52 protein-coding genes and 1 tRNA gene (2 of these 53 cut by a window edge) are annotated in these 57,671 nt (G+C 43.1%); 22 read left to right on the top strand and 31 right to left on the bottom strand.

Annotation, left to right across the window (positions count from 1 at the left end; all coding sequences use genetic code 11):
* From LKO28_RS10400 to LKO28_RS10380, 5 genes are all read right to left on the bottom strand, one after another.
* Nucleotides 1–470 carry the beginning of an Atu2307/SP_0267 family LLM class monooxygenase gene (locus tag LKO28_RS10400; RefSeq protein ID WP_262906082.1) on the bottom strand. It extends 568 nt beyond the left edge of the window, so the window shows 470 of its 1,038 coding nt (coding positions 1–470); its start codon is at nt 468–470; its stop codon lies off the left edge, out of view.
* 635 nt (nt 471–1,105) lie between these two features.
* Nucleotides 1,106–1,687, bottom strand: coding sequence for a tRNA-(ms[2]io[6]A)-hydroxylase (locus tag LKO28_RS10395; RefSeq protein ID WP_227694761.1), 582 nt, complete (start codon nt 1,685–1,687; stop codon nt 1,106–1,108).
* 4 nt (nt 1,688–1,691) lie between these two features.
* Nucleotides 1,692–2,330: a gluconate 2-dehydrogenase subunit 3 family protein gene (locus LKO28_RS10390; RefSeq protein WP_227694759.1), complete on the bottom strand. Its 639-nt coding sequence runs from the start codon at nt 2,328–2,330 to the stop codon at nt 1,692–1,694.
* A 25-nt stretch (nt 2,331–2,355) separates the two neighbouring features.
* Nucleotides 2,356–4,092 (bottom strand): GMC oxidoreductase, encoded by a 1,737-nt coding sequence (locus tag LKO28_RS10385; protein WP_227694757.1) that lies wholly within the window; start codon nt 4,090–4,092, stop codon nt 2,356–2,358.
* 133 nt (nt 4,093–4,225) lie between these two features.
* Entirely contained in the window at nt 4,226–5,455 is a 1,230-nt protein-coding gene (locus LKO28_RS10380) for a glycosyltransferase (protein WP_227694756.1), read from the bottom strand.
* Nucleotides 5,456–5,626: 171 nt separating this feature from the next.
* Here LKO28_RS10380 and LKO28_RS10375 point away from each other — a divergent pair, with 171 nt between their 5' ends.
* A complete protein-coding gene (locus tag LKO28_RS10375; protein WP_227694755.1) occupies nt 5,627–6,142 on the top strand; it encodes a helix-turn-helix domain-containing protein in 516 nt (171 codons plus the stop codon).
* 27 nt (nt 6,143–6,169) lie between these two features.
* Here LKO28_RS10375 and LKO28_RS10370 read toward each other — a convergent pair whose 3' ends face one another.
* The 3 genes from LKO28_RS10370 to LKO28_RS10360 are packed head-to-tail and all read right to left on the bottom strand — an operon-like array spanning nt 6,170 to nt 10,200.
* Nucleotides 6,170–7,102 carry a dihydrodipicolinate synthase family protein gene (locus LKO28_RS10370; protein ID WP_227694754.1) on the bottom strand — a complete coding sequence of 311 codons (933 nt, stop codon included), beginning with the start codon at nt 7,100–7,102 and terminating at the stop codon, nt 6,170–6,172.
* An 11-nt stretch (nt 7,103–7,113) separates the two neighbouring features.
* A complete protein-coding gene (locus LKO28_RS10365) occupies nt 7,114–8,667 on the bottom strand; it encodes a sodium:solute symporter (protein WP_227694753.1) in 1,554 nt (517 codons plus the stop codon).
* A 6-nt stretch (nt 8,668–8,673) separates the two neighbouring features.
* On the bottom strand, nt 8,674–10,200 hold the full coding sequence (locus LKO28_RS10360) for a fucose isomerase (protein WP_227694752.1): 1,527 nt from the start codon (nt 10,198–10,200) through the stop codon (nt 8,674–8,676).
* 212 nt (nt 10,201–10,412) lie between these two features.
* On the opposite strand from LKO28_RS10360, the gene LKO28_RS10355 reads away from it, so the two are divergent.
* Together LKO28_RS10355 and LKO28_RS10350 are read left to right on the top strand one after the other, a co-directional pair.
* Nucleotides 10,413–10,922: a GNAT family N-acetyltransferase gene (locus tag LKO28_RS10355; protein ID WP_227694751.1), complete on the top strand. Its 510-nt coding sequence runs from the start codon at nt 10,413–10,415 to the stop codon at nt 10,920–10,922.
* Entirely contained in the window at nt 10,900–11,040 is a 141-nt protein-coding gene (locus tag LKO28_RS10350; RefSeq protein ID WP_227694749.1) for a hypothetical protein, read from the top strand. Before LKO28_RS10355 ends, LKO28_RS10350 begins: the two co-directional genes overlap by 23 nt.
* Nucleotides 11,041–11,101: 61 nt before the next feature.
* Here LKO28_RS10350 and LKO28_RS10345 read toward each other — a convergent pair whose 3' ends face one another.
* On the bottom strand, nt 11,102–12,616 hold the full coding sequence (locus LKO28_RS10345) for a catalase (RefSeq protein ID WP_227694748.1): 1,515 nt from the start codon (nt 12,614–12,616) through the stop codon (nt 11,102–11,104).
* A gap of 917 nt (nt 12,617–13,533) precedes the next feature.
* Between LKO28_RS10345 and LKO28_RS10340 the strand changes: the two genes are divergently transcribed.
* The gene (locus tag LKO28_RS10340; RefSeq protein ID WP_227694746.1) at nt 13,534–14,484 is read left to right on the top strand and encodes an aldo/keto reductase; all 951 of its coding nucleotides are present in this window, start codon (nt 13,534–13,536) and stop codon (nt 14,482–14,484) included.
* Between the two features lie 37 nt (nt 14,485–14,521).
* A complete protein-coding gene (locus LKO28_RS10335) occupies nt 14,522–15,229 on the top strand; it encodes a DsbA family protein (protein ID WP_227694744.1) in 708 nt (235 codons plus the stop codon).
* A gap of 122 nt (nt 15,230–15,351) precedes the next feature.
* Here LKO28_RS10335 and LKO28_RS10330 read toward each other — a convergent pair whose 3' ends face one another.
* The gene (locus tag LKO28_RS10330) at nt 15,352–16,212 is read right to left on the bottom strand and encodes an AraC family transcriptional regulator (protein ID WP_227694742.1); all 861 of its coding nucleotides are present in this window, start codon (nt 16,210–16,212) and stop codon (nt 15,352–15,354) included.
* 320 nt (nt 16,213–16,532) lie between these two features.
* On the opposite strand from LKO28_RS10330, the gene LKO28_RS10325 reads away from it, so the two are divergent.
* The 4 genes from LKO28_RS10325 to LKO28_RS10310 all read left to right on the top strand — a co-directional run bounded on the left by LKO28_RS10325 (nt 16,533) and on the right by LKO28_RS10310 (nt 23,619).
* A complete protein-coding gene (locus LKO28_RS10325; RefSeq protein ID WP_227694740.1) occupies nt 16,533–16,937 on the top strand; it encodes an L-rhamnose mutarotase in 405 nt (134 codons plus the stop codon).
* A gap of 194 nt (nt 16,938–17,131) precedes the next feature.
* The gene (locus tag LKO28_RS10320) at nt 17,132–18,766 is read left to right on the top strand and encodes an alpha-L-fucosidase (protein ID WP_227694739.1); all 1,635 of its coding nucleotides are present in this window, start codon (nt 17,132–17,134) and stop codon (nt 18,764–18,766) included.
* Nucleotides 18,767–18,911: 145 nt separating this feature from the next.
* Complete coding sequence (locus LKO28_RS10315; protein WP_227694738.1) at nt 18,912–21,974, top strand: SusC/RagA family TonB-linked outer membrane protein; 3,063 nt, start codon at nt 18,912–18,914, stop codon at nt 21,972–21,974.
* Between the two features lie 19 nt (nt 21,975–21,993).
* Nucleotides 21,994–23,619 carry a RagB/SusD family nutrient uptake outer membrane protein gene (locus LKO28_RS10310; protein WP_227694736.1) on the top strand — a complete coding sequence of 542 codons (1,626 nt, stop codon included), beginning with the start codon at nt 21,994–21,996 and terminating at the stop codon, nt 23,617–23,619.
* Nucleotides 23,620–23,824: 205 nt separating this feature from the next.
* Here LKO28_RS10310 and LKO28_RS10305 read toward each other — a convergent pair.
* Together LKO28_RS10305 and purD are read right to left on the bottom strand one after the other, a co-directional pair.
* Nucleotides 23,825–23,896 (bottom strand) — tRNA-Glu (locus LKO28_RS10305).
* A 174-nt stretch (nt 23,897–24,070) separates the two neighbouring features.
* A complete protein-coding gene (purD, locus tag LKO28_RS10300) occupies nt 24,071–25,345 on the bottom strand; it encodes a phosphoribosylamine--glycine ligase (RefSeq protein WP_227694735.1) in 1,275 nt (424 codons plus the stop codon).
* Nucleotides 25,346–25,549: 204 nt separating this feature from the next.
* Between purD and LKO28_RS10295 the strand changes: the two genes are divergently transcribed.
* The 6 genes from LKO28_RS10295 to LKO28_RS10270 all read left to right on the top strand — a co-directional run bounded on the left by LKO28_RS10295 (nt 25,550) and on the right by LKO28_RS10270 (nt 33,435).
* Nucleotides 25,550–28,213 carry a hypothetical protein gene (locus tag LKO28_RS10295; protein WP_227694734.1) on the top strand — a complete coding sequence of 888 codons (2,664 nt, stop codon included), beginning with the start codon at nt 25,550–25,552 and terminating at the stop codon, nt 28,211–28,213.
* Between the two features lie 89 nt (nt 28,214–28,302).
* On the top strand, nt 28,303–29,070 hold the full coding sequence (locus LKO28_RS10290; RefSeq protein ID WP_227694732.1) for an enoyl-CoA hydratase/isomerase family protein: 768 nt from the start codon (nt 28,303–28,305) through the stop codon (nt 29,068–29,070).
* A 51-nt stretch (nt 29,071–29,121) separates the two neighbouring features.
* Complete coding sequence (locus LKO28_RS10285; RefSeq protein ID WP_227694731.1) at nt 29,122–29,721, top strand: hypothetical protein; 600 nt, start codon at nt 29,122–29,124, stop codon at nt 29,719–29,721.
* A gap of 48 nt (nt 29,722–29,769) precedes the next feature.
* Complete coding sequence (locus LKO28_RS10280) at nt 29,770–31,509, top strand: phospho-sugar mutase (protein ID WP_227694730.1); 1,740 nt, start codon at nt 29,770–29,772, stop codon at nt 31,507–31,509.
* Nucleotides 31,509–32,051 carry an NUDIX hydrolase gene (locus tag LKO28_RS10275; RefSeq protein ID WP_227694729.1) on the top strand — a complete coding sequence of 181 codons (543 nt, stop codon included), beginning with the start codon at nt 31,509–31,511 and terminating at the stop codon, nt 32,049–32,051. Before LKO28_RS10280 ends, LKO28_RS10275 begins: the two co-directional genes overlap by 1 nt.
* A 70-nt stretch (nt 32,052–32,121) precedes the next feature.
* Nucleotides 32,122–33,435, top strand: coding sequence for a nicotinamide mononucleotide adenylyltransferase (locus tag LKO28_RS10270; RefSeq protein ID WP_227694728.1), 1,314 nt, complete (start codon nt 32,122–32,124; stop codon nt 33,433–33,435).
* A 101-nt stretch (nt 33,436–33,536) separates the two neighbouring features.
* Here the strand turns inward: LKO28_RS10270 and gcvP are convergent, their stop codons facing one another.
* The 8 genes from gcvP to rpmB form a co-directional block, all read right to left on the bottom strand.
* A complete protein-coding gene (gene gcvP, locus LKO28_RS10265) occupies nt 33,537–36,410 on the bottom strand; it encodes an aminomethyl-transferring glycine dehydrogenase (protein ID WP_227694727.1) in 2,874 nt (957 codons plus the stop codon).
* Nucleotides 36,411–36,686: 276 nt separating this feature from the next.
* Nucleotides 36,687–37,301, bottom strand: a complete 615-nt coding sequence (locus LKO28_RS10260) for a Crp/Fnr family transcriptional regulator (protein ID WP_227694726.1) — start codon at nt 37,299–37,301, stop codon at nt 36,687–36,689.
* A gap of 8 nt (nt 37,302–37,309) precedes the next feature.
* Entirely contained in the window at nt 37,310–38,899 is a 1,590-nt protein-coding gene (bshC, locus tag LKO28_RS10255; RefSeq protein WP_227694725.1) for a bacillithiol biosynthesis cysteine-adding enzyme BshC, read from the bottom strand.
* Between the two features lie 75 nt (nt 38,900–38,974).
* Nucleotides 38,975–40,309: a 30S ribosomal protein S12 methylthiotransferase RimO gene (rimO, locus tag LKO28_RS10250; RefSeq protein ID WP_227694724.1), complete on the bottom strand. Its 1,335-nt coding sequence runs from the start codon at nt 40,307–40,309 to the stop codon at nt 38,975–38,977.
* Nucleotides 40,310–40,357: 48 nt separating this feature from the next.
* On the bottom strand, nt 40,358–41,320 hold the full coding sequence (ftsY, locus tag LKO28_RS10245; protein WP_227694723.1) for a signal recognition particle-docking protein FtsY: 963 nt from the start codon (nt 41,318–41,320) through the stop codon (nt 40,358–40,360).
* 111 nt (nt 41,321–41,431) lie between these two features.
* The gene (locus LKO28_RS10240; protein ID WP_227694722.1) at nt 41,432–41,593 is read right to left on the bottom strand and encodes a DUF4295 domain-containing protein; all 162 of its coding nucleotides are present in this window, start codon (nt 41,591–41,593) and stop codon (nt 41,432–41,434) included.
* A gap of 39 nt (nt 41,594–41,632) precedes the next feature.
* Nucleotides 41,633–41,815, bottom strand: coding sequence for a 50S ribosomal protein L33 (rpmG, locus tag LKO28_RS10235; protein WP_227694720.1), 183 nt, complete (start codon nt 41,813–41,815; stop codon nt 41,633–41,635).
* 71 nt (nt 41,816–41,886) lie between these two features.
* Nucleotides 41,887–42,120 carry a 50S ribosomal protein L28 gene (gene rpmB, locus LKO28_RS10230; RefSeq protein ID WP_227694928.1) on the bottom strand — a complete coding sequence of 78 codons (234 nt, stop codon included), beginning with the start codon at nt 42,118–42,120 and terminating at the stop codon, nt 41,887–41,889.
* A gap of 177 nt (nt 42,121–42,297) precedes the next feature.
* Here rpmB and recO point away from each other — a divergent pair, with 177 nt between their 5' ends.
* A complete protein-coding gene (gene recO, locus LKO28_RS10225) occupies nt 42,298–43,023 on the top strand; it encodes a DNA repair protein RecO (protein WP_227694718.1) in 726 nt (241 codons plus the stop codon).
* Between the two features lie 99 nt (nt 43,024–43,122).
* Here the strand turns inward: recO and LKO28_RS10220 are convergent, their stop codons facing one another.
* Nucleotides 43,123–43,314 carry a cold-shock protein gene (locus tag LKO28_RS10220; protein ID WP_093364840.1) on the bottom strand — a complete coding sequence of 64 codons (192 nt, stop codon included), beginning with the start codon at nt 43,312–43,314 and terminating at the stop codon, nt 43,123–43,125.
* Nucleotides 43,315–43,522: 208 nt separating this feature from the next.
* On the opposite strand from LKO28_RS10220, the gene LKO28_RS10215 reads away from it, so the two are divergent.
* From LKO28_RS10215 to gcvT, 4 genes are all read left to right on the top strand, one after another.
* Nucleotides 43,523–44,251: an SIMPL domain-containing protein gene (locus tag LKO28_RS10215; RefSeq protein ID WP_227694716.1), complete on the top strand. Its 729-nt coding sequence runs from the start codon at nt 43,523–43,525 to the stop codon at nt 44,249–44,251.
* Nucleotides 44,252–44,582: 331 nt separating this feature from the next.
* Nucleotides 44,583–44,954 (top strand): DUF4359 domain-containing protein, encoded by a 372-nt coding sequence (locus LKO28_RS10210; RefSeq protein WP_227694714.1) that lies wholly within the window; start codon nt 44,583–44,585, stop codon nt 44,952–44,954.
* Nucleotides 44,954–45,640, top strand: coding sequence for a pseudouridine synthase (locus tag LKO28_RS10205; protein WP_227694712.1), 687 nt, complete (start codon nt 44,954–44,956; stop codon nt 45,638–45,640). The genes LKO28_RS10210 and LKO28_RS10205 overlap by 1 nt, the downstream gene beginning before the upstream one ends.
* 37 nt (nt 45,641–45,677) lie before the next feature.
* Nucleotides 45,678–46,760: a glycine cleavage system aminomethyltransferase GcvT gene (gene gcvT, locus LKO28_RS10200; protein ID WP_227694711.1), complete on the top strand. Its 1,083-nt coding sequence runs from the start codon at nt 45,678–45,680 to the stop codon at nt 46,758–46,760.
* Between the two features lie 42 nt (nt 46,761–46,802).
* On the opposite strand, the gene LKO28_RS10195 is transcribed toward gcvT, so the two are convergent.
* The 10 genes from LKO28_RS10195 to surE form a co-directional block, all read right to left on the bottom strand.
* The gene (locus LKO28_RS10195) at nt 46,803–47,015 is read right to left on the bottom strand and encodes a DUF6358 family protein (RefSeq protein ID WP_227694709.1); all 213 of its coding nucleotides are present in this window, start codon (nt 47,013–47,015) and stop codon (nt 46,803–46,805) included.
* 19 nt (nt 47,016–47,034) lie between these two features.
* The gene (locus LKO28_RS10190; protein WP_227694707.1) at nt 47,035–48,459 is read right to left on the bottom strand and encodes a Glu/Leu/Phe/Val family dehydrogenase; all 1,425 of its coding nucleotides are present in this window, start codon (nt 48,457–48,459) and stop codon (nt 47,035–47,037) included.
* Nucleotides 48,460–48,602: 143 nt separating this feature from the next.
* Nucleotides 48,603–48,917: a rhodanese-like domain-containing protein gene (locus LKO28_RS10185; protein WP_227694706.1), complete on the bottom strand. Its 315-nt coding sequence runs from the start codon at nt 48,915–48,917 to the stop codon at nt 48,603–48,605.
* Nucleotides 48,918–49,012: 95 nt separating this feature from the next.
* The gene (locus LKO28_RS10180) at nt 49,013–49,510 is read right to left on the bottom strand and encodes a GNAT family N-acetyltransferase (protein ID WP_227694704.1); all 498 of its coding nucleotides are present in this window, start codon (nt 49,508–49,510) and stop codon (nt 49,013–49,015) included.
* Complete coding sequence (locus tag LKO28_RS10175) at nt 49,507–50,694, bottom strand: M20 family metallopeptidase (RefSeq protein ID WP_227694702.1); 1,188 nt, start codon at nt 50,692–50,694, stop codon at nt 49,507–49,509. The genes LKO28_RS10180 and LKO28_RS10175 overlap by 4 nt, the downstream gene beginning before the upstream one ends.
* A 17-nt stretch (nt 50,695–50,711) precedes the next feature.
* Nucleotides 50,712–51,164 (bottom strand): SPOR domain-containing protein, encoded by a 453-nt coding sequence (locus LKO28_RS10170; RefSeq protein ID WP_227694700.1) that lies wholly within the window; start codon nt 51,162–51,164, stop codon nt 50,712–50,714.
* A 13-nt stretch (nt 51,165–51,177) separates the two neighbouring features.
* A complete protein-coding gene (gene secA, locus LKO28_RS10165) occupies nt 51,178–54,483 on the bottom strand; it encodes a preprotein translocase subunit SecA (protein WP_227694699.1) in 3,306 nt (1,101 codons plus the stop codon).
* Nucleotides 54,484–54,643: 160 nt separating this feature from the next.
* Nucleotides 54,644–55,519 carry a menaquinone biosynthesis family protein gene (locus LKO28_RS10160; RefSeq protein WP_227694698.1) on the bottom strand — a complete coding sequence of 292 codons (876 nt, stop codon included), beginning with the start codon at nt 55,517–55,519 and terminating at the stop codon, nt 54,644–54,646.
* Between the two features lie 4 nt (nt 55,520–55,523).
* A complete protein-coding gene (locus LKO28_RS10155) occupies nt 55,524–55,790 on the bottom strand; it encodes a hypothetical protein (RefSeq protein ID WP_227694696.1) in 267 nt (88 codons plus the stop codon).
* On the bottom strand, nt 55,787–56,566 hold the full coding sequence (surE, locus tag LKO28_RS10150; RefSeq protein ID WP_227694694.1) for a 5'/3'-nucleotidase SurE: 780 nt from the start codon (nt 56,564–56,566) through the stop codon (nt 55,787–55,789). Before surE ends, LKO28_RS10155 begins: the two co-directional genes overlap by 4 nt.
* Nucleotides 56,567–56,743: 177 nt before the next feature.
* Here surE and LKO28_RS10145 point away from each other — a divergent pair, with 177 nt between their 5' ends.
* Together LKO28_RS10145 and kduI are read left to right on the top strand one after the other, a co-directional pair.
* On the top strand, nt 56,744–57,166 hold the full coding sequence (locus LKO28_RS10145) for a Dabb family protein (protein ID WP_227694693.1): 423 nt from the start codon (nt 56,744–56,746) through the stop codon (nt 57,164–57,166).
* 165 nt (nt 57,167–57,331) lie between these two features.
* Nucleotides 57,332–57,671, top strand: partial view of a 5-dehydro-4-deoxy-D-glucuronate isomerase gene (gene kduI / locus LKO28_RS10140; protein WP_227694692.1) — the beginning only. It continues 512 nt past the right edge of the window; only the first 340 of its 852 coding nucleotides appear in the window; it begins with the start codon at nt 57,332–57,334; its stop codon lies off the right edge, out of view.

The raw sequence follows: 57,671 nt of genomic DNA, 5'->3' as shown, positions 1-57,671 counted from the left end.
CGAAACTTTCCCGACCACGTAATAGTATCCTGCTTGTTTAAACGTAATAAAAGTTCTAATTTTTCCTCGAAAAGCTCGGCATAGTCTTTCAGGTCGTAACCGAATAATGGGAACGACTCTATAAACGATCCGCGACCGGCCATAATCTCCGCACGACCGTCTGACAGCAAATCTACTGTTGAGAAGTCTTGGAATAGTTTTACAGGGTCTGCAGAACTGATCACCGATACCGCACTGCCCAATTTTATATTCTTGGTTACCGTGGCAGCAGCAGCCAATATAATTTCAGGAGAAGAAACTGCATAATCTGCCCGATGGTGTTCTCCCATTCCGAAGAAATCGACCCCCACCTCATCCATCAATTTAATTTCTTCGATTATTTCTTGCGTACGTTTTGCCGCGGATTGCATTTTACCAGTTACGGGGTCGATATGTACATCCCCAAACATGCCAATTCCTAATTCAATCATAGCTTTTTCCTTTCTATTACAAAAATAGGGATGATTTTTTTGGTCAGCATTGACCTATATCAAGAAGTGCTCCTGCCGGAGGGGCATTCCTTTTTTGTGTCAAGACAAAAAAGGAATCAAAAAAAGTCAAGACTTGCATCATTCCGCTACCTTTACTTGTCTATTCCTAAACTTTCTTTACTTTCTTTTTCCTTGACGAAAAAGAAACAAAAAGTCAAGACTTGCATCGTTCCGCTACCTTTACTTGTCTATTCCTAAACAGAATAAAACTCACTTCGTTCAAACATTATTCTGTTTTTAACGGAATATCCTGCGTAAAGCTGGCTACGGAACAATGCTAGGTCGTTTTATTTCCGCATAACCGCAAAGCAATGTTTATTGCTTTCTATTTACGCACCGCACTACCCCAACATTAATCCTAAAAGTCATCCGACTATTATAAGACGCGTATTAAATTTTTGAGACACGTAGAATGTTTACGTTTGAAAGATATTGCACTACCCCTCCTTAACTTTTATGGTCACATGCGGATGTTTGACCTTTGTAGAAACCTCCCTTAGCACTATCCAATAGGTCAAATATCCGAAGTGACGAGGTTTTTGCTTCTTTTTTACGGGAAAAAAGAAGAGGAAACACTATCCATGAATATATTCCTTCTTGCCGTAGCTCTGTATCAACTGTCCTTCAAAATCCAGCCATTCTTGCCATCTCTTATCGACATCAACATCGATCGTATATTTCCGCGCAAACTGGAGGAAAGTGGTATAATGATTTGCTTCAGAAACCATAAGGTCATGATAGAATTTCGCTAATTCCTGATCTTTGATGTTCTGCGTAAGGACCCGAAAACGCTCACAGCTTCTCGCCTCGATCATGGCTGCAAATAATAACCTGTCGATAAATGCTTGGTTGCGGGAACCATCCTTTTTCGAAAATTTCATCAACTGCCCTACGTAATCGTCTTTGCGTTCCCTGCCCAAGGTATATCCACGTTCCTTAATGATATCAATTACCATTTGGAAATGTTGCATTTCTTCGATAGCAATAGCTGTCAATTCATGAACAAGGTCCTCATGCTCGGGATTTTGCGTGATTAACGTGATCGCGTTAGAAGCTGCTTTTTGCTCACACCATGCATGATCCGACAAAATTTCGTCTAGATTGGATTCCGCGATATTAGCCCAGCGCGGATCTGTCAATAATTTTAAACCTAACATAATATTATCCTAAAAATTTATCGGGATCAAACCCGTGTTCTCTAAGTATATCTTCTGGAACACCGTTCCAGACACCAGGGCGATTTCCTACGTATCCGATATCCTTTACCCCCATCTCGGTCGTATAAAATCCGGATGCCGTCAGGTTGCGCATCAGCGAGAAAAATGCAGCGCCCTGTTGCATTTCCGGTTTTGCTTTATCAGGATAAGCAATTTCTTCGACAAATGCAAGCTGCTGTTTCTCGGTACATGTTATAAATGTATGTGCGTACCGCTTCTGGCACTGGATGTCCATCCACTTCAAACCGCCACGCATCGGAACTTGATTTGAGGGGATATCCTTGACGATAAACTCGATAAAGTCGGGCACACCGGCATCGGATGCACACCCTGATACCTCGTCTTCCGGAATGATGATATCCGCCAACACCGCGATGGTAGCCATCTCGTGTGCTGTAAAAAATCTTTCTTCCCGCAGCTTCTGCGTACGCTCGTGTTCCCAATCGGTCACACCCGATAGCTTATCAGAAGTCTCGGCAATGATCCTCGCTTCGTGGGCACTTTCGCCGTTACAAGCTGTTGTTAATACCCCCGCTCCCGCGGCGATTAGACCCAAGGCCCTAAGAGATTCTCTTCTATTCATGTGTATGAAACGTTTTCTCTTTTATTTAACCATTTAATTTTTTCTTTTCTTCCAATATGTATTCCGCCGTCCGCATCGACAAGGCGAGGATGGTCCATGTTAGATTCTTATCGCCCTGTTGTACGAACGGCCCCGCATCAACCACATACACATTTTTGCAATCGTGTGCCTGTCCCCATTTATTCAATACCGACTGCCTAGGGTCATTACCCATACGCGTGGTTCCTCCCTCGTGAATAATCACGCCGGGTGCTTCCAGTCCGTACTTTGTCTCCGGTCCCTGTTCGCCAGACAAAACAACAGCACCCATCTCATGCATGATTGACTTAAACGTATCTTGCATATGCTTCGCCTGTTCTATTTCTTCATTCGCCCATTTGTAATGAAAGCGCAATACGGGAATACCGTATTTGTCTAAGTGCGTTGGATCAATTTCGCAGTAATTGTCTTTTCTCGCCAGCGCAGTACCCCGGCCGGCCATCCCGATCGACGCCCCATAAAATCGGCGATAATCTTGCTTGAGCTGCGCCCCGTAGCCCCCAGCGTCACGAAGTTCTCCGCTTGTGCCAGCTATCTTTGCCACCGCAGCAGGAACCCAGTTTAAGAAGCCATATCCTGGCATCTTCATGCCGCTACCATACTCAATATGATAACCCCGCGGAAAATTCAGCTTTTTATTGTCTTCCCACCAGGGAGAATAAATATGCACACTACCTACACCGTCCTCATTATACCGTTTCCTATCCAATAATTGCGGCAAGAAGCCCCAAGCGCTCGCCCCAGTAGAGTCATGCAAATAGCGCCCCACCAAACCACTACTGTTCGCCAACCCACCCGGATGCGCGGCCGATTTCGAGTTCAGCAAAATACGAGCGCTTTCACAAGCACTAGCGCCCAGTATGACTGTTTTGCCTCGCACAGCATATTCCTGCAGGCTCTTAATATCTACGTAGGAAACCCCGATCGCTAGCCCTTCGTCATCTGTCAACACTTCGCGAACCATGGCATGGTCAATTACTTGGAGATTTCCCGTTTTCATAGCCGGCATAACGAGACAAGACGAGGAAGAAAAATCACCATAAACTTTACATGCTCGTCCACATTGACCACAATAAAAACAGGTTCCCCGACCTTTGATCTCCGGAGAAGATTCTGTCAAAACAGCTCCTCGCCCAGGGATAACCGGAACACCAGCTTTCTTTGCCCCTCGAGCAATATAAAGTTCTCCTAAACGAGGTTTTGGAGGTTTCATAAAGATGCCGTCGGGTTCATTCGGTATACCTTCTACTGTTCCGTAAATACCGATCATACGGTCGACACGGTCATAAAACGGCTTTACCTCCTCATAGGATATTGGCCACTCATCCGTCACGCCGTCCCTCGGTTTAAAATCGTCCGGCCCCATGCGCAGCGAAATACGTCCCCAATGGTTCGTTCGCCCGCCGAGCATACGAGCGCGAAACCATTCAAACTCGGTATCATTTACCGTAGTATAAGGCTCCCCCTCTAATTGCCAACCTCCATAGGCTGCATCAAAATCTCCGAACGGTCGTGTAGTGCCGGCGCCTCTGCGAGGAGATTCCCAGGGCCATCTCAATTGGAGAGCATCCTTCGCTGGATCGAAAAAAGGGCCTGCTTCTAACATCAGCACCTTCAGTCCTGCTTGGGCCAAAACATAACCTGCCATGCCGCCGCCAGCCCCGGAGCCTACCACGATAGCGTCATAAATTTCCGGACTTTCTTTTATTTGATAGTCAAGCATATAGTGTCTCTCTATTTAATTTAAGCAATTGGAGGGCTAGCTATTTTCCTTCTGTTTGCATAAAATCGTTAGTTTGTTTAGCTAGAACTAAAATAAACAAAAAACGGCGTTAGAAAGAATGACAATCTATTTATTATCCTAAATTACTGTTTTTTGCTTCAATCCAAAGTGACATGTATTTGCTAGCGTTATGCTGCTGGTTCTGCAGAATCTGCCCTACGAAGTTCTGTTGGCGATGCGTGGCTAACATCTCGATCAGTTCACTGATATATCCTAGAAACGGTGTTGCAAACAGTTGTTTATCACTTGTCGCACGCAGAATAGCGACACCTTTCTCCTGCGCTTGATACCAAATCTTCGAATGCTGATAAAGCTCTGCAGCCTTGTCCGCAAAGTTGTCCGGATCATCTTCTATAAATCCGTTCCACGTGCCATCTATAGACATCGCTTCGGCTCCCACGGTAGTGGTAACCGATGGCGTGCCGGCCTGCATAGCGTCAATAAACTTACCTTTGACACCAGCCCCAAACGGAATTGGGGCAATCAACACCCTATAAGCTTCGAGCGTTTTGCGCGCATCTTCTGCTCTTCCTTTTATAAAAAACTTCTCCTGCGGCCGATGTAATTGGTAAACCTTTTCTGTGGGATATGCACCATAAACATGTAATTCTGCATCGGGCACCTGCTTCCTCAGCTTGGGCCATATAGATGCCTTCAATACCCGCACCGAATGCCAATTGGGTTCGTGCAAAAAATTGCCAATAAACATAAAATGCTTACGCTGTTCAAAATCCCGCCAATTGTTCTGCTTTGTTTCATCAACGGTTGCTTCTAAAAACGGTAAGTAGTATAAGAGATCCGCCGGTATACGAAACTTGGTCAATAGGAGCTCCATTTCTTGCCGGGAAATGATCAGGGAAAGATCGCAACGTAGTATGGCGGCAATTTCCCGTATAGTGACGTCGTTATAGTAATTTATTGCAGCATCTTTCTTGAATGCTTCTTGGCGCGACCGGCGCAAGAAATGTAGATCTTCCGTATCCAACACCGTGCACGCAGCGGGACATTGTTCTCTTATCCGCCAACCGTACTGTTCTTCCGTAACAAATCGATCAAATACCACGATGTGAGGCTGTAGTGTCGCCACAAAAGTATCGAAGCGGCTATCGTTAAGCTGAATTTGTACTTCCTGTACACCCTCTTGGGATAAGGGGTAACTAAAGGAAGATTTGCTCGCTGCCGACGCGAAGCAAATCTCGTAACCTGCACACCGAAACAGCTGAACCAATTGTACAATACGTGTTCCGGCAGCAGACGATTGCGGCTCTGGCCAAACAAGCCCGATGAAAAGTACAGTTTTCATCGGGCTAAAATAAGTATTTGGAAATGTTATTTACATTTTCTCGCTTAAAACTTCAAGTCATATAGCTTTTCACCTATGTCGGCTATTTTCTGATCAACCGAGAGTGATGATCCTTTTCACCAATACATTTTAAACGGCGATCCGGAAAACCGACCTAACGAAACTTATTACATGAACACCCGAATATTAGTTATCTTACAAGATATTCTAGATAGCGGGCATATTCGTGAACACCGGTATCATTATCTCAAGATAAAATTTAAAGAACTCCTTTTTGCTATACATCAACATACACAGCTAACTGCTAGCCCTGTCCAAAAATCACTTTCCACCGGTTTGGATGTGCTGGAAAAAATTCGCGCGCACCTCATTTTTAATCTCGATAACCCAGCAAATATTACGGAGCTGTCTAAAACATTTATGTTGAATGAGAAAAAATTAAAAGAAGATTTCAAAAAAATATATGGCTGCACGGTGTATGCCTTTGTAATACGTGAGCGGATGAAAAGAGCCCAGACACTTCTCTATAAGAATTATAATGTCAGCGAGTTAGCCTCACTCTTGGGTTACCATAGTGTATCCCATTTCATCAAGGTATTTAAAGCCTTTCATGGGTGTACCCCAAAAGAGGCTCTTAACAAGTTCCAAGCACTTACTGCCCAAGCAAAAAAAGGCGGTGCTGCCTAAATAAACATTACTATAGACGTAACAACATTATTTAATCAACGTCAAACCAATTTCGTCGGCTAAGTTTTCAAAATCCTGTAACAGCTCCGCTAATGCTATTTCGGTTTGTTCACTGGGCAACACACTTCCGTTTCTACAGGTTAAGCCAATAGGAATACCTCGCTTTTGCAACGTATATTTAGCGCTGGCGGGATACGTATCGTGCATCACGTCCATATGTCGTGTAAAAAAGCCTTGGACTTTATCGATCTCTGTTTGCTTTGTGGAATCTGCATAATGATCACACAACCAAACGACTAATTCCGGAAAGTAGTTTCCTTGAATGCAAGACAGACCGGCCGAACCAGCAGCTAAAGAATCGGTTGCGTGTACCATATAAGCGTCGTATAGCCCAAATGCAGACTCCTGCGTAGTGGCCGCAATCTTCTGACGCACAGCTTTGATATCCAAACAGGTATCTTTATGATAAGTTACCCGCCCCGTGCTTACCAACTCGCCTAATAATTCGGGCGATAATATCCGTTTGTACGGTACGGGGCATTCGTAGAACCCGACCGGTATCTCGTCCGTTAATCGGAGTAGTTGATATACATTTTCCTTAAATACCTCCTCGGAGTCCGTTTCTTTTGCAAGCAATCCCGAAATAAGGATCACAGCAGCCACTCCCGTGCTATAGATCTTTTTTACGTTTTCTGCCTGTTCCTCCATAGTCTCACCAAACGACCCTGTAGCCACGACCGGAACGCGTCCATCAACCCTTTCTACGATATGGCGTACCGATGTTAACATCTCTGCTATCGACAATTGGTACATTTCGCTCGACAAACAGTTAGCGAAGAGCCCGCTCGCCCCACTTTCCAGATAAAAGTCGACCAAACGATCTAGCGCATTATAATCTATAGACTGATCTTCATTAAACGGCATCAGCATAACCGGAATATATTTTTTATCGTTATTCATTATTAGAATCTTTAATTATCTGTACCTTTTAAACGTTGACTGATATTACCAACCAACAGAATTGCAACTGTACCTACCACGATGATCATATTAGTATGCAACATATTACGCAGAAACGCGTATTCCTCTGGAAGGAGATGCGAAAACGTCATCCACAGTATAACGATTATACCAAAAATAGTCGCGAGCATCGCGTCGCTATTGCCTACCTTTTTATTGGTAATGCCCAGCAAAAACAATCCAAGCATTCCACCAGCAAAAATTCCCGACAGTGTCCACCATACATCCAAAATACTCTGAACACCAATCATGGCAATTCCGGCAAACATCCCAATAACGCCAAAAACGCCTGTCCCGATAAGCAGCATACGCAAATTACCTTTGTCTGATACGTTCGGGTTGATATACCGTTTGTAGATGTCTTCCGTAAACACCGTGGCCGAAGCATTCATCCCCGAACTGATCGTGCTCATCGCGGCGGCCAATATAGCCGAAACAATCAAACCCAAGATACCTGTGGGAATATTGCCCACCATGTAATGAGGAAGTACTTTGTCGCCATAATCTGCCGGTGTCAATCCTTCCATCACCCCAGCCAAGCTTGCGCTATCCGACCCTATCCGTTCCATAGCGGCTTGCTCTTTAACCGTCAGGAGTAGATCGGGATTAACATCATAATATGCATATAAACATGCACCGATAATAAAAAACAGCAGGGAAATAGGGATATATAACCAAGTACATAGCCAAACAGACTTCGCCGCCTCTTTTGCATTGGGCGCCGCATGATAGCGTTGCACGTAGTTTTGATCCATACCAAAATTAGTGAGGTTCATAAAAAAACCGTATAATAGGATTACCCAAAAAGTGGAAGAAGAAAAATCAGTAAGCGAGAACGAGCCCAAATCAAATTTGTCATCTCGCAAACCAATATCGACAACTGTACCAGCTCCGCCCGGGATCTGGTAAATCAATGTACCAATGATAACTAGCGCGCCGAAAGTTAATAGTATACCCTGAAAAACTTCCGTCCAAATGACCGCTTCAATCCCTCCCAACAACGTATAAATAATGATACAGACACCCGTCACCAGCATGATCAGGGACATATCTAGGCCCGTCAGCGCCTGTAGGGTAAGCGAGATACCAAAAAATATGGACCCCATCCGAGCAACCTGCGTCAGTAAAAAGCATATCACCGCATAACTTCTCGCCCATTTACCAAAACGATTTTCTAGGTTGCTATATGCCGATACCTGCGTGTGTTTCCGGTAAAAAGGCACGAAATATTTCGCAGCAATGAAGGCTGCCAAAGGCATAGATAGACCAAAGACAAAGGCATTCCAATTCGTACCATAAGCTTTACCCGGCACACCGAGAAAGGTATTGGAGCTGAGAAAGGTAGCATACAGCGAAATACCTACTGCCCAGGCTGGAATGCTGCCAGCAGCCTTTGTATAGGCCTCAGAAGTTGTATTCTTTCTGGAAAAGTAGACGCCGACCAACACCATCGCCAATAAATAAACGACGATGACGGCTAGATCTATGATAGGTAAACTATTCATAGCGCGCTAGATTCCGCATAAATTGACTTTGATCCCCAATGCCTGAAGCGCGGTAGCTTTGATCTCCGCAGCTCTTTTTACATCAAAATCATTATCTACATAAACCACCTGAATATGGTTGGCTTTATGTTTGGCCATCATTTGGTCTCTGCTCACCCCATCCAATACACCATGCATTATAGGCCATTGAGCATCTGTAAGCGCCCAACGTCTTTCTGTTTCATCTTTTGGCATCTCGACAGCTCGTCCCGTACCTATATCACACCACAATTCATCTTGCTCCATATATATTCTGCTCCATACGATTTTTCCCGGACGGCTAACACCACGAAGTGTTCCTCCTCCTTTTTTGAAGAACATAGGCGGTTGGCGCATGCTGCTCGCCTCAGCATATCCATTAGCAAAATGAGATGCGGGCACCGCACCCGAGATCAAAAACACCCAAACGAATTCCTCTTTTCCATCGATCATAAAATCCTCCCCATAACGGAGGTCATGCAAAGTATTGTCGCCGTTTAAACCGAGCTGTCGCCAGAGGTGATACGTGAGATATCCATCGATACCGGCGCATTCGTCCACTTCGTTGAAATGGGGTAAGGCCAGGCCGGCATACAACTCTTTTCCTTGCTCATCAAAAACTGGTGGTCTTTCCGTATTGTTCAACAGACCTTCGACCAAGTCGCTGGCAGCCACTAGATCCTTCAACCCCTGCTGATACTGAATCCCAATGGTGTCACAGCCAAATTCGTCGGCGAGTCGCAGCGCCGCGATATACATTTTACACTGCTCTAAGGTTTGCTCACGCGTCAGCTCTAGTGCCGAATCCGTCCCCCATTCGAACTGCATGCCTTTTTGCAGCATCCAGTTCAACACAGCTTCGGCGTCTTCGTCGGATACCGTCAGCATTTTTGCATATAAGGTAGACTGACTCAACCTTTCTTTGAAAATACCCAATTGATGGATAAGTGCATCCGGGACAATAGCGTTGAACATCCCCATACAGCCCTCATCAAACACGCCCATGACCACTTTATCACTTATCATTTTAGCAGCGAATTCTTCCGCTAGCAAACGATCCCTCTCCGCAAGCTCCTGCGGCATGAACTCCCGTACGTGTGTATAGTCATGCGTGACCTTTCCGGTATCTAACCACTCTTGTAGCTTACTTCTAAAAAAATCATCGCTAAAATCTTTACTCCACAGAAAGCTGTACGCCACGTTGGCTTTGGTCAATGATCCCGTGAGATTTAATGCACCGACCAAGCCGGGATACGTGCCATCCCAGTTCGCAACAACTAAAATTGGCCCTTCGTGCGAAATAAGCCCCGCCAATACATGATGGCTATATTGCCATACACTCTCCGCCACAATAAGAGGAGCTTTTTTATCAATCTCTCTGAAAATTTTTATGCCAATATGCTGGTAGTCTATAAAACCGTGTCCCTTCTCGGCATCGTATCCGTGTGCACGCTTGATGCCCCAGCCCAAATCAGCGAGCGCCTCCTGAAGTTTTTGCTCCATTTGCTGCTGCATGGGCCAGCATTTAATATTTGCCGAAGGTCTAAGGTCTCCGCTACACACTAAATATGTCTGTTTTTTGTCTATAGTTATCATCTGATCTATCTTGGATATTACAAATATGCAGGAGATATTGGGCTATTTCATGACGTAATTTTCCCAAAGTATCTAACATTTTATCACAATTGGACTAAAATTCCGTGAAAATAGTGTTAACTTGTTAGTATATGGACTACGTGTTTAGAAAAGCAGAACAGGCCGATGCGGGACCAATCTGGAAGATCCTCGCGGAAGCTATAAAACGTCGAAAAGCTGATGGCAGCGATCAATGGCAAGACGGATACCCAAACCCAGCCGTAATCCAAGCGGATATCGACAAGAGAAACGGTTATGTGTTGACGGACAAGGATAGGGTTGTGGGTTATTGTGCAATCCTGATAAACGATGAGCCAGAATATCTTAACATCAAGGGAAAATGGTTAACACAAGGAGACTTCGTCGTCTACCATCGGGTCGCTATTTCCGAAGACTATCTAGGCAAAGGTTTAGCACAAAAAATGCTGCTTCACATTGAGAATTTCGCACGTAAGCACGGCATACTGAGTATCAAAGCGGACACGAATTTTGACAATAAGGGCATGTTATATATTTTCAAAAAATTAGGATACACCTATTGCGGCGAGGTAACATTCCGGGGAACGCCACGCCAAGCTTTTGAGAAGGTTCTATCCGGCTAATATCGATGTGGATAATCGGTGGGCGCGTATCACCGGCGTTATTTACTTGGTGGGAAGTTCCAGCGACCGCGAGCGCCGTGATAACAACGGTATAACGCGTATCCAATTGCGTTTATAACAATGAATCCCGATATAACCAACTATATCGGGATTCATCTTTAATAGCTATTCGCTACCGACTATCTTCCAGTTGGCCGCGGAGCCCAACGATCATAAGGTGATAGATCGAAACTATTAACTTCGTCCATCGTAAGGCCTAAAGCCTTAGCTACCCCCTCTCCATATTCTGGATCTGCCTTATAACAATTGCGAATGTGGCGGATCTGGATGAACTTCTCAGCACCTCCCACTTGTGCTGCTGTATTCTGAAATAACACATCGGCTTTTCCATCTGCTTTAATGATACGGAAGAGGTCTCCGGGCTGCGTATAGTAGTCTTCGTCATCGTCTCTAAAATTATGTGCATAGGCTGTACCTTCAAGTTCTAACGGAGGTTCTTTACTTTCGGGCTGCTCCTGCCATTCTCCATAACTATTTGGATTGTAATGTATAGCGTCGCCATAGTTGCCATCTACACGCATAGCACCATCCCGATGGAACGCATGATAAGGACAACGTGGTTTGTTAACCGGAATCTGGAAATGGTTCACACCCAATCTATAGCGCTGTGCATCCCCGTAAGAGAAAAGTCTTCCCTGAAGCATTTTATCTGGAGAGAAACCTATTCCCGGAACGATATTGGTTGGATTGAATGCCGCTTGCTCAACATCTTGAAAGTAGTTTTCTGGATTTTTGTTGAGTTCAAACTCGCCGACAGGAATCAGCGGAAAATCTTTTTTTGACCACACCTTAGTCAGATCGAACGGATGGAAACGATATGTTTTCGCTTGTTCTTCGGTCATGATCTGCACAAACATTTTCCATTTCGGAAAGTCTTTTCTTTCAATCGCATCGAAAAGATCCCGTTGCGAGGACTCCCGGTCGTAGCCTACAGTGGCAGCAGCCTCTTCGTCGGATAAATTTTCTATGCCTTGTTGTGTTCTGAAATGAAATTTTACCCAGTGTCTTACATTATCCTTGTTAATGAAACTGTACGTGTGACTTCCAAACCCGTGCATATGTCGGTACCCCTTAGGAATACCCCGGTCACTCATCACGATGGTGACCTGATGCAGTGATTCCGGAAGTAATGTCCAAAAATCCCAGTTATTATTCGGGCTTCTTAAGTTCGTTTTTGGATCGCGTTTAACGGCGTGGTTCAAATCCGGAAATTTCATCGGATCACGGAAGAAAAAAACAGGCGTATTGTTTCCTACTAAATCCCAGATACCTTCGTCGGTATAAAACTTAAGTGCGAAACCGCGAATATCCCGCTCAGCATCCGCCGCTCCGCGTTCTCCCGCAACCGTAGAGAAGCGCGCAAACATTTCCGTTTGTTTGCCGATTTCGCCAAAAATGCTGGCGTTGGTATACGGCGTTATATCGTGTGTAACGGTGAAGGTTCCAAAAGCTCCTGATCCTTTCGCGTGCATCCGTCGCTCGGGTATGACCTCTCTATCAAAGTTCGCCATTTTCTCTAAAAACCAGAAGTCCTGCATCAATAGCGGACCCCTCGGCCCTGCCGTCTGAACATTCTGATTATCCGGAACAGGCGCACCGGTCTGTCTAGTCAGTTTTGATTTTTTTTCTTCCATAGCGTTATAATTTTACTTGTATTGAATAGGTAGAGTCTATATGATCACATTTAGTATACCCCTATAATTGTTTCTATCCGAGATATATGATATCCGCCGTCTCCGAGGAAATACATCTAGACCAAGATACAAAAAAGTATCTTAAAATAAGATAACCCCCCTTGTGCATTTTAGAAATGCTGATTTTTAAACCCTAGATATTTCTTCCACATATTTTGGTTTTGAACGCAACTTTATCGGCGCCAAGATAGGAAAGCGCGCTGACCAACTTGGGGTATGTGGGTGCAAATTTTTCCGCACAAGGACACTTTTTGTCTGCACTTTTAGTCACCTCGCCGCAAAATTTGCATAAAAAATGTATTTAGACGCAGGAAAAGCACTTTCGGAGGTGAGTAACTCCTTACCGTTACGTATACGTAATGTGAAAAAACTTATACGTGATGCGTCGTTTGTGATACGTTCCGTATCAAAAGGTATACACAGTAGGCGAAATCGTATACGCAGCCGGATAGACAACTAGAGTAATGTGGCAAAATGTATGCGAAATGCTTCATCTGTGATATGTTCCGTATCAAAAGGTATACACAGTGCGCGAAACCGTATACGCTGCCGGATAGACAACTGGAGTAATGTGGCAAAATGTATGCGAGATACGCCGTCTGTTATACGTGACGATGCGTCAGTTATATATTATGGGGCGGTAGTTATGCCTCCCCATACAATAGCTATACGTTATGAGGCGACAACGATGCCTGCGGAGCGCGTACGTCCACGCCATGCGCCGCCGCATAAAAGTTTGAAAAACTTTTGTGAACCAATTTGGCTAAATTTGTTCAAACAAAATGTAACACAAAACATTACATAGTAAAGTATCTCCATTTAATTACAAAATCATTAAAACAATAAAATAGTAAGAAATGAAGAAAAAAATAACAATTGGACAAACCGATTTACAGGTAGCTCCTTTTAATTTGGGAGGAAATGTTTTTGGATGGACGCTTGACGAAAACAAGTCTTTCGCGATATTGGATGCCTATGTGGAAGCTGGGTTTGATTTTATCGACACCGCCGATATGTATTCTTATTGGGTAGATGGTGGTGCTGGCGGTCAATCAGAGACTATCCTCGGGAAATGGATGAAGGCCCGCGGTAACCGAGATAAAGTAGTGATCGCTACAAAAGTTGGTGGGCCTACCGGCGTCAACGAAATAGACACTAGCCGCGCTCACATTTTAGAAACAGTGGACCAATCTTTAAAACGATTACAAACAGATTATATTGATCTCTATTATACGCATTATGATGATGAGAAAACGCCGGTAGAAGAAACCCTGAGTGCCTACGACGAATTAATTAAGGCCGGCAAAATCAGGCATATCGCCGTATCGAACATTACGCCCGAACGTCTCCGGACTTCTTTAGCGGTTTCCGAGAAAAACAATCTCCCCAAATACCAGGCCTTGCAACCGTTATATAACTTAGTAGAGCGTCAAGGCTACGAGAGGGATTACGCACCCATAGTAGCTGAACATGGCCTCACCGTATTCCCCTACTATGCATTGGCCTCCGGATTCCTCACGGGAAAATACCGCTCCGAGGCTGATTTCCAAAAAAGCCCACGTGGGCAAGGTGCGGCCAATTACCTGAACGAACGGGGATTAACGGTGTTAAACGCGCTAGATGAAGTAGCAAAAAGGCACCAGACAGTACCAGCGGCTGTTGCCTTGGCGTGGTTGTCCGCTCAGCCCCACATCGGTGGACCGGTGGCAAGTGCAACTTCGGAAGAGCAATTACACGAAATCTTATCGAGCGTGTCTTTAGATTTAGACGGCACGGATCTGGAATTGCTGGATATCGCGAGTAAATAATGCAACTCGCAGAAGAAAAATTAAAAAAATAGATGACATGAAGATAGAAATATGGAGCGATGTGATGTGCCCGTTTTGTTACATCGGAAAGCGAAATTTTGAAACGGCATTGGAACAATTTTCTGAAAAGAATCACATTGAAGTGATCTGGAAAAGCTTTCAATTAGACCCATCTTTGCCAGAAGTCGCGACCGACAGCCAAGAAGACTATTTGGTAAAACGCAAAGGCATGAGCCCAGAGCAGGTGCAGGAAATGTTAGCCCATGTGACGGAAACGGCTAAAGAAGCTAATTTAGATTACCATTTAGACAAATCCGTTATGGTTAACTCCCGCAAAGCCCATCAGCTTATACAGTTTGCCAAAACAAAGATGTTAGGTGACGAAGCCGAAGAACGTTTATTTAAAGCATTCTTTACCGAGGGTAAAAATATCGCAGACTTGGCAACCTTAACGCAATTGGGTAAGGATATCGGTTTGAATGAACAGGAGCTGCAACAAGCTTTTACGGATGATCAATACCAGTTAGCGGTGTCGCAGGATATTCAGGAAGCGCGCAACCTTGGCGTTAGCAGTGTGCCGTTTTTTGTATTTGATAGGAAATATGGGGTCTCAGGTGCACAGCCACCACAGGCTTTCCTCGAAACCTTAACCAAATCCTTTCAGGAATGGAGGGCTTCAAACCCCGCCGTAAATTTGCAAGTTACGCAAGGACAAAATTGTAGTACGGACGGTACCTGCGATTGATAAACCCTGTATTAAAGAAAAATCCTGCAAACATGCTGTTTGCAGGATTTTTTTAAGTGTTTTTTGATTCTACTATGTCTACGCAAAATCGGGGGATCTAAATAATAATACCTTGGCCGGTACTACATCTCCAATCGCTTTCTATAATTTGTTGGGTTCTCACCGGTGAGTTTTTTGAAAAGCCTATTGAAATAGGAAACGTTTTCAAATCCTAATTGAAAAGCCAATTCTTGTACACTATAATTCTGAAGTAGCATCATTAATTGTGCTTTTTCGATCTTTTTTTGATTTATGTATTTTCCCGGAGTACAGTTCAGCTGTTTTTTAAATAAGCGTATAAAATGATCTTTTGTAAGGAAAGACATGTCTGCCAACTGATCAATGCCGATCGGAGTATGGATGTTACTATGTATATATTCGAGAACTCTTTCCATTCGCTCGTCCACATTTGGCATTTTTTGGGTTGTGAAAGCAAAAAAGCGAGATATTAACTGCTGGATAATACCGTTGCTTTCCAATTCAAGTGCAAGCGGTGTATGCCCCTGCATGGCGATGTTTTTTATAAGTTCTGTGGAGTTGTCATAGGCATCTGGATCATAAAATGACAACTCCCTGCCTGGATTAATGGAATAAAGACGTTCTACTAAATCTAGCAGTAGCGAGTCTCCCTCGATCTCAATAGGGAAATTCAACTGGTCAAATACACTCGATTTCTTTTCCAAAGTTTCATAAATATGGATATAGTAAAGACAAAACTCATCGTCACATTCATAACTATGAGGTGTATATGAAGGCGTCAGGTAAAGATGTCGTTCTTTTAATTGATATTTGTTTCCATCCCGCTTAAGCCAAGCAGTTCCTTTCTTTACTACGTGAATACGGGTAAAGGGACTGTTTATGTTTTTCCAATTCCAATCGGCATGGTGTTCTGCATATCCAATATTCAGTAAAATGAAATCCAACGGATACTTTTCTTTTCGCAAGGCTCCTCCTTTTTTATCCTTGGTCTACTCCGATATAATTCGATGCCTACCGTACTTCTTATAACGAATTACAGTATAAATATAGCTCTTTTTTTTTCTTCTTATCAACATGTTGTCTGTGGAAAAGTCGATATCGTTCAACCTTAAGTCGATTCTTGTAAAGAAAATTCCTTCATGAGGACTTACTTTTGGTTTGTTGTAAACCTGATATAAATATAAACGGTAAGATATAGAATATAGTTGGTTATATCATAGATAAACTAAAGAAATGCTAATAGATATCTACTTAAGCTCTTAGATAAAAATGAACGTAACACAATATGGAAGTTAAAAAAACTAAAGTAGGGTATACTCAAAAAAAACACAATCAACCAATAAAGAGATATTGTCAAACCTTGGATTTAATAGATGATTCACAAATTATACAAGAATATATTGATGCCCATGCTAAAACGAACCATTGGAAAGAAATTCCGACGGGGCTCAGAGATATCGGAATTTTAGAAATGGAGATATATATACTAGGAAACCGGCTGTTTATGATTGTAGAAACCGGCTTAGAATTCGATTGGGACGTAGCTTTTTCAAAACTAGATACATTACCCAGACAGGCCGAATGGGAGAATAAAATGTCTTTTTTTCAACGTTCAAATGGAAAAACTTCAAGTGAAAAGTGGCAGTTAATGGAGAGAATATTCTGTCTTTATGATTCCGATGGTGAGTAATACACAATGATTCCAATCGAAATAGCGATAAATCGATAAAGTGTAATGTTTTGTCGATAACGTGATTGGAACAGCGATGGCAATTAATTTAACTTTGTTTATTAAATGATAAGCAACCTTTTGTAAGCCGGGTGATCACATTTATTTTTAGCTGATGATCGTTCGACAACGCAATGTTTAAACGTATAGTTATTATGAATAGAAGAACCGTAATTAAGATGTTAGGCGCCACCATACCTGCGCTGTATTTAAGTAAGAATAGCCTTGGAATGAGTACTTGGGGAAAGGTGCCGTTTAACCCCGATTGGTCATCTTTAGAAAACTATCGTGTACCAGACTGGTTTCGAGATGCAAAGTTCGGCATCTGGGCGCACTGGGGGCCTCAGTGTCAACCCGAAAGAGGAGATTGGTATGCTCGGGGCATGTATGAGGAAGGTTCTGATCAATACAAATACCATGTTGAAAAATATGGACATCCATCGACTTTTGGATTTAAAGATGTCATCAATGAGTGGAAAGCCGAAAAATGGGATCCAGAAGCGCTCATGGATTTATACAAAAGAACAGGGGCTCAATACTTTATGACTTTAGCCAATCACCATGATAACCTTGACCTGTACGAAAGTAGTCACCATAAGTGGAATAGTATCAATGTTGGACCAAAAAAAGATATCGTGCTTGGATGGGAGAAGGCCGCGAAAAAACGAAGACTCCGATTTGGCGTAAGTGTTCATGCGGCGCACGCCTGGACATGGTACGAAACAGCTCAACGCTCCGATAAGCAAGGACCGCTCAAAGGCGTTCCCTACGACGGAAAGCAGACCAAAGCTGACGGCAAAGGAAAGTGGTGGGAAGGATACGATCCACAAGAGTTATATGTTCAAAATCACCCATTGAGCAAAGGAAGTGAAGAGGGGCATACTATACACAGGCAATGGCATTGGGATATCGACACAGGTGTCAGTATTCCATCAGCGTCGTACTGTGAAAATTTCAAAGATCGAACGTTAGAACTTATCGATAAATACAATCCTGATGTTGTTTATTTTGACGATACAGCTCTGCCGCTATGGCCTATTAGCAATGTCGGATTGGAAATTGCCGCACACTACTACAATAAAAGTATGAAGCATAATAAAGGGAAAGTAGATGTAGTGATCAATGGCAAGATATTGGATGAACAACAACGTAAATGTATGGTGTGGGACATCGAAAGAGGACAAAGCAATAAAATTGAACCTGAACCTTGGCAAACATGTACCTGTATCGGAGCATGGCATTATGATCGACGTATTTATGACAATAACCACTATAAGTCTGCAAAGACTGTAGTGCATATGCTGGTAGATGTAGTGAGCAAAAATGGAAATCTTCTATTAAGCGTTCCGTTAAGAGGAGATGGATCCTTAGACGATAAGGCTAGAAACGTGGTTGAGGGAATAGCTTCTTGGATGAGTATAAATTCGGAATCTATCATCGGAACCAGACCGTGGCATACATTTGGAGAAGGGCCTGCGCAACAGGATGCGCCGGAGCTACACGCGCAAGGATTCAACGAGGGGCGAGGCAAGCCGTTCACCAGTGAAGACATAAGGTTTACAAAAAAAGGAAATGTTTTGTATGCCGTCATTATGGGAAAACTCGAGAAAGAAAGTGTGAAAATAGTTTCTTTGGCTAAAGGAGCAACTGACACGAAAACTGTAAAAAAAGTAAATATGTTAGGATACAAAGGGAATCTTTCCTTTGTGCAAGATCATAATGGTTTGGTAGTTAGAATACCAGAAGCAGCTCCGCAAGACGATATCGGTGTTGTTTTGAAAATTTCTTGATATAAACCGAGAGACTGACATGATGATTAGTATGCTGATTGTCAGTTTTAAATTCTTTCCATCGTTGATAATTTTTCTAGCTCTGGATTTATCCATATGGATCTGTAATACCAGCTGCTTTTCTTAACACAAAAAAGATTAAAAGATGATTGCCAATTTTAAACGATATAGCCATATCAAATGGCACCGTATTGTCGCTATTCTACTCCTAATATTCGTGCAAAACCTTTATGGCCAGCAATACAACTCAATTTCTGGTTTAGTGAAAAATGAAAAGGGAGAACCTATGATTGCTGCGACAGTATTGATAAAGGGGACAAATAAGTCTATATCAACTGACCAAAGAGGAGAGTTCACGCTTCAATACGAGCTTTCAGGTTCGTCGGATATCCTTTCTGTTACTTTCGCGGGCTACAAACCAGTTGAGTTGAGAATAGGAGACCAAACCTTTTTTAATATAGAAATGTTACCCGTAACGGAAGGTTTGGAAGAAGTGGTAGTTATCGGCTACGGGACGGAAAAGAAAGTGAATCTTACGGGAGCGGTTTCATCAGTTTCTGAAAAAGATATAGAAAACAGACCCATTACACAGGCATCTCAAGCACTTGCAGGTCTCGCAACAGGCGTGACTGTCTCACAGGGAGCCGGAAGACCAGGTAACGATGGAGCGTCCATAAGAATCAGGGGAATGGGAACGTTTTCCGGAGCCGGAAATGATCCGTTAGTACTCATAGATGGTTTGGCTGCTTCAATAAATGATATTGATCCCAATAATATAAAGAGTATATCGGTGTTAAAAGACGCCGCTTCGGCATCGATTTATGGAACTCGTGCTGCGAATGGTGTTATTTTAATTGAAACAAAGAAGGGGTCTAGCGGGAGATTGAAGGTGAACTATAATAATACATTAGGGGTGCAGAAAGTGACAGAGCTACCCGATTTCATGAGCTCTGTGAATTATGCGGAGCTGTTTAATGAGGCAAATGTCAATATGGGCCGCGCATTGACCTATACAGATGAGGAAATTGAGAAATTTCGATCGGGCGTCGATAGGGATAATTATCCAGATGTACCCCACCTTAAAAACCTGTTGACTTCGGGTTCTGGCTTTCAAACAAATCATAATCTGGGTTTTTCCGGAGGTTCCGATAAATCTACATATCTTTTCTCCCTTGGCTATTTAAATCAAGATGGGATTGTTGCCAAAAACAATTATCAGCGCTATAACTTTTTGTTAAATTTTACCGGCGAGATACTTGATAACCTAAAGCTGAATGTGAACATAAACGGAAATACATCAAAAACTAAGGAACCGAAACATTTTGATGGCGATATGATGCATATGATTGGTTTTGCAGTTCGGCAAGGGCCAATTTATGCTGGCAGGAAAAGTGATGGTACATACGGGTATCAAGATAATTACAGCCCCGAGGCGTGGATGTCGAGTGAATCCTTTATTAATCGAGCAAACAAATTTTTCCTTGGTGGAGCGGAACTAGCTTGGGAAATAGTCCCCGGACTTACCTGGAGTGGCAAAGCAGGATATAACTATTCAAGTTATACGGACAACAGCTTCACCTCAGATTTCGTTTTCGACGAAAACAAAAAAGTTGGACCCAATAATCTGAATGTTTCCTCCGGAGATAATTCGCTAATTACCCTACAGTCTTTATTAGCATTTGACAAACAGTTTGGCACCCATACACTAAATCTTTTAGGTGGGTATTCAGAGGAAAGGAATCGTTCAGATTTGATGTCCGCTTTTAGGGATAATTTCCCTAGTAATCTCCTTCATGAACTGAATGCGGGCGCTGCATCAAACATGCAATCCTCAGGATCGGCTGGAGAATGGGCTTTACGATCTTTCTTTGGACGGGCAAAATATAACATTGACGATCGTTATCTCTTTGAAGCTAATGCCAGATATGATGGTACTTCCAGATTTCCGGCAGCGGGTAGATGGGGAATATTCCCTTCTGTGTCCGGAGCTTGGCGTATTTCCGAAGAACAATTTTTCAAAGAAAATGTTCGGGGCATTGACAATCTGAAGATACGGGTATCATGGGGGAAGTTGGGAAATCAGAATATAGGTAATTATCCTTATCAGAATGTTCTAAGCTTGGGATACGGTTATCCTATTGGGGGTGTCCTCGCGCCGGGTGCACGCCTCGTCAATCTGGCTAACGAAGAAATCACTTGGGAAACTACCACCGTCACTGACGTAGGACTTGATATGTCGATATTAAATGGCAAGCTTGATTTCTTGATAGATTACTTTGACAAATATACAGATAATATCCTTTATAACTTGACTGTTTCCAGTGTGCTGGGCTTAACTCCATCAGAGGTCAACGCTGCAGCCGTCCGGAATCGAGGCTTTGAGATCATGGCTCGATATAACACACAGATAGGTAAGGTTGGTCTCTCGATTAGTCCCAATTTTTCTTACACTAATAATCGTATAGAAAAACTGGCGGGTGGTTTACAACAGGACATTGGAAAAGGATTGTTTGTTGGAAGTTCTATAGGTGCTATATACGGATATCGCGCAGATGGCCTATTTATAAATAACGACGATATAGCAAATTATCCAGGACAGCCATATTCAGCTGAACCCGGATTCGTACGCTATGCCGATATCAGCGGTCCTGACGGTGTTCCAGACGGAATTGTAGATCCTACGTATGACCGGGAAATAATAGGTAATACCGCTCCTAAATATAGTTACGGAGGAACTGTTAATCTTGATTACAAAAGGTTCGATTTTTCCATATTGCTACACGGCTTAGCTGGATTTTATCGTCAAATGGGAGCGTATCAGGCATTTGCATTCTACAACGGTGGACAAATTCAAAAATGGCAAGCAGACAACAGGTGGTCACCGGAAAATCCAGATCCTAATGCAGAGTATATAAAACTGACCAGTCTGAATATGGGCTCGGGAACAATCATGACTTCAACTTTCTGGAATAGAAATGCGTCGTTCATCAGACTGAAGAATCTTCAATTTGGCTACTCATTTCCCGAAGAGTTGACTAGAAAAATGAACGTATCAAAACTTAGAGTATTCTTCAGCGGACAAAATCTGTTTTCATTCAACAGCTTTTATAAGGGATGGGATCCGGAAATGAATCAAGGGACAGGCGATAATACTCCGTTCTATCCGATCACTGCAGTGTATACTTTTGGGTTAAATATCAATTTTTAAGGACATTTATCTAACGATCATGAAGCTAAAAAACATTTACATCATTGCCAAATCATCGATATTGTTGCTGGTAGCAGTGGTTACCAGCTGTAGTAAAGGATTCTTTGAAAAATATCCACTGGATGCAGTTTCTGATAACACATTTTGGAATACAGAAAATGATGCGCTGCTCGCGTTAATGGGATGTTATAATACAGGAGCCTTTTGGAAAGGTGAAGATTTCTGGACGCCAAGGAGTTTGTTATATCTCGACTTAATGGCTGGAAACGGCTCGGAAAAAGAATTAATTCCCGACCGCGTGACTGACGGTACGCTGAATTCTGCATACGGGTTGATTGCATCATACTGGGCCAATTCGTATCAAAAAATAGCAGCATGTAACAATTTTCTGGACCATATTGATCAAGTTTCTATGGATGAAACAGAAAAAGAGATTATGGTCGCCGAGGTCCGTACTCTTCGGGCGTACGAATATTTTAACCTTGCCCTATATTACGGAGGAGTACCTTTGATAACAAATGTCCTAACCATAGAACAGGCAAATAATGTCGAGAGAGCATCAAAGGAAGAAGTTTGGTCCTTTGCGGAAAAAGAACTTTTCGAAAGCTATCCTATATTACCCGTTACAAGACCTGCCGATCAAGAGGGACGAATTACTTCTGGAGCTTCTTTGGCGATATTGGGACGACTTCTTATGGCTGAGGAAAAATGGGATGCTGCAGCTAACACTTATAAAACAATTATCGATGCGAACGTCTATACGATAGATCCTGAATTTTTACCTCTTTTCCAACTAGGTAACGGTGGTGGTAAAGAAGTTATTTTGAGTTCTCAATACAAGGAAGATGTTTATGGACATGTTTTACCACAATATCTTTATCCGGAAACGTGGGGAGGTTGGCATCAGTTTTCTCCCTATAATGAACTCGTAAAAACTTTTGAATGTATAGATGGGAAAACGATCGAACAGTCTCCGTTATACGAAGTACATAATCCCTATGAAAACAGGGATCCTAGACTGGATTACACTGTATTAATTTCTGATAGATCAGTTTTTAAAGGACAGACATATATTTCCCGGCCGGGAACATCCTCTCCTGACCGTTTTAACCGGTATAACTGGAGCGGGTATGCTATCCGAAAATTTATGGATGATTCATTTGACGGAAACCTTATGAACTATGGAGCAAACTGGCCTCTTATTAGATATGCTGAAGTTCTACTTGGTTACCTTGAATCTAAACTTGAAGCAGGCGACGTAATTGACCGATCACTGTTGGATCAAACTATAAATAAGGTGCGGAGTAGATCAGATGTTAATATGCCCGCTGTTACCACAACCGAATCAGCCGAGCTGCGGAGCGCTATCAGAAGAGAGCGGAGAGTAGAGTTTGCATTCGAAGGTCTCCGGTATTTTGATATCCTACGCTGGGGTATAGCCGGCGAGGAACTGAACCGGCAATTTACGGGGATGAAATTGACCAACGAGCCTGCCAATTATACGGATTTTGATGTTGACGAAGAGGGGTATCTTATTTATCAAAAACGGGCATTTAAAATCGGTGTAAATGAACTGTGGCCTATTCCTTTATCGGAATTACAGATCAATAGCCGTCTGAGGCAGAACCAGAACCCCGGATATTAATCCGGGTGTTTTCCCAGTTTGTTAGTTCTAATCGTCAGAGCTTTTTACCCTCCAGCAATCAGCTCCAGTGGGAGAAAAAAATGACTCACCGAATGACTCACTTTTTTATTGGGAAAAATTGAAAAATTTGTAGATACCGATAAAACAAAAAAGCCTGCAAACATTTTATTTGCAAGCTTTTGGTATGTTTTGACTTTTAAGTCTGTAGCCCGTAGGGGAATCGAACCCCTGTTTCAAGAATGAAAATCTTGCGTCCTAACCCCTAGACGAACGGGCCTTTGCTTTTGGTGATGCAAATATAAGAGCATTATTCAAATCACCAAAACATTTTGACTATCTATTTTATAATCTATTGAATCTGAAAAGATTATTTTTCATAAAACAACATCTTAAATCGCACTTTTGTGTTAATTTCCCATTTGCGCCAGAAAACAACAAAAACCAGCCTATTTTATAAGAGATCAAACCCGATATCTTTTCTGAAATACATCCGCTCAAAAAATATCCTTCCCGCATCAGCAGTCGCTTGTTGCAATGCGTCAAACAAATTGTCTTGAAGCGTTGTTACCGCCAGAACACGTCCGCCCGCAGTGAGTACCTTGCCATCTACAAGTTTCGTTCCCGCATGAAAAACAATGGAGTCTTCCACGTTCTCGATATTTGCTATTTCTTTACCCGAATCATAGTCGCCCGGATAGCCTCCCGAAACAAGCACAACAGTTACCGCGGTTTTAGGACTAACTGTATAATTGCGCGAAGCGAGGTCGCCTTTGGCTACACCTTCCAATAAGTCGACTAGGTCTGATTCGATCCTCGGCAATACCGATTCGGTTTCGGGGTCACCCATCCGTACGTTGTATTCGATAACATAAGGCTCCCCTTCCACATTCATCAAACCGATAAAAATAAATCCTTTATACGAAATCCCGTCTTTCTTCAAGCCTTCTACGGTAGGCTTGATAATACGTTCTTCCACTTTGGAAAGAAAAGTTTCGTCTGCAAAAGGAACAGGGGATATCGAACCCATACCGCCGGTATTTAGTCCGGTATCGCCTTCCCCGATACGTTTGTAATCCTTCGCAGAAGGCAACACTTTGTACGAGTCCCCATCGGTAAGCACAAAAACAGAAAGTTCTATACCACTTAAAAACTCTTCGATGACTACTACCGAACTAGCATCGCCAAACTTTGCGTCGGCGATCATCGCCTTAAGCTCTGCTTTAGCATCTTCCAGCGTCTCACAAATCAAAACACCCTTCCCTGCCGCCAAGCCGTCAGCTTTGAGAACAATCGGTAGTTTCTGCGTCTCTAGGTAGGCTAATCCATCTTCCAGATTAGATTTATTGAACGATCGATAAGCCGCCGTCGGGATTTGATGGCGCACCATAAACTCTTTTGAAAAGTCTTTAGAACCTTCCAGCTGCGCGCCTTCCTGTTGAGGACCGATAACCGGTATATGCTTTACATCTTCCCGGTTCAAAAAATAATCATGAATACCTTTTACCAAGGGCTCTTCGGGGCCGACGAGTACCATATCTACGCGCTTTTCAAGGGCGAAGGACGCTATACCGTCAAAATCGGTTACCTTCAAGTTTACATTCTCACCGTACGCACTCGTTCCTGCATTGCCCGGCGCGATAAACAATTGATCCAATTTTGGACTTTTTGATAATTTGTATGCAAAAGCGGACTCTCTGCCGCCAGAACCAATAATTAAGATATTCATATGCACAAAGATACCGATGTTGATTAATATTCAACAAAAAATTAATTTGGTATCCTGTTTTTTCGTAATTTGAGTCCAAATTTCACCTAATATGATATGGAAATACCCACATCTGGCAACACACGAATACGAGTGTTGACATCTGGATATCCTATATGACCTTAAAAATATGAAATCATTCATGCAGCCAATCGAGAATAAACGATGAATAATTATATACATGTGAAGAAACTTCTCTTATTATGTTTTATAACGCTATCAGCGATCGGTATAAAAGCACAAGATCTACACGGCCTTCTCGCTAAACTCCAGACATATCATGACGCCCGACCTATTGAAAAGCTTTATCTCCATATCGATAAACGCTCCTATACCGCGGGAGAAACGGTATGGTTAAAAGCCTATACGACAGTAGGAATAAATAATCTTTTATCCAATATTAGCAATATTGCTTACGTAGAACTCATTAGCCCAAAGGAGGAAATTGTATCGAGTATACGGATTCCTATTCTAACCGGCCTCGGCATGGGGGATCTCGCATTGGCCGACACCTTAATTGAAGGAACATACCGCATTCGGGCTTATACTAATTGGATGCGCAATGATAGCTCGGCCTATTTTTTTAATGAGAACATTCAAGTTACGAACGGCAGATTAGACAACGTTCTCTCCCATTCTTACCTCGACAATAGCAACTATACCATCCAATTGCGGGATATCCAAGGCATTCCATTGGTAGAAGAGGCGGTCCGGTACGAAATTATCTCCCCTACGGGCAAAAGCCTAAGACGAGGACGTGTTAAAACAGATGGTCAAGGGCAGCTATCGATTCCTTTTAAAGATGAATACGCCGAGGGTAAACTTTCTATTCGTTTTACGAACGCGACAAAAGCACAAATAGAGAAAATCTTCAAACTACCGAACACGACGACTTTAGAAAATAGCATACAATTTTTCCCCGAAGGAGGAAATCTATTAACCGGGAGCATGAATAAGCTTGCAGTCAAAACATTAAAACCTGATGGCCTCGGCATCAAGAGCCGAACCATTATATCGACAGCTACCGGTGACACCACAGCAACCATCGAAACCAATATCTTGGGTATGGGCTCCGCTCCCATGTTTATTCATAATACAGAACCGATGGTCGCATATACTACATTCGATGATGGATCCACCATAAAATCTGAACTTCCTAAACCCGTTTCATCCGGCTATAATATTCAAATGAACAATGGAAATAGTGACAAACTATTCGCGCAAGTAGGCGTGAGCCCGGATATGCAAGACGGAAATGAAATCTATTTTGTAGCACAATATATGGGGAATGTATACTACGCATCAAAACAACCTGCATCTAAATCGGAGCTAGTCTTTTCTCTACCTAAAACCCATTTGCCCCACGGTATAATAACCATCTGTATTTTAAACCACGATCTAAAACCGCTCATAGAAAGGCCCGTTTTCATCTATAATGCGAAAGACGTGTTGCCTTTGGCAGCCAAGATTGACACGCCCACAAGCATGAAAAGAAAAAAGGTAACCGTATCGCTGGAAACAGGGAATCCATCGGATAGTATACGAAATACGGTCTTGTCTGCCTCGGTGGTCAACCTCTCTAAATTAAAAGACGACCCCAAAATAGTATCCAATATTCTATCATCATTGCTGTTGAGTTCCGATATAAAGGGATACATCGAGAACCCGGGCTATTATTTCGACGATAAAATAAAAGTTAATGACATAGACGATCTGCTATTGACACAGGGCTGGCGGAAAATAGACATCACATCGTCATTGGACGTGAGCGAACCCGTTTTCCCTCCTGAAAAAAGTATATCTATTAAAGGCCAAGCCAGAAAACTTGGCAGAAAAGCACCCGCTTCAAATGCTAATATGGTTCTTGTGCCTACGCACAATTTTATGGAATTTATCGATACAGTAGCCAACGAAGAAGGTTATTTCGAATTCAACAATTTATTTTTCCCAGATAGTATTAAATTCCTGATAACTGCGAAAGACGAAAAAGGAAGAAACAACATCGACATTATTGTTCCCGAAGAAACCTCGCCCACCATAGGTCCTAACAAAAATGCTCCCGGCGAACAAAATAATGTAAATACAACCTTCGTAGACGAGCTTCTGCATAGTAAGAAATACTTCTCTGGACTAGAAGCACAAGGTCTTATGGAAAAATCTATCGCTATCCAAGAGGTTGTCGTGACGGCTCGAAGCCCCAGACATAAAGCTTCAGAGCGTTCTGCGAACCTCAATGGGCCCGGAAACGCGGATCAGGTAATCGGGGCGGAAGACTTGGAAACGTGCACGACGCTGGAAATGTGTTTAAATGGGCGTTTGATGGGCGTCATGTTTCAAAATGGCATTCCACACACCACACGCGGCGGCGGAGAAATGCAAGTTATCCTAGACGGGATGTATGTCGAAAACGACATGCTATCGATGATCAACCCTATGGATGTGCAAAGTGTGGAGGTATTGCGTAATATCAATTATACCGCTATCTATGGTTCCTACGGTGGGAACGGACTCATCATCATTACATCAAAAACGGGAGCCGACGCCATGCGAAGCTATACGCCAAAGGGTATCGCGACGGTACAACCAAAAGGTCTGCATATCCAAAAAACATTTTACAAACCTATCTATGAACCTGGTTCTGAAACAACACTTAATCAAGATTTACGTATAACCATCCATTGGGAGCCCAACATCATAACGGATGAAAATGGCAAAGCGACTTTCGACTTTTATACTTCCGATGAGGCTGGTCAATATCTTTTAACAGTTGAAGGGTTAGATCTTAACGGACGGCTGGGAAGAAAAACGTTAACTCTTGACGTCAAATAAAAACGGGATCTAAATGTCCGGTTTGGTTATTTATTTATAATAATGATAGTTTTTTGCGTATTTTTCCATAAAATAGCGCAAAGAATGTTATGGGCGAATTCATCAAAGCACAGACAAACGAACATATCACTTACATAGGGCTTGACCGAGGGCGATCCAACGCATTGCATCTAGAGATGATGCAGGAACTAACGAGTGAGTTGGAACGTGCAAAAGACGATCCCGCGATCGAGGCCATTATCCTGCATGGTAAAGAGGGCTTCTTTTCTGCGGGGCTTGACCTCATTACTTTATACGAATATAATGATGGGCAGATAAAAAAGTTGTGGGAAACTTTTATCGATCTTATATACACCCTTGCTTCCTTTCCTAAACCAGCCATTGCTTCCATAACCGGTCATGCGCCTGCCGGAGGGTGTGCCCTGGCGATTTGTTGTGATTATCGCATTATAGCCGAAGGCGAGTTCGTCATTGGGCTAAACGAAGTTCCCGTCGGCCTCATTCTACCACCGGGCATCTTTGATCTCTATAGCCTATGGTTAGGGCAATCGCTCGCCTGCCGATCTTTGTTAGACGGGAAATTATTTTCCCCGGCGGAAGCACTAGAAAGTGGGCTCATCGACGAAGTTATACCAGCAGACCGCATTCATACCGCAGCCGCCCGTAAAGCAAAGTCATGGATGCAGTTCGAACGCCATGCATGGCGCACAACAAAATTAAATATACGTAAACATTTGCTAAAGCAAATCGAAGAAAACAAAGCAGAAGTCGTACAACAAATGGTGACACAATGGTGGAAACCCGCCACCCGCCAAATATTGAAAACGATTATGGAGAATCTTTCAAGCAGGAAGTAGCAACAAAGAAATACACTTATGCACAGAATTTTATTTTTTTTATGTTTCGGTATGCTGTTAATAGCAGCATGTACCTCCTCAAATAAAAAAACCGAAGAAACCAAAAGCACCACCGACACCGCGTCAACGACGCTAATTCCCGCGTACACCCAAGGTCTAGATGAAGTGATTACCGGCTTTACCAATGCGTATTTGCTCCGGAATCAAACAAAAATAAATACCTTTATCCACCCTGATTTAGGACTGTATGTTATTTATCGCCCCGGAGCGGCTGATACCTATCAAAAAATAGATCACCTGGATTTCGACAACCCTACTCCCGAGCATTTTCCCTATACCACGTTTGAGCACAATTACATACTTCGCTTCGAGAAACTACCTGTTTTTGATTGCGGAAAAGAAAAATGGGATAAGCGGGGTTTCTTTTGTGACACCACGACACAAGCAAACCAATTGACCTCGATCGCCACGTTTGACCGGGAATTTAATGGCGTAAGCGCGCGGGAAGTAGAGGAAGTCCGTCAGATAGAAAAAAATACCTATCGCGTCATCTTGACACAAAACGAAAACCTGATTTTCCATGTGAAGAAATACCGTGATAAATGGTATGTCATTGTACTCGATCGGGCGTATGGTTGGTGCGACGCCTAAGGAATATTTTTTTAAGCATAACCTTTATATTTTGAATATTTTTACCACATGAATAATATAGACATCGAAACGAAAAATCGTATTCAGCAATGGCTGGGTGCAGAATATGATGATGATACAGTTGCACAGGTGCAAAAACTTGTCGACCATAAGGAAGAAACGGAACTGCTGGACGCTTTTTACAAAGAGCTTGAGTTTGGAACAGGTGGCTTGCGCGGTATCATGGGGGTAGGATCGAACCGAATTAACAAATATACTATCGGGAAAGCCACTCAGGGACTCAGCAACTATTTGAAAAAACAATTTCCGGACCAGGCCATTCGTGTGGCGGTAAGTTACGACTGTCGAAATAACTCGCAGGAGTTGGGTCATCTGGTGGCGGATGTGTTCTCTGCAAACGGGATTCATGTCTACCTATTTAAAGAGCTCCGCCCTACGCCGATGCTATCTTTTGCTGTCCGGCACTTCAACTGCCAAGGTGGCGTTATGTTGACCGCTTCCCATAACCCGAAAGAATACAACGGCTATAAAGCCTATTGGAATGACGGCGGACAACTTGTAGCTCCCCACGATAAAAATGTTATCCAGGAAGTAAACGCCATACAATCGGTAACCGAAATTAAATTTAAACGGGACAATAACTATATCACCCTGGTAGGAGAAGAGTTCGACAACTTGTATATCGAAGCAAATAAAAAATTGCGTATACATCCCGAAGCAGTGGAAGCTCAAAAAGATCTTAAAATTGTCTTTTCTCCTATACATGGAACCGGTATCATCGTCCCTAAGATGCTTGCAGCTTGGGGCTTTACAAATGTTCAGGTTGTAGAAGAACAGATCCAATCAGACGGAAACTTCCCAACTGTAGTCTATCCCAACCCGGAGGAAGAAGAGGCGATGACCATGGCCAAACAAAAAGGACAGGCCATAGACGCTGATATTGTTATGGCGACCGATCCCGACGCAGATCGGGTAGGCTTAGCCGTGAAGAACCATAAGGGTGAAATGCAGCTCCTAAACGGCAACCAAATCGGCAGCTTACTTATTTATTATGTCTTATCTTCTAAAAAAGCCAAAGGTGAGCTGCGCGACAATGATTTTATCGTAAAAACCATAGTAACGTCCAACCTGATGACGGACATCGGTGAAGCGTTCGGTGTAAAACATTATGAAACGCTGACGGGCTTCAAATTCATTGGCGAAGTCATGACAAAGTTAGAAGGAAAGGAAAATTACCTCGTCGGTGGTGAAGAAAGTTATGGTTTTCTTGTCGGTGACCTGGTTCGTGATAAAGACGCCGTAAACGCTTGCGCCTTCATTGCTGAGATGGCGGCGTATTTCAAAACCTTAGGGAAAACAGTTTTTGATGTGCTGTTGGAGCTTTATCGCGAGCATGGGTTTTATCAAGAAAAACTTATTTCGCTTACCAAGAAAGGAAAAGCTGGTGCGGAAGAGATCAAACAGATGATGGCCGCACTAAGAGCTGATCCCCCACAATCCTTGGGCGGTGTAAAGGTTAAGGAAATTCGTGACTATGCTACTGGTGTAGCACATATATTGGCCGATGAGAAAAGCACAGCCATCGATTTACCCAAATCGGACGTGCTTCAGTTTATTACTGTAGATGGCGATGTCATCTCTGCAAGGCCATCGGGCACCGAACCGAAAATTAAGTTTTATTGTTCCGTAAAAGAGGAGCTGGCATCTAGCGATGGGTATGAACACGTTCTGGCAAAGCTGGAAGACAAGGTTAAAAATATCATGGCAGATATCGTAAAGGATTCATAATGGAGAAATGGACTTTATTAGATTCAAAATATATTATCCAACGCCCATGGGCTACGTTACGTGTAGATAAGCTACAATTGCCCAATGGCAATATAAAAGATGAATATTATGTTTTAGAGTATCCCACCTGGGTCAATATGGTTGCGTTTACCGAAGACAATGAGTTGCTTTTTGTACGCCAGTACCGACATGGATCCGGCGAAATTATGGTCGAGCTCCCGGCAGGGGTTGTTGAGGAAGGCGAAGATCCTGCGGAAGCCGCCAGGCGCGAATTACTTGAAGAAACCGGTTACTCTTTTACATCGATAGCGTATGTTTGTACGTTGTATGCTAATCCAGCAACAAGCGGAAATTTAACCTACACGTATGTTTTACGCGGGGGCAAAAAAGTTCAAGAACAACAACTGGATAGCTCGGAAGATATCGAAGTCGTCATTATGGGAATAGAGGAAGCTAAACAGTTTCTATTCGACAATAAGATAGGCCAAGCCTTACATGCCTCAGCGCTTTTTTATTCTTTTCAAAAATTGGGTTTGCTCTAGCAAAACCCAATTTTATATTGCGCTCGACCGCTACACCGAATAATCAACAAGAGTTTCGTACCTTTGCTATATGGCAAGAGAGATTTTTGAAACCAAGCGAAAAGCATTAAAAATTAACCTCAATCCCCATATTTATGGCACCTTTGCGGAGATCGGCGCCGGACAAGAGGTTGCCCGTAACTTTTTTGGTGCCGGAGCAGCATCCGGAACCATCGCAAAAACGATGTCGGCTTACGACATGGCGTTTAGCGATGCCATCTATGGCGTGGAAGAGTCCGGCCGTTACGTGAGTCGTACCCGAGTCAAGAAGATGCTCACCCATGAATTCAATTTATTAACCGAGCGTTTACACGGCGAAAAATATAAATCAAAGACTTTCTTTGCGTTTGCCAATACGGTAACTACGCTCAACTTCACCAAGACAAACGACCCTCATGGGTGGATCGGAATACGTTTTCAGCATGAGGTCGATGGCCCCGTCAACGATATCATTATTCATGTCCGCTTATTAGATAGTGATGCTCGCTTACAGAGCAAAGTGTTGGGTATTTTGGGTGTCAATCTTATTTTCGCAGCATATTATTACGCGGATGATCCTCAAACCATGATTGAATCTTTGGTAGATAATTTATCTATCGGATCGGTAGAAATTGATTTGGTAAAGGTCTCCGGCCCCATCTTCGAACAGGCCAATGAAAGGCTTCTTAATCTTTATCTTATTGCTAAAGGTTTCGCGCAGGCAGCTATTTTCAAGCCCGATGCACATCCTGCACAGATTAAGGATTATCTGTATAGAAAGAACATCATTATTTTACGTACTAAATACCGACAAAAATCCAACCCCAACTTTGACCTCTTCAACCTTGCTGTAGAACAGTTCAAAAAAAATACCGGAGCAACCGCAAAGGATACGGTCGTTTTAATTGAAGTATTGATGGGCAACGTCCTTGATGAAGAAAACCGGATTACGACGGAGGATCTCACCTATTTTGCAGAGCGAGCGGAATACCTTTGCTCCACCGGAAACAACATTATGGTTTCAAACTTCCGCCGCAACAATCATTTAGCCGAATTTATTCAGACGTTTAAGCCAAAACATGTAGGTATAGCTACCAATACATCCAATCTGAAGAATATTTTCAATACCGACAATTACAACAAGGATGTGTATACCAACGAATTATTAGCATACATTTCGGGAATGTTCAGCAAAGACGTGAAACTGTATGCATACCCTTATCTTGATAAGAAATCCAATCAAATCATTACATCGCGCAACATGCCCGTCGCAGAAGAGGCTAAGCCATTATTTGATTTCTTAGTAAAGAATAAATACATCGTCGATATCGAGAAATACGATGAGAAATACGTAAAAACGGTATAGCCCCGCAGACGACTCTACGTATTTTTTAAGTATAGCGTACAAAAAATAAAAAACTCCTGCCATTATAAAAAAGCAGGAGTTCAAAAAAATATTACATCTCTTTATGCTTCCGCATACGCTTCAATGGGCGGGCAAGAACATATCAACGTCCTATCTCCCTGCGATTCGTTTACCCGACCTATAGCTGGCCAGAATTTATGCGTTTTTACATACGGAAGCGGATAAGCGGCAGTTTGCCGACTGTAGGGCCTATCCCATACATCCGCAGAAACAACCTCGGCCGTGTGCGGCGCATGTTTCAACACATTTTCTTTCTGATCCACTTCACCGGCTTCTACCGCAGCGATTTCCGCGCGGATAGCGATCAAGGCTTCACAAAAACGATCCAGCTCTGCTTGAGATTCGGATTCCGTGGGTTCTACCATCAATGTACCCGCTACCGGGAAAGATACCGTAGGTGCATGGAAACCATAGTCCATTAAACGTTTCGCGATATCTCCCACTTCAATTCCTACACTTTTAAATGACCTGCAGTCCAATATCATTTCGTGCGCACAACGGCCATTCGCTCCTGCATACAATACTGGATAATGATTTTCCAAGCGTGCCTTAATATAATTCGCATTTAAGATAGCGGTCTTCGTGGCGTCTGTTAGTCCGTCACCCCCCATCATCGCAATGTATGCATACGAAATCGTTAAGATAGACGCTGAACCGAAAGGTGCCGCCGATACCGCGGAAATGCCTTGTTCGCCCGAGATCGCTACAATCTCATGATTGGGCAAGAAAGGAACTAAGTGCGTTGCCACACCAATGGGTCCCATACCTGGCCCACCACCCCCGTGCGGGATACAAAATGTCTTATGCAAGTTCAAGTGACAAACATCTGCGCCGATAAAACCCGGACTAGTCAGCCCGACCTGCGCATTCATATTCGCACCATCCATATATACCTGTCCACCGTGTTGGTGAATAATGTCGCATATTTCTATAATCGACTCCTCGAAAACCCCATGCGTTGACGGGTAGGTAACCATTAAAGAGTTCAGGCTTGCTGCATGTTCCGCCGCCTTTTCACGAAGATCGGCTACATCGATATTACCATATTCATCACATTTAACCACCACCACTTTTAAACCGGCCATAGATGCGGAGGCCGGGTTCGTTCCATGTGCCGAAGCAGGTATGAGGCACACATCCCGATGGCTATCGCCACGGCTTTCATGATATGCTCGAATCACCATCAAGCCCGCGTACTCACCCTGCGCGCCTGAATTCGGTTGAAAAGACATCTTTGCGAAGCCCGTAATTTCAGACAACCATTCGTTTAACTCATTGATGAGCTGCATGTAGCCGGAGGTTTGATCCGCGGGCGCAAACGGATGCAGGCCGCCGAAATGCGACCAAGTCAAGGGAAGCATCTCCGTCGTTGCATTGAGCTTCATCGTACAAGAGCCCAAAGGGATCATGGAATGGCACAATGAAAGATCTTTGGCTTCCAGAGATTTAATATAACGCAGCATTTCACTCTCCGAGTGATAACTGTTAAAAATCGGGTGAGTAAGATAAGTGGAAGCACGTACCGCTTCAGAAGGAATAGACTGTCCTAATTGATTTACGAAATCACGCAGCTCCACATCATTCGCCGATTTGCCTTTAATTTTCGCAAAAACTTTTACGATGCATTCCACATCTTCAAAAGTGGTCGTCTCATCCAGGGAAATACCGACAATACCGTCTTGGTAAAAGAAATTCAGCTCGTTGTTAAGCGCTTCCGCTTTCAATGCCCCGACCTGATCACCAACCACAATTCGTAGTGTATCAAAATACGTCCTGTTGGTTTGTTCGTAACCAAGCTCCTGCACGGCCCTGTCTAATAGCTTTGTTAAGTCATTAATACGGGTCGCTATATCCTTTATCCCTTGGGGACCATGATAAACCGCGTAGAAAGAAGCCATGATGGCCAATAAAGCTTGTGCGGTACAAATATTGGAAGATGCCTTATCCCGGCGGATATGTTGTTCACGTGTCTGCAAAGCCATACGCAAAGCATAATTACCGTTAGCATCGGAAGTAACACCAATAATGCGCCCCGGAATATTACGTTTATAAGTCTCTTTGGTCGCAAAAAAAGCAGCATGCGGTCCGCCGAAACCCATCGGTACACCAAAACGCTGCGAATTACCGACCACGACATCTGCTCCCCACTCTCCCGGAGGCGTTAGCAACGCTAGCGACATTAAGTCGGCTATAGCACATATCGTAATGTCTTTATCGTGAGCTGCAGCTGTAAAACCGGCATAATCGCTGATCGTACCATCAGCGGCAGGATATTGAACAAGTGCCGCAAATATATCTTCCGTCAGGTTTTTTTCTTCCAGATCAGCCACAAGAATTTCTACACCAAATGGAACTGCTCTCGTTTGGAGCACATCTAATGTCTGAGGATAAATATTAGGGGTTACCAGAAACACATTGGCTGATTTGTTTTTACGCGCACTGTAAAGCATAAACATTGCTTCCGCAGCCGCGGTAGCCTCGTCCAGTAACGAAGCATTCGCAATTTCTAATCCCGTTAAATCGGCTACCGCTGTCTGGAAATTTAACAGGGCTTGTAAACGTCCCTGCGCTATCTCGGCTTGATAAGGTGTATATTGCGTATACCATCCTGGATTTTCCAATACATTGCGTTGAATGACAGCCGGAACAGTCACATCATAATAACCTTGTCCGATGTAGGATTTAAAAACCTTATTTTTATCTGCAATACGCTGGATTTTGGCTAAATAAGCTTGTTCGCTTAAGGCCTTCGGCAAAGCTAACGGCTTTGTCAACCTGATCTGCCCAGGCACGGTCTGCTCAATAAGTTGGTCTAAGGATTCTACCCCTAGATAGTTTAACATCTCCTCCACCTCTCGCGGACTCGGGCCATTGTGGCGATCCTGAAATTTTTCTTGATAAAATACGTTACTCATGTGCGCTTGACTTTTGCGTAGTATCGTTCTATATCAGCTTATTAAGCCTTTTTTTAAAAGATACGTTCCTCTACTTTTGAGACTGCAAAGATACATATTTTATCAACGATTTAATAGGAGAGCAAGGCTATAAAACGCCCCATCATTTGATGGTTTTACACCATTGTTTTTATCTGCCTAAGATTATTTGAAGAACATTAAAATAAAACTCCTTTCCTTTTATAATCATTAAATTTTGGACAGGATTTTTGCAAATAATGTATTTCTAAGGAAGTGTCATTCTTTCTTTTTGTTCCCCGCCTCCATTAACAATTCGCGGCGCACCCGGCTCAGGCTTTCGGGTGTGATACCTAGATAAGAGGCGATCATCCATTGTGGTACACGTTGCAGCAGACTAGGGTACATCTCCATAAACATCAAATAACGCTCTTTCGCAGTCATGGCTAAAAGCGAATTTATACGCTGCTGCTGCATATAAATGTTTCGCTGCAGGGAGTTTTCCATAAAACAGGCAAACGCATTACTTTGCAGAGAAGCTTTCTCCATAAATTCCTGTTGGATAAAGACGATGAGTGACGGCTCTATTGCTTTGATATAAAAATCTGCAGGCTTATTAAAATATTGGCTAGCACGATCCGATACAATCCAGTTTTCGGGTGCAAATTGCAAAATATGCTCGCCCCCTTTTTCATCTAAAGAGAAAGACTGCAACAAACCCGATTCGACAAAAAACGTGTACCGGCTCACTTCTCCCTCCCGCAGCAAGTACTGATGATGGGCCACTTCCTTAAAGGAAAAATACGGCTCTAATTCTTCAAAGACTTCGTCCGAAAGCTCCGCCTTTTCCACATAATACCTATAAAAATTACTATCTCGCCAATTACGTTCCATAGCAACAATCAATATAAAATGGTAAATTTAAAATCCAGCGGATTGAAGTGTTTTTCCAAATCCCGAACAAGGTCGTCGCCATGCTTCAGATACAAAGCGGCAAAGTTTTCTGTCCGTTCCTGCAGCCCTCCATTGGGGAATAACCGATCCTTCACCCGTTCTATTTGTATCAGCGCATCTTCGTGATTATGCTTATCGGCTTTCAGCAATTTCTTTTCTAAATTATTAATGGCCTTCTTCAAGCGTGCTTTGACCGCATCCGTACTCGGGCCCAAACTCGGATCAATCTTATGTGCCCTCAACTTGATCTTGCCGAAGATAGCATTAAATTCCATCCATTCATCCCGTAAATTCAGACGATGCTTCGTCTGCCTACGCACATAATCATTCTTTAATACGTCCGTCGATTTAAATATGCTTTTGAAGGTCAGATCTAAGCGGAAAATTTTCCCGGCTATTTGATCATCGGTAATCATGGCGGAATTCCGCGGAACGAGAATAGGAAACGGAATTTGATAATGATCGAAATTGGCCTTCAGTTGCAGCCAATATACCATTTCGGCGCCACCGCCGATATAGGCCAGATTCGGCAAAATAAGTTCTTGATACAAAGGCCGCATGACTACGTTTGGGCTAAAACGTTCGGGGTGCTGCACGATCTCTGCCCGCAGTTCCTCTTCCGAAAAATAAAGGTTGCGGTGCAATACTTCGAAACGGCCGTCTTCTGTACGCACAATGCGCTCGCGAAATTCATCCGTCAGATAAAAAAAGTTGATCTCTCGCGCGTGCACTTGGGTCTCAAAACCCAATCGCTGCAGACTTTCAGACGTCGCTTCAATCGTCTTAAAACTATGTTGCTCAAAAATATCCTGCGTGATAATAGGTGCAAAAACGCTTTTCAAGTCTATGTTATCCGCATCCACGATCAGCAACCCATAGGATTTGAACAATTCGTTCACCATATAACGCGTAGCTGTCGCTAGTGATCGGTTTTGCAGATAAGCCTCTTCCACAATGGCTTTTAATTTTTCCGCATTAGCGGATATCCCGAACGTACCGCAATAATGTTTTACGGCATCGGCGATATCTTGTGTAGACATCCTGCCCGTAGCCGAGACAGCCGGCGTATCCCATATGATCTTCTTTCCAAAAACCTTTGTGTGATTAATTTCCGCAAAATCATGGTCCTCTGTAGCCATCCAATAGACCGGCACAAAGTTGTAGTCGGGATAGGCCTTCTTTAGATCCTGTGCCAAGCGTATGGCGGTGACTATCTTGAAAATAAAATAAAGTGGGCCGGTGAATATATTAAGTTGATGGCCAGTCGTAACCGTAAAAGTCTTATTGTCGGCTAACAACCTGAGGTTAGCATCGACTTGGGGTGCATCTGCTAAGAGGGAGCCATACTGTTCCTGGAGGGCGGCAACCAATAACTTTCTGTGCGGGAAATCTGCCTTGCCAGTGATTTGTTCTTCGAATCCCGCTAACGTCGGTCGTTGTCCGTAAAAAGGAGCCAACTGTTCATCGTTGGCCAGATAAGCTAACAGCGTCGGCGAAAAACTACCCGTATCACTATAATCAATATATGTTGCTTTCATCTAACTCTTTCGTATCGTATGGTATTTATACGGATTGAGCCGACAATTTACATATTTTCCCCTACAAATTGATGGCTATTTGATCACCTTTCCGTAAAGGTCAAAATCTTCTGCCCGCTCAACCTCTACTTGTACGAAGTCACCTATGCGCGCATAATCCGTTTTGGCATCTAGTACCACCTCGTTATCCACCTCCGGCGAATCGTATTCTGTACGCCCAATAAAATAATCACCATCTAAACGATCCACTAACACCTTAAAGGTCTGCCCGATTTTAGTTTGATTAATTTCATAGGAGATCCCCTGCTGTATCTCCATAATCTGTTCCACACGCGCTTCCTTCTCCCCCTGGGGTACATCATCCACCAAAGTGTGTGCATGCGTCTTTTCCTCGTGGGAGTATGTAAAACAACCCAAACGATCGAATCGTGTTTCTTCTACCCATTCCAACATTTCGTTGAAATCCTGCTCCGTTTCACCCGGATAGCCGCATATCAGCGTTGTGCGTAAAGCGATATCCGGCACTTTGTCCCGAATCTGCTTCACCAGATCAACTTGCTTTTGTTTAGTTGTTCCCCGTCGCATCGATTTGAGCATAGGGTCGGATATATGCTGTAAAGGCATATCCAAATAATTGCAGATATTGGAACGCTCATTCATCGCATCCAGAATATCCATGGGAAAGCCTGACGGATATGCATACTGTAAGCGGATCCATTCTATACCATCTACATCCGACAAATGACGTAACAAATCCGCCAAATTACGTTTACCGTAAATATCCAGTCCGTAGTACGTTAAATCCTGTGCAATAAGTATGAGTTCTTTTGTCCCATTGGATGCCAAAAACTTTGCCTCTTTTACTAAGTCTTCGACCGATTTAGAGACGTGCTTTCCGCGCATCAAGGGGATAGCACAAAATGAGCAAGGGCGGTTACAGCCCTCAGCGATTTTAAAATAAGAAAAATGGGAAGGTGTAGATAAGAGGCGTTCGCCCAGTAGTTCGTGTCGGTAATCTGCACCTATCGTCGTTAGTAATTCCGGAAGATCATTTGTTCCGAAATAAGCATCCACATTCGAAATTTCCGATTGAAGTTCGGGCTTATAACGTTCCGATAAACATCCGGTCACGATAACTTTATTAACCCTTCCTTCTTCCTTTAAAGCCGAATATTGTAAAATGGTATCGATCGATTCTTGCTTCGCGTTGTCAATAAATCCGCACGTATTAATCACCACGATATCATTTGCCTGTATATTGGAAGCCTCGTGTACTACTTCCATCTGGTTACCCTTCAGCTGCCCCATTAACACCTCTGAGTCGTGTATATTCTTAGAGCACCCCAACGTCACGACATTCACCCTCGGCTTGCTCACCGTCGGAGCAACCTTTCTATTTTTTGTTCTCATTTATCTTTTTTATGATTCCACGACCTCATGGCGTTTGTGGGCACCAAATCACTTAAACAACGAATCGACGAAATCCTTTTTATTAAAAAGCTGTAAATCGCCAATTTTCTCCCCTACCCCTATGTATTTGACTGGAATCTTAAACTGATCGGAAATACCGATAACCACCCCACCTTTCGCTGTGCCATCCAATTTCGTTAATGCCAAAGCATTCACATCGGTAGCCTGTGTAAACTGTGTAGCCTGTTCGATCGCATTTTGTCCAGTCGAAGCATCCAATACCAGCAATATTTCGTGGGGCGCTCCCGGAACGACCTTCTGCATCACATTTTTGATTTTGGTCAACTCATTCATCAGACCAACTTTATTGTGCAAACGCCCGGCCGTATCAATAATAGCGACATCATCCCCATTGGCGACCGCAGACTTAACGGTATCGAACGCTACCGAAGCTGGATCCGAACCCATAGGTTGCGCCACCACCCGAACATCAACCCGTTCGCCCCATAACTTGATCTGATCTACAGCCGCTGCCCGGAAAGTATCCGCCGCCCCCAAAACGACCTTATTACCCGCCTCTTTTAGTTGATGGGCCAACTTACCAATCGTCGTCGTCTTTCCTACCCCGTTGACACCCACCACCATAATCACATAGGGCTTATGTGTTCCATACTCAAATGTTTCGAAATCGTTGCTGTTATTCTCCGCTAACAGCGTCTGGATTTCTTCTTTAAGCAAGCGATTCAGGTCGTCCGTACCCACATATTTATCGCGGGCAACACGCTTTTGAATACGGTCAACAATCTTCAGGGTGGTTGTTACCCCCACGTCCGACATCACCAGCACCTCTTCGAGATTATCTAAAACTTCGTCATCGATCGTGGATTTACCGACAACAGCTTTGGTTATTTTGGATAAGAAACCTTCCTTCGTTTTTTCAAGTCCCTTATCTAAAGCTTCTTGTGCCTCTACCGTTTCCTGCTTCTTTTTAAAAAAATCAAATAATCCCATGGATAAAAAAGTAAAAGGTAAATATACTAAAAAAGCCCTTTCGGTAAATACCAAAACGGCTTATCTTGTCTTTTAAAGAAAACTTTAAAAAAGGTACAGCTGTTGCGCAACTTATTTTGTAGCTTCTGCTACAAACTCTTTCACCTTGTCATTGTGAACCATACCTTCTTTAAAGGTATAAGCTCCCGTTTTGGCAGACTTAGTAGTTACGACAACCTTAGTAAATTCCTTACCGCCTCCTTTTTGTAACGATGCAACCGATTTCTTTGCCATTGTCTTATATTTTTAAGAGAGCAAACGCTCTACAGTTAATTACTTAATTTCTTTGTGAACAGTTACTTTTCTAAGCACAGGATTGAATTTTTTCAATTCCAAACGCTCTGTCGTGTTTTTCTTGTTCTTTGTGGTGATATAGCGAGACATTCCCGGAAGACCACTTTGTTTGTGCTCAGTACACTCTAATATAACTTGTACTCTATTTCCCTTTTTTGCCATTGTTTTACTTTATTTGATCCGCCAGATGACGGACAGATTTCATGAATATTTTTGATAACAGGCGGTAACGACTAAATAGATCCTTTTTTGATAAATTGATCGATTACTGCTGTAATTCCTTTTTTGTTAATCGTTTTGATTGCTGAAGTAGAAACCTTTAGCGTAATCCAACGATCCTCTTCTGGGATATAAAAACGCTTAGTTTGTAAATTCGGATAAAATTTACGTTTCGTTTTAACGTTTGAGTGTGAAACGTTATTCCCTGTTAATGCCGCCTTGCCTGTTAAATCACAAATTCTTGACATGATATTGATTTTTAGTATTATTTCTCCAATCGCTCTTTTCACAAAGAGTTTGCAAATATCTATATTTCTTTTGGGAATTGCAAACAATGAAATAATAATTTTAAAAGTTTTCCACAATCCACAATTCCTTTTCAAGACGAGTCCCTTTTCCTTTTGTATATTTGTTTGCGAATATCTATGCTTTATAAGACACAAGGAATAGCCCTCAAAACGACAAACTATGCAGACAATAGCATAGTCGTCCATATTTTTACGGACATGTTTGGCATGCAAGCATATCTTATAAACGGAGCCCGGAAACCCAAAGCACGAATTCCCGGAAACCTCTTTCAGCCCTTACACCTACTCGATCTAGTCGTCTACCACAAAGAAAGTAACGGACTTCAACGCATCAAAGAAGCCCGCCCCCGTCCCGTCTTAAAAGAAATACCGATGGATATCACCCGGGGAGCGATAGCCTTATTTCTTAACGAAATATTATACAAAGTACTTCGTGGCCAATCGCCCGACAGTTTTCTGTTTAATTTTATCCAACAATCCGTCATATGGCTGGACGAGACCGATAAACCCTTGCCAAATTTTCATCTAGTTTTTTTAATTAAACTAAGCCGGTTTTTCGGCTTTTTACCTTTGTATCATCCACAGCAACAATATCCGTATTTTAATCTTATTGAGGGCGTATTCAGCAATAATCTTCCGGCACATAGCCATGTACTACAGGAGCCACACACGGCCATTTTCGTCCAGTTGCTACAAACAGATTTCGAAGCATCACACCGCATCAAGATGCATCGGAACGAACGGAAATACTTATTAGAAAAAATCTTGGAGTTTTATCGGCTACACACGGAAAACTTTGGTCAAGTAAATTCCCTGTATATCTTGGAAGAGCTATTTAATTAAATATACGACGAATGGTTTGGCTTGCTTTTTTCCCCTAAAAAAAGAAGCTGCTCCCTTTTAAGAAACAGCCCTTCACAATAAATATATTTGAAATCTAAATTAGATAAGCTTTACATTTACCGCATTAAGACCTTTACGGCCTTGTTCTACTTCGTAAGATACATGATCGTTCTCACGAACTTTGTCTACTAATCCTGACACGTGAACAAAAATTTCGCTCTCGCCAGAGTTAGGGATAATGAAACCGAAACCTTTGGTTTCATTAAAGAATTTTACTACGCCTTCTTGCATTATTGTAATGTATTATTATGTATTATTTCTAAAGGTATAAATTAATTTTTAATGTATCTTTATTTATTTTCAATTTTAAACGAAAAGCTCTCCGTTTTGTCAAACAATACGTCTGCTATTTTGTACTAGTAGCAGTTAAAAATAAAACCGGGTGCAAGGGACTCATTTACAACCTTGAACTCTTACACGTATTAAATAATTTATAACGATGAAAAAAATAATCGGTTTAATGTTGGTCATCTGTACCCTGTCTTTAGCGAAGGCACAAACGAATAATTTCGAGTCCAGCCGGAAAGTCTCCACCAGAGGGTACGCAGAAAGAGAAGTAACTCCTGATATCGTTTACATTTCTATTTCCTTAAGAGAGTATTTTGTAGATGGCAACACCAAAAAGAAAGTAGATATCGAAACATTGGAAAAACAACTTTATGATGCGGCGCTTTCTATTGGTGTTAAAAAAGAAGACTTTAACATCCAGAATATCTACAGTTATAATTATGATAGCTCCAAGAAAAAAGAAAACAAACAATTACTCCAAGCCAAACAATATCGAATAAAAGTATCCAATCTCAACGGATTGAACAACATGTTGGATCAGGTAGATCCTAAAGGCCTGCAAAGCACTTCCATAAATGGCTACGATCATTCCCAAAAGCGTCAGATTGAAAAAGAACTGAAAATCGCAGCCGTACAGGATGCTCGCACCAATGCAGAGATCATTGCTACTGCTACCGGAGATAAGATCGGGAAAGCCCTCGCCATCAATGATAACAGTTCATTTGGCTGGAATGATATAGTGCCCACTCCACGTATGTATGCCATGGCCGCAAAAACAGCCTCCAGTGAAGCCGATACAACCGGTACAGGGAGCCTCGACATCAATGTGCGCCCGATAAAGCTTACCTGCAATATCGATGGTATCTTCGAGTTATTATAAAGTTTTTTGTTGAATCCTTATTGGATAGTACAAAAAAGAAATTTCTACATACTCAAAAAAATAGGCGGCATTTAAGGTTAAGGAAGGGATCGTGCAATCGCGGACAAAACGCGATCATTGATTGATTGCAATTCAGCGAACTAAAACGGCCTAGCATCGTTCCGCAGCTAGCTTTACGCAGGATATTCCGAAAAAACAAAATACTGTTTGAGCGTTAGTGAGTTTATTTCGTTTAGGAATAGGCAAGGAAAAGTAGTGAAACTATGCGAGCCTTGACTTTTTTGTTTCTTTTTTTGTTAAGAAAAAAAGAAAAGAGAATTTTGTATCCAATATGAGCAAAACAAGAATATTCGCAATAAGCATGATTGTACTCATGCTTATCGCTTTCTTCAGTAACCCCAAACAGGAGCAACACGAAAAGATAGTCAGGGAAAAAGCCGTTGTACTTCTTAAACAGCAGGCAGGTAAGCAAAACGAACAAGTCGTCGATTTTGGTATTCAGCTTTTTGGTAATACGTTAATCGACCAATTCATGCAAAACCATGTAAAGGTTGAGAACTACTATCTTTTTTCCCTCACGAAAATCCGTATAGGACATGAAGAAAGCACAATCGGCGGCGGAGCTTTTCGCATTGTCTGGCTTAGCCCCAAGATCGACGAAAAAGCTGCTGAGATAGCCAGAATGATAAAAGAAGGCCTATAATGCTGGATATTCTATACGAAGATCAGGACTTGATCGCGATTAATAAACCACATGGTTTGTTGGTACATCGTTCCGCCATTGCTGCAGACGCTTCCGAATTCGCTTTACAACTCCTGCGCGATCAGTTACAACAAACGGTATACCCAGCCCATCGTCTAGATCGCAAGACCGGGGGCGTCCTACTTTTCTCGCGCAACAAAGAGATGGACTCGCTCAGCCAGCAATTGTTTGCGGATAAAAAAGTTACGAAAATATATTGGACGATCGTACGGGGCTACACCGACGACAGCGGCAGCATCGATTATCCACTTCGCAAAGAAAATGGCACATTGCAAGACGCCGTTACCCATTATCGCACCTTATCGCGCAGCGAAATTGCTATTCCCTCGGGAAAATATGCTACCTCTCGCTATTCCCTAGTAGAAGTAAAACCAGAAACCGGCAGAATGCATCAGATCCGTAAACATATGGCTCACATCTTTCACCCCATCCTCGCCGATCGGCCCTATGGTTGTAATAAACAAAACAAACTGTGGAAAGAACAGTTCGCTATGGATACCATGATGCTCCATGCAGCAACGCTGATTTTTGAACATCCGCGTTCGCAACAAACCGTCACCATCCAAGCACCCTTATTACCAGAATTTATCCGCGTACAAAAGATTTTGGGCTTATTTTGCATATAAAAATAATTTATTTAGGTTTGAAAAAAGTAAAATTATCATGATAAAAAACATCGCGTTAGTCGAGCAACATGTGGCTCTTGGGGCTAAAATGGTTCCATTCGCAGGATTCAACATGCCCGTCCAATATTCCGGGATCAACGATGAACACGAAACCGTACGCAAAGGAGTAGGCGTTTTCGATGTGAGCCATATGGGCGAATTTATCCTGAAAGGGGATAAAGCGATGGATCTCATCCAAAAGATATCTTCTAATGACGTTTCTAAATTATACGACGGAAAAATACAATACGCCTACATGCCCAACAAAACTGGGGGTATTGTAGACGATTTTTTAACATACCGCATTGACGAACAGACCTATTTATTAGTCGTTAATGCATCCAACATCGAAAAAGACTGGAACTGGATCAGCCAATACAACGATTACGGCGTAGACATGAAGGACATTTCCGACAAAACTTCGTTGTTTGCCGTGCAAGGCCCCAAAGCATCCGAGGCCCTACAATCGCTGACGGATATCGCATTAACTGAGATGCCGTATTACACGTTCAAAAAAGGTACATTTGCCGGTGTAGATAACGTATTGGTGTCGGCAACCGGATATACCGGAGCTGGTGGTTTCGAGATTTATGTAGCCAATGAGCATGCACAAGAAGTGTGGGATGCCATTTTTCAAGCCGGCGAACCTTATGGTATCAAACCTATCGGCCTCGGTGCCCGTGATACCTTGCGCTTAGAAATGGGATTCTGTTTATATGGGAACGACATCGACGAAAACACCTCTCCGTTTGCTGCCGGACTGGGCTGGGTTACCAAATTCACGAGCGATTTTGTAAACTGCAAGCAACTCCAAGCAGAGAAAGAACGCGGGGTTTTGGAGAAGTTAGTTGCTTTTGAGATGTTGGAACGTGGAATACCCCGTCAACATTATGAAATTATGGATGCGGAGGGTAAGAAAATTGGTCAGGTAACCTCCGGCACCCAATCCCCGACATTGAAAAAATCTATCGGGTTAGGCTATGTGAACAAAGATTTTGCTAAAGAGGGTACCGAAATTTATATTACTATCCGTAATCAGGCTGTAAAAGCCGTCATCGTGAAACCTCCTTTTGTAAAATAAATACCCTTAAAATTTAAAAATAGAGGCGCAGTATCGGCGCCTCTATTTTTTTTTCTTCGGTTGCTGCGTTCCTTCCCGGACACTCTTTTTCACAATCTTCAATAAGACCGTTTTCAGGTAGATGAGCACCACCAACAGGGCGATAGAGATAAATAAGAAAAGATGGTTTCCGGATTGGAAAGACATAATGCCACTGTATACTAAAAATGCAATAGCAAGATTCAATACAATATTTAAGATAAAATATTTTGTCATCAAACAACCTTTGTATTAATTATGGGAAAATTCCCAATTCTTCGTATGCTACACCGATTTTCTCGATAGCACATAGAAAAGCCGCAGTCCGTAAATTGGAAACACCTTCGCGATGTACATAAATATCCCGAATCTCGCGGTACGCGCCGATCATCGTATCTTCTAGTCCGGAATGCACCAAGTCGATTTCGTCCGGTCCACGTAAAATCGTTTTTCGTTCTAGATCCGAAACACGTTTTCCAGTGGTCGATTCGATAATATCGATGAGCTCCTTGTACATATTTTCACTAAAACGCTTTTCTAAACGTCCGTAACGTACGTGGCTCAGGTTCTTTAACCATTCGAAATACGAAACAGTTACCCCTCCGGCGTTAAGATAGATATCTGGGATAACCAACACCCCTTTTTGATTCAAAATCTCATCTGCATCCGCCGTCAAAGGACCATTTGCCGCCTCTCCAATAATTTTCGCTTGTATACGGTCTGCATTATCTTTATGGATAACACTTTCCAATGCTGCCGGAATAAGAATATCACAAGCTTGCTCCAATCCTTCCGCGGGATCCGAAAAATTGATTGCTCCCGGGAAATTAAGGATACCGCCTGTTGTTTTACGGTGCGCCTGTACTTGATCCACATCTAATCCATTCTCATTGTAGATCGCTCCGTCGAATTCAATAAGTCCGACCAATTTAGCACCAGCCTCCTGAAAATATTTTGCGGCGTGGTACCCCACGTTTCCGAGTCCCTGAACAATGATGCGTTTGCCCGCGAGCCCTTCGGTGAGACCGATTTTCTCCATATCCTCGCGAATAGAAACCGCTTCACGAACGCCGAAAAACACACCCATGCCTGTCGCCTCTGTACGTCCACGAACCCCACCTTGTGATACTGGCTTACCCGTTACACATGCTTCCGCGTCAATGTCATGCGGATTAAGCGACGTGTACGTATCCATGATCCAACTCATTTCGCGGGCGCTCGTTCCGTAGTCCGGCGCCGGTACATCGATACCCGGACCAATAAAATTTTTCTTTACTAGCTCTGATGTATACCGACGGGTAATATTTTCTAATTCGAAATCCGTGTATTTCTTAGAATTAATTTTAATTCCGCCTTTAGCTCCACCGAACGGAACATTTACGATCGCACATTTATACGTCATCAGCGACGCTAAAGCCATCACCTCTTCCTGGTTGACCTCCAAGCTAAACCGAATTCCGCCTTTACAAGGCAACTTGTGGTGCGAATGCTGCACCCTATATGCTTCGATAACCTCAATGTCATTTCCCACCTTAACCGGAAAACGCACCCGAAGAATAGAGTTGCAAGCCTTAATCTGTTCTAAAATTCCGTGATCAAAGCGCGTTAACTTTGCTGCTTTATCGAAGTTGCGCTGAACACTTTCAAAAAAAGTGTCATTTTCTGAATTGTCTACTCCCATTATTAATATATTTCAAAATTAAAATGGAACTTATTGTTCCAAAATCGCGCAATATAGCAAACATTTGTATGTATTCACTTTTAAATCACTATTTCATAGCAATTTTACAAACAACACGACTTTAGATTGTATTTTTCATAAACCTAGTAGACATCCATTTCTGGATCGATTTCATCTTTCCAAGCCAGTATCCCACCTGTTAAATTAGCCAAATTATCAAAACCTTGCTGCTCCAACAACAACACAGCTTGCGCACTGCGCTTGCCGCTACGGCAGTGAATAATAACCGGCTTGTCCTTCGATACTTTGTCCGCCTCGATTACGATCCCACCTAACGGAATATTCAGACCATCTAGATTAGAAACTTCATATTCAAACGGCTCACGAACATCAATAAGTTGGAAATCCTCATTGCGTTCAATCATACCTTGGAGTTCTTCTACTGTAACTTCTTTCATAACTCTAACTTTATTTTCCTATCAAACTTACATAAATTCAGTTTTATGTGCAATAAAAATAAATTGCTTGTAGAAACGGGGAGAAGGAGGAGAAGTTATCGGATGGGACGCTGCATGATATAGTCATCGAGGATATATCCGTAATACGGAATATCGACCTCCGCAATCACCTCAAACCCCTGCTTGCGATAAAAATGGTAGGCATTATTACCTCGATTTACATTCAGCTCCACTACGGAAAAGCCTTGCGCCTTTGCATGATCTACAGCAAAATCGATTAGTTTTTTCCCTAAACCCAACCCTTGACTTCCGGCCAAAAGGTAGAGTTTTTCAATGCGCAAAGTATCCTTGTTCTTTTTCTGAAGGGCAATAAATCCAAGCGGTTGCCTATCTGGCTTCGTAAGAATATAAAATTCCTGCCCATCGGCCATTACCTGTTGAATAGCTTCCGGTGTATAATTTTTTTGGAGCATGAAATCGATTTGTGCCCCACTTAAAATACTTTGGTAGGTGGTATGGTATACGGCAGTTCCCAATTGCTGAACCAATGGGGCCGCCTGCGGTCCTACTTTTTGAATGCTGTACGCGTTCATTCCACGCCCAACTGCCGTAGTGTGATATACGACATCAGGCCTATACTTAATTTCAAGGCATTTTCGTCTACATCAAAAGTTGGGGTATGCACCGCCGATGAAATTCCAGCTGCCACATTTCCTGTTCCCAGTCGATAAAAACAGGCATTCGTTTCCTGCGAATAGTACGAGAAATCTTCCGCGGCAGGCCATATATCCAATTCCAACACATTTTCTGCACCCAGATACTCTACCGCAAAAGCCTGCGAAGAATTGGTTAATTTTTCTTCGTTAATCAGAGAAGGATAGCCTTTTCGCACCTCAAAATCACAGGTTGCGCCCATGCTTTCCGCGATGCCCGTAGCCAATTTCACCATTCTTTCATGCGCATCGATCCGCCACTTTTCGTCAAATGTCCGGAAAGTACCCGCTAACTTTACCTCGTCTGGAATAACATTGGTCGCGCCGTGACCCTCAATTTTACCCCACGATAAAACCGTCGGTATACGGGGATCAGCATAGCGACTGACAATTTGTTGCAGCGCAGTAATAATCTGTGCGGTAATAGCAATAGGATCGATATTGAGGTGTGGATGGGCTCCATGCCCCCCTTTTCCGCGCACGGTCATATATAGTTCATCGCTAGAAGCCATATATTTTCCCGTACGGAAACCCACTTTACCGACCTCGATAAATGGCATCACATGTTGACCGATAATACCTGTAGGAGTAGGATTTTCCAACACGCCCTCTTTAATCATAATGGAAGCTCCACCCGGTAAGCGCTCTTCGCCCGGTTGAAATATCAGTTTGATGGTACCACCAAATTCACTTTTTAAAGATTGTAATATGGCCGCAACACCTAATAACGAAGACGTATGCACATCATGTCCGCAAGCATGCATAATACCCGGATTTTTAGACCCATAGCTACGACCTTCCACTTCCTGTATCGGTAAGGCGTCCATATCTGCCCGCAAGGCCAATACTTTCGTTGAAGGTTTCGCTCCTTGTATAAGCCCGACCACCCCGGTGTCGGCCATCGCTTCATAAGCAATGCCTAACCGATCGAGTTGCTTTTTAACAAAAGTAGCGGTTTGGTATTCTTCAAAAGAAAGTTCCGGATGTTGATGTAAATAGCGTCTAAACCCTACCGTTTCTTCAAAAAAATCTGCTGCCAGTTGTGTTATCTTTTCCTTTAACATGGATCTGGTTTTCCTCGTTATTCATACGCCCAAACATCTTCCGTAAAGATGAAGACATTGTTATATTGGGAGCGTAGTTCACGCATAAAATTAGTCGCTTCTGCCCGGCTTCGAAAATCCCCTACCTTTACCCGGTAATTAGGCTCCGCATAAGTCACGTAAGCGCCAATCCCCTTATAGGAGCGTTCGAAACTAGCCTGTGCGGCATAGGCTGCGCTTCGGCTGGATCCCGAAAATATCTGTACCCGGAACCCGCGCACCTTTACTCTCTTCCCAGTTTTTGTGTCCGCTACCTTCGAACCCAAACTAACCATACGGGCAGTCGAGGGATTGATACCGTTCTCTGCTCTGAATTCCTGCAGCAGGTTAATCAGCGAATCCATCTCGACTTCCACGATTCCGGATTGTGCTTTACTGATCTGTGCAGTTCCTAGGAGTAAAAAACCAAATATCAATCCTTTGTATAGCATTTTCTATAAAATTTTAACTGTTTTTTCCGTGACAGTTTTTATATTTTTTTCCTGACCCGCAGGGGCATTCGTCGTTTCTGCCTGCCGTTTGTGCTTTGCGTATCGGTTGTGTCACCTGCTGTTCGCGCGTATCCTGATCTTCCTGTGAAACGCCCGTTGGAGAGGACAGTTCCGCTTTAGTTGCTTTAACCTGTGCAGGCTGCTGTTGTACCGGACGTGCCTCGCGAACGTTTTGTGGTTCCTGTTGCTGTCCCGGTATTTCTCCTTTAAATAAGAAACTTACAATCTCCTTGTTCATCGAAGCCAACATGCTTTTGAAAAGATTATAGGCTTCCATTTTATAAATAATAATCGGGTCCTTTTGTTCGTATACCGCATTCTGTACCGATTGCTTTAGATCATCCATTTCCCGGAGATGCTCTTTCCAAGCCTCGTCGATCAACGCTAAAACAATGCCTTTTTCAAACGATCTAAAGACATCTTTCCCCTCGGACGCTACTGCTTTTTGCAGATTCGTCGCAACTTGTATGCCACGAATACCATCTGTGAACGGTATAACAACATTTTCTATCATCGCTCCACGTTCTGCCAGCACGTTCGTTAACACCGGAAGTGTTTGCTCTGCTATATGTTTTGACTTATGCTGATAGTGCGTAAGCACCTGCTCAAAGAGTTTATCCGTTAAGATAGCCAAGCCGCTTTGTGCAAACTCCTCTTCGGTAATTTCCGGATTAACGGCAAACAGACGAATCACCTCAATTTGGAACTCTTCGTACGTTCCACCCTCTTTCGCTTCCGATACAATATCTTCCACCACGTCGTAGATCGTATTATTCAGATCCACGTCCAAACGCTCCCCAAACAAGGCGTTTTTTCGCTTGGTATAAATCACGGTACGCTGGGAGTTCATCACATCATCGTATTCCAGCAAGCGTTTACGAATACCAAAGTTATTCTCCTCTACTTTGCGTTGTGCTCTTTCGATCGATTTTGTCAGCATACTATGCTGCATCACTTCCCCTTCTTCCACACCCATTTTCACCATGATGTTGGAAATCCTTTCGGAGGCAAACAAACGCATGAGGTTATCTTCCAAAGACACAAAGAACTGGGACGATCCTGGATCTCCCTGACGGCCCGCCCGTCCGCGTAACTGACGGTCAACCCGGCGCGACTCATGTCTCTCCGTACCGATAATTGCTAAACCTCCAGCCTGGATAACTTCTTCTGTCAGCTTAATATCCGTACCCCGTCCTGCCATGTTGGTAGCAATTGTTACCTGCCCCGGCCGGCCCGCTTCCGCAACGATATCCGCTTCTTTTTGGTGAAGTTTCGCATTCAATACATTATGCTTGATCCCGCGCAATTTCAACATCCGGCTAAGCAATTCTGAAATTTCTACCGAAGTAGTACCCACAAGTACCGGTCTTCCCGCCTCGGTCAGCACCTGAATTTCTTGCGCTACGGCATTATATTTCTCTCTCGCAGTGCGGTAAATCAAATCCTGGCGATCATCCCGTTGGATCGGCCTATTGGTGGGGATTTCCACCACGTCCAACTTATAAATCTGCCAAAGTTCTCCCGCTTCTGTAGAGGCCGTACCCGTCATTCCAGACAGCTTATGGTACATCCGGAAATAATTCTGTAAAGTAATGGTTGCATACGTTTGCGTGGCATCCTCTACCTTCACATTTTCCTTGGCTTCAATCGCCTGGTGTAGACCATCCGAATAACGGCGTCCCTCCATGATACGACCCGTTTGTTCGTCCACAATCTTCACCTTACCTTCATCAACAATATACTGATCGTCAATTTCAAATAAGGTATACGCTTTAAGCAATTGATTTATCGAATGGATACGCTCGGATTTGATGGCGTAATCCCGTAGTAACTCTTCTTTTTTCTGTGCTTTTTCTTCTAAGGATATCTCTAGATTCTCGATATCGGCGATTTCGGAGCCCACATCCGGCATAATAAAGAAATTAGGATCCTCGCCCGAAGCGGTAATTAATTCGATCCCTTTTTCGCTCAGTTCTACCTGGTTGTTTTTTTCATCGATCACAAAAAACAGTTCGGCATCCACCTTGGGCATGTTACGGCTCTGTTCCGCCATATAGTGGTTTTCCACTTTTTGCAACAGCTGCCGGTGGTTACCTTCAGATAAGAATTTTATCAAAGCCTTATTTTTCGGCAAACCCCGATACGCACGTAACAAAGCCATGCCTCCACCTTCTACGTCCGTATCGCCATTTGCAATGGCTTTTTTCGCTTCGTTAAAAACCGTATTTACATAGGCTTTTTGCGCACTCACCAAACGTTCGATACGTGGTTTGAGCTGGTAAAACTCATGTTGGTCACCACGTGGGATAGGTCCAGAGATAATTAGCGGCGTCCGCGCGTCATCAATCAAAACGGAGTCAACCTCATCGATCATGGCAAAATGCAATTTGCGCTGCACCATAGAATCGGGTGTCTGCGTCATATTATCCCGCAAATAATCAAAACCAAACTCGTTATTTGTACCGTATACAATATCCGAAAGATATGCTTTTTTACGTTGCGGCGAATTTGGCTGATGTTTGTCGATACAATCTACACTCAATCCGTGGAACTCAAACAAAGGACCATTCCATTCCGAGTCACGGCGTGCGAGGTAATCGTTGACCGTCACAATATGTACGCCTTGTCCCGATAGCGCATTTAAGTAGGTCGGCAGAGTACCCACTAAAGTCTTACCCTCACCCGTGGACATCTCGGCAATCTTACCTTCATGCAAAACAATACCTCCAATAAGCTGTACATCGTAATGCACCATATTCCAGGTAACTTCCGTGCCAGCTGCCATCCAAGAGTTTTTCCAAATCGCTTTGTCACCTTCCACCACCACATTTGGTTTACGTGCCGCCAATTCTCGGTCGAAATCGGTAGCCGTAACTTCAATCTCTTTATTTTCTGTTAAACGGCGTGCTGTATCTTTTACCACTGCGAAAGCTTCGGGTAGGATTTCCAATAGTACCTCTTCGAGTTTTTTATCCCGATCCTTCGCTAGTTTATCGACTTTTTCGTAAAGTTCGGTTTTAGTCCCCATCTCCACATCATCCTGATCGGCTTCTGCTTTTAAAGAGGCTATTTCTTCGTCTATATCCGCTAAATATGCTTTGATTCGGTTCTTAAAATCGGTTGTTTTCACCCGCAGCTCATCGTGGCTTAACGCGGATAATTTTTCGTACTCGACTTTTATCTTATCGACAAGATGCTGAATAGACTTTATATCTCGTTCGGACTTACTGCCAAATAACTTACTTAAAAATTTTAACATAATATTTTCTTATCTCCGTATACCGCGTGCAATAATGAATCCAATACTATTTTGCAGACATTTTGGCACTAACCGGGCAAATTTAATTATTACATGTGATAACTAACAGGATTCCAGTTTATTTTTTTGTAACCAAGGACAAACCGCACCTGTGTCCGAATCAAGCGGTTAGGAAAAGTCGCTTATCCGTCGGCGGAATAAGTTGCCGTGCCCGTGCCTGATCAAACATTTCCTGAATAGCGCGGCGTCCTTCGGTTCCCAGGTGCTCGGAATACCTATTCACGTAAAGATCGATGTGTTTGTACATGACCTCTTCTTCCATCTCCTGTGCATACGAACGGATATAATCCAGTCCCGATTTCGGATGGGCGAAGGCAAACTGTACACTTTCCCGTATTAAGCGGTTGACAGTTAGTTTAAGTTGCTCGTCCAATCCTCGTTTAATTACAATCCCTCCCAAGGGTATGGGACTGTTCGTCGTCTGCTCCCAGAAATCACCTAGATCGACCACCTTGTATAGCCCTTTCGCTTCGTAGGTAAACCTATTTTCGTGGATAATCAAGCCAAGATCAATAACACCGTCCAGTAATGCCTGTTCAATATCCGAGAAAACCAAGGCGACCTTATGCTGCAAGGCCGGAAAGGCCAGACCCAGTAAAAAATTAGCCGTCGTATACTTTCCCGGAATACCGATTTTCAAATTCTTTTCGCGATCCGTCGGTTTGCCCGCTGTCGCTAGCAGTTCCTGTAGCTCTCGGGCAAGTTCCGGGTCTTTCGCAATTAATAAAGGCCCTACTCCCCTCCCCAGCGCACTACCGGCATCCAATAATTCGTAATCGTTAACCGCATATGCAAATGCGTGATAGCTCAATTTGGTGATATCCAGCTCGCCTCGAAATGCTTTTTCGTTGAGCGTTTCCACATCGCGATATTGGACATCAAACGCTATTCCACCGGTGTCAATTTTACGATGGATCAAGGCGTCAAAAATAAAGGTATCGTTCGGACAAGGGGAAAAACCCAGCGTAAGTTTCATTATCTTAAATATTCATTTTATGGAAATACAAAAACACCAACATGCCGAGGAAAGTTACCAGCATCACGCCTTTCGCCGATTTTTCCAGCGAGGTCGTCTTCCGGTAAAACAGTCGTATGAGCACGAGGTTAATCGCCCCTGCCACAATATATAGCAGAAAGGGCTTAGTAGCGAACATCCTATCGGACATAGTGGTATACGTCGTCAGCAGGTAGGCAAGCAGTGGGAAAATAAGGCCGATAGCCATCCCTATCCAGATGTTGTTCTTCATTGCGCGTCAAAATTCCAAGAATTCAATTCTGTAATGGTATGGTGTGCGGTCATATCAAACTGCGTCGGCACAATGGAAACGTATCCGTTACTCAGTGCATACGCGTCGGTATCCTCTCCACGGTCCAGCAACTGAAATTTCCCCGTCATCCAAAAATATTCTCTACCATACGGATCCTCGCGCTCATCAAATTCTTCAAACCACTTGGCCGTTGCCTGTCTACATATCTTTATACCCTTTATCTCTTTGCTGATATGGGGAAAATTAACATTCAGCAACGTCGCTTTCTGCAAGCCATTATCCAACACTTGCTGCGCTATAGCCCGTAAATAGGGGCGGCAATGTGAAAAATCGGCGTGATGAGAAAAATCATCCAACGAGAATCCGATCGACGGAATATCTTCGATGGCCCCCTCTACCGCAGCAGACATTGTCCCGGAATACAGCACGTTGATCGAATAATTCAGTCCGTGGTTAATACCCGACACGCATAAGTCTGGCTTTTTACCTTTAAAAATTTTGTTTACGGCAAGCTTGACGCAGTCTACCGGCGTGCCTGAACATTTATACATTTCTACTCCCTCATACAAGTCGATTTTATCTAAGCGGAGCGGCTTGCCAATGGTAATAGCATGCCCCATCCCTGATTGCGGGCTATCTGGAGCGACCACGACCACCTCACCAAGCTGTTGCATTTCTTCGAGCAATACCTTGATACCCGGGGCGGTAATACCGTCATCGTTGACGACCAAAATCGTCGGTTTCTTTTTTGCCATATAGCGAATTTAGGGTTTATGTTCTTTTTTACCCAAAAAAGAACCAAAAATCGACCAACAGGAATTCATGAACCGAAGTACACGTTGTAGCGTATTATCTCGTCTATTTCTGTGGAGATGAACTTTAAACGTATGGATAAAAGAATATAAATTCGTAATTTTCCGAAAACTATAACTATGGAAAGAAGAAATTTTTTAAAATCCGTTACAGCAGCCGGTGTAACGGGAACCTTGTTGGCCTCCTGTACGCCTGTTGAAAACAAAGAAACGGCTAAATCTGGTGCTTTTGCTACCGGAACGATCCTACACAGTGTGCATTTCTGGTTAAAAGAAGATATTTCCGAAGAAGAAGAACAAGACTTTTTAAATTTTTTCGAAGAGCTCCGCAAAGTTCCGGGCGTGCAGACCTTGCAATACGGGAAGCCGGCACCCACTAATCCACGTCCTGTAGTAGATAATTCCTTCCAATACAATCTGCTCGTTACGTTCCAGAATATGGACGATATCAATACATACGAAACGCATCCTGCGCATATAGCCGCCGCGGAACAATACAGCAAATATTGGACAAAAGTACAGGTGCGAGACACGTTAATCTAATCTAGCCCTAGCACCCTAGCGTCCTAACGCGATACCTGTGCAAGAAATATACGGAAAGCATAATAGTCTTATTTGAACATGTAAACGTTTCCGAAGATACCGACTTTTACATGCGCTTTAAATGCTATCTTAGGACAATTATCAGTTTAATCAATATCAAATATTATGGCAAACCACACCATTTTCGAGAGTCGATATGCGATTGGGCCCAATGAAACGAAATCATTGGATACCAAAGGACTTCGTGAGAACTTTCTGATCGAAACCGTTTTCGCGCCAAATAAAATCCATTTTGTATATAGTCACTATGACCGTTACATGGCCGGTGGCGCAATGCCTGTGGACGGACCCTTACAGCTAGAAACGATAGATGAGCTTTTAAAGGAACCTTATTTTCTTTCACGCCGCGAACTTGGTGTAATCAACGTAGGCGGAGCGGGAAAGATTGAAGTGGACGGAACCGTCTATGAAATCGATCACAAGGAAGCCCTATACGTAGGAAAAG

It is taken from the genome of Sphingobacterium sp. FBM7-1 (assembly GCF_020687765.1).
GTDB lineage: Bacteria > Bacteroidota > Bacteroidia > Sphingobacteriales > Sphingobacteriaceae > Sphingobacterium.
This window is presented reverse-complemented; position numbering and strand designations above follow the sequence as displayed.

Excerpts from the sequence above, each read along its gene's own strand:
- LKO28_RS10395 (WP_227694761.1), bottom strand. The coding sequence starts at position 1,687 with ATGTTAGGTTTAAAATTATTGACAGATCCGCGCTGGGCTAATATCGCG.
- LKO28_RS10390 (WP_227694759.1), bottom strand. The coding sequence starts at position 2,330 with ATGAATAGAAGAGAATCTCTTAGGGCCTTGGGTCTAATCGCCGCGGGA.
- LKO28_RS10385 (WP_227694757.1), bottom strand. The coding sequence starts at position 4,092 with ATGCTTGACTATCAAATAAAAGAAAGTCCGGAAATTTATGACGCTATC.
- LKO28_RS10380 (WP_227694756.1), bottom strand. The coding sequence starts at position 5,455 with ATGAAAACTGTACTTTTCATCGGGCTTGTTTGGCCAGAGCCGCAATCG.
- LKO28_RS10375 (WP_227694755.1), top strand. The coding sequence starts at position 5,627 with ATGAACACCCGAATATTAGTTATCTTACAAGATATTCTAGATAGCGGG.
- LKO28_RS10370 (WP_227694754.1), bottom strand. The coding sequence starts at position 7,102 with ATGAATAACGATAAAAAATATATTCCGGTTATGCTGATGCCGTTTAAT.
- LKO28_RS10365 (WP_227694753.1), bottom strand. The coding sequence starts at position 8,667 with ATGAATAGTTTACCTATCATAGATCTAGCCGTCATCGTCGTTTATTTA.
- LKO28_RS10360 (WP_227694752.1), bottom strand. The coding sequence starts at position 10,200 with ATGCAGCAGCAAATGGAGCAAAAACTTCAGGAGGCGCTCGCTGATTTG.
- LKO28_RS10355 (WP_227694751.1), top strand. The coding sequence starts at position 10,413 with ATGGACTACGTGTTTAGAAAAGCAGAACAGGCCGATGCGGGACCAATC.
- LKO28_RS10345 (WP_227694748.1), bottom strand. The coding sequence starts at position 12,616 with ATGGAAGAAAAAAAATCAAAACTGACTAGACAGACCGGTGCGCCTGTT.
- LKO28_RS10340 (WP_227694746.1), top strand. The coding sequence starts at position 13,534 with ATGAAGAAAAAAATAACAATTGGACAAACCGATTTACAGGTAGCTCCT.
- LKO28_RS10335 (WP_227694744.1), top strand. The coding sequence starts at position 14,522 with ATGAAGATAGAAATATGGAGCGATGTGATGTGCCCGTTTTGTTACATC.
- LKO28_RS10325 (WP_227694740.1), top strand. The coding sequence starts at position 16,533 with ATGGAAGTTAAAAAAACTAAAGTAGGGTATACTCAAAAAAAACACAAT.
- LKO28_RS10320 (WP_227694739.1), top strand. The coding sequence starts at position 17,132 with ATGAATAGAAGAACCGTAATTAAGATGTTAGGCGCCACCATACCTGCG.
- LKO28_RS10315 (WP_227694738.1), top strand. The coding sequence starts at position 18,912 with ATGATTGCCAATTTTAAACGATATAGCCATATCAAATGGCACCGTATT.
- LKO28_RS10310 (WP_227694736.1), top strand. The coding sequence starts at position 21,994 with ATGAAGCTAAAAAACATTTACATCATTGCCAAATCATCGATATTGTTG.
- purD (WP_227694735.1), bottom strand. The coding sequence starts at position 25,345 with ATGAATATCTTAATTATTGGTTCTGGCGGCAGAGAGTCCGCTTTTGCA.
- LKO28_RS10295 (WP_227694734.1), top strand. The coding sequence starts at position 25,550 with ATGAATAATTATATACATGTGAAGAAACTTCTCTTATTATGTTTTATA.
- LKO28_RS10290 (WP_227694732.1), top strand. The coding sequence starts at position 28,303 with ATGGGCGAATTCATCAAAGCACAGACAAACGAACATATCACTTACATA.
- LKO28_RS10285 (WP_227694731.1), top strand. The coding sequence starts at position 29,122 with ATGCTGTTAATAGCAGCATGTACCTCCTCAAATAAAAAAACCGAAGAA.
- LKO28_RS10280 (WP_227694730.1), top strand. The coding sequence starts at position 29,770 with ATGAATAATATAGACATCGAAACGAAAAATCGTATTCAGCAATGGCTG.
- LKO28_RS10275 (WP_227694729.1), top strand. The coding sequence starts at position 31,509 with ATGGAGAAATGGACTTTATTAGATTCAAAATATATTATCCAACGCCCA.
- LKO28_RS10270 (WP_227694728.1), top strand. The coding sequence starts at position 32,122 with ATGGCAAGAGAGATTTTTGAAACCAAGCGAAAAGCATTAAAAATTAAC.
- gcvP (WP_227694727.1), bottom strand. The coding sequence starts at position 36,410 with ATGAGTAACGTATTTTATCAAGAAAAATTTCAGGATCGCCACAATGGC.
- LKO28_RS10260 (WP_227694726.1), bottom strand. The coding sequence starts at position 37,301 with ATGGAACGTAATTGGCGAGATAGTAATTTTTATAGGTATTATGTGGAA.
- bshC (WP_227694725.1), bottom strand. The coding sequence starts at position 38,899 with ATGAAAGCAACATATATTGATTATAGTGATACGGGTAGTTTTTCGCCG.
- rimO (WP_227694724.1), bottom strand. The coding sequence starts at position 40,309 with ATGAGAACAAAAAATAGAAAGGTTGCTCCGACGGTGAGCAAGCCGAGG.
- ftsY (WP_227694723.1), bottom strand. The coding sequence starts at position 41,320 with ATGGGATTATTTGATTTTTTTAAAAAGAAGCAGGAAACGGTAGAGGCA.
- LKO28_RS10240 (WP_227694722.1), bottom strand. The coding sequence starts at position 41,593 with ATGGCAAAGAAATCGGTTGCATCGTTACAAAAAGGAGGCGGTAAGGAA.
- rpmG (WP_227694720.1), bottom strand. The coding sequence starts at position 41,815 with ATGGCAAAAAAGGGAAATAGAGTACAAGTTATATTAGAGTGTACTGAG.
- rpmB (WP_227694928.1), bottom strand. The coding sequence starts at position 42,120 with ATGTCAAGAATTTGTGATTTAACAGGCAAGGCGGCATTAACAGGGAAT.
- recO (WP_227694718.1), top strand. The coding sequence starts at position 42,298 with ATGCTTTATAAGACACAAGGAATAGCCCTCAAAACGACAAACTATGCA.
- LKO28_RS10220 (WP_093364840.1), bottom strand. The coding sequence starts at position 43,314 with ATGCAAGAAGGCGTAGTAAAATTCTTTAATGAAACCAAAGGTTTCGGT.
- LKO28_RS10215 (WP_227694716.1), top strand. The coding sequence starts at position 43,523 with ATGAAAAAAATAATCGGTTTAATGTTGGTCATCTGTACCCTGTCTTTA.
- LKO28_RS10210 (WP_227694714.1), top strand. The coding sequence starts at position 44,583 with ATGAGCAAAACAAGAATATTCGCAATAAGCATGATTGTACTCATGCTT.
- LKO28_RS10205 (WP_227694712.1), top strand. The coding sequence starts at position 44,954 with ATGCTGGATATTCTATACGAAGATCAGGACTTGATCGCGATTAATAAA.
- gcvT (WP_227694711.1), top strand. The coding sequence starts at position 45,678 with ATGATAAAAAACATCGCGTTAGTCGAGCAACATGTGGCTCTTGGGGCT.
- LKO28_RS10195 (WP_227694709.1), bottom strand. The coding sequence starts at position 47,015 with ATGACAAAATATTTTATCTTAAATATTGTATTGAATCTTGCTATTGCA.
- LKO28_RS10190 (WP_227694707.1), bottom strand. The coding sequence starts at position 48,459 with ATGGGAGTAGACAATTCAGAAAATGACACTTTTTTTGAAAGTGTTCAG.
- LKO28_RS10185 (WP_227694706.1), bottom strand. The coding sequence starts at position 48,917 with ATGAAAGAAGTTACAGTAGAAGAACTCCAAGGTATGATTGAACGCAAT.
- LKO28_RS10180 (WP_227694704.1), bottom strand. The coding sequence starts at position 49,510 with ATGAACGCGTACAGCATTCAAAAAGTAGGACCGCAGGCGGCCCCATTG.
- LKO28_RS10175 (WP_227694702.1), bottom strand. The coding sequence starts at position 50,694 with ATGTTAAAGGAAAAGATAACACAACTGGCAGCAGATTTTTTTGAAGAA.
- LKO28_RS10170 (WP_227694700.1), bottom strand. The coding sequence starts at position 51,164 with ATGCTATACAAAGGATTGATATTTGGTTTTTTACTCCTAGGAACTGCA.
- secA (WP_227694699.1), bottom strand. The coding sequence starts at position 54,483 with ATGTTAAAATTTTTAAGTAAGTTATTTGGCAGTAAGTCCGAACGAGAT.
- LKO28_RS10160 (WP_227694698.1), bottom strand. The coding sequence starts at position 55,519 with ATGAAACTTACGCTGGGTTTTTCCCCTTGTCCGAACGATACCTTTATT.
- LKO28_RS10155 (WP_227694696.1), bottom strand. The coding sequence starts at position 55,790 with ATGAAGAACAACATCTGGATAGGGATGGCTATCGGCCTTATTTTCCCA.
- surE (WP_227694694.1), bottom strand. The coding sequence starts at position 56,566 with ATGGCAAAAAAGAAACCGACGATTTTGGTCGTCAACGATGACGGTATT.
- LKO28_RS10145 (WP_227694693.1), top strand. The coding sequence starts at position 56,744 with ATGGAAAGAAGAAATTTTTTAAAATCCGTTACAGCAGCCGGTGTAACG.